This window comes from Hymenobacter negativus (genome assembly GCF_017571495.1).
Taxonomy (GTDB): Bacteria; Bacteroidota; Bacteroidia; order Cytophagales; family Hymenobacteraceae; genus Hymenobacter; species Hymenobacter negativus.
Genome location: NZ_JAGETZ010000012.1, coordinates 57,672 through 113,823, shown reverse-complemented (window position 1 = coordinate 113,823; position 56,152 = coordinate 57,672). Strand labels below are relative to the sequence as shown.

Below are 56,152 nucleotides of genomic sequence, written 5' to 3'. Positions count from 1 at the left end.
TGCAGGACGCCGAAGCGGGCCTCGCCCTCTACGCCCAGCCCGCCAAGCTGGCGGGCTACGGCGCCTTGCAGGCCGGCGACAGCATTCAGGTCACGGGCCAGTTGAAGAGCTACAACGGCCTGCTCGAAATGGACCCCATTGTTTCGTTTCACAAGCTGGCCGGTGGCCGGCGGCTACGGGCCGTGCGCGTGCCCACCACCCAAGCCTCAGAGGCGTACGCGGAGGCCAACGAAGGCCGCCTGCTGGAAATCACGGGTGCCACGCGGCTGCTCACCCCAGCGGGTACGCCGGCCGGTGCCCTAACTGGCAACGCCAACTACCTGCTCGATGGCCAGCCGGGCGTGCTGGTGCGTGTGGGCATGGCCAGCACCGGTACCGATGGTCTGGTGGGTACCGTGGTACCCACTGGTGAGCCGTTCGACGTGCGCGGCATCATGAGCCAGTATTCACCGGGGGGCACCGGCGGCTATCAGCTACTGCCCCGCCTGGCATCCGACTTCGTGCGCGGTGGCGGCCTGCCCCGCCTCACCGAAGAGCCGGTGCCGGTGAATGTGAGCGCCACGGGCTTCACAGTGGTGTACTCCACCCTCAACCCCGGCGACACCCGCATTCGCTTTGGTCTCGATGCGAAGCAACTGAAAGAAGTTCGCCTCGACCCCACCCAAACCACGCACCACAGCCTCACCCTCGACGACCTGATTCCGGGCACCACTTACTATGTGGAAGTTAGCTCGCGCAATGCGGCGGGTACTGAAACCGCGACGCCGGTTCCGTTCATCACAGCCAACGGCAAGCGTGGGCGCATCGGCACAAAAAATTAACACGGTGCGACGGAACGGCTAATACTTTCCGAGGGTTCGTTTGACTGAAATTCAGCATCTTTGTATTTCCGTCTACCGCCGAATCTTTAAAAAATAACCGTTTCGTAAACCTGTTTTTTTCATGAAGAAATTTACTCTGCTGGCGTTGCTGGCGGCGGCCACTTCCTGGCACACCGCTTCGGCCCAAACTGCTATTACCATCGCGGCGGCGCGGGCCATGGCCCCTACCACCAACAACACGCAAGGTCCCACGGTGACGGTGCGCGGCATCGTGACCAACGGTGCTGAGTTGGGCTCCTCGGTCAGCATTATCCGCTACATTCAGGACGGCACGGCTGGCATTGGTGTGTACAGCACGGGCGGGGCCTCGGGGGCGCTGGTATCGCCGCTGGTACCCGGCGACAGCATTGAGGTGACGGGCGGCCTGAAAATGTACCGCGGCCTACTCGAAGTCGACCCCATTACCTCACTCACCGTGCTGGCCGGCAACCGGCCATTGCCCGCACCGGTGGTGTTCACGGCGGCCAACGCGGCAAGCGCTTTCGCCGAGCAATACGAGGGTCAATTGGTGCGCATCAACGGCCTGACCTCGATGACCACCAACCCCACGGCCTGCTCCACGCCGGGCACGCCGGTGACGGCCTTCACTACCGGCGCGTCTTATCGCCTCAACGGCAACTGCACGTACCTGACCTACGTGCCTGCCAACTCGACTGGGGCGGATGGTCTGGCCAACAAGCCCAGCCCTTCGGGCACGTTCGACGCCGTGGGCATCATCAGCCAGTTTTCGACTTCGGCCAGCTCTACCACCGGAGGCTACCAGCTACTCAACCGCAAGTACAGCGACTTTATTCAGGGCCTCACGCCCAACGTGATTACCAACCCAGTTCCGACGAATATCACCACGACCAGCCTCACGGTCAATTTTACCACCCAAAACACGGGCAATACGCAGCTCTCGTTCTCGCAGTCGCCTACTAGCGGCTTCACCACTGTGGCGGGCAACACGGCTAACACCACGGCCCACACCCAAGTGCTCACGGGCCTTACGCCGGCCACCATCTACTACGTGCAGGCCGTTTCAGTCAATAGCGTGGGCCGCTCGGAGTCGCGCGTGGTGCCCATGGTGACGGCTTCGCTATCGTCGGGCGTCATCAAGAACTTCTTTAATAATACGGTCGATGCGTCGCTGGCGCTGCCTGGCAACACGGCCGTGACCATGCTCAACGGCGCAGCACCGGATACGCTGGTGCGCTACATCAACCGCGCTACCCAGACGCTGGATATTGCCATCTACAACTGGAATAATGCGACTATTCTCAACGCTGTGAATGCCGCTTTTGCCCGCGGCGTGCAGGTGCGCGTGATTTACGAAGACGACAATGCCAACGTGAGCATCAACAGCCTGAATGCTGGCATTCGCCGTATCTCGCGTCCCAACACGGCTGGTAGCACCACCAGCAGCATCATGCACAACAAATTTGTGATTGTGGATGCCAACAGCACCAACCCCAATGTGCCGTGGGTGTGGACGGGCTCCATGAACTGGACCGCTGCCCAACTCACCACCGACCGCAACAACGTCATCGCCGTTCAGGACCAGTCTTTGGCCCGCGTGTATACCGTCGAGTTTGAGGAAATGTGGGGCTCCAGCACGGCCACGCCCGGCACCACCCTGTTCGGCTCGCGCAAAACCGACAATACGCCTCACTTCCTGAACATCGGCGGCAAATCGGTGGAGTCGTACTTCTCGCCCACCGACAACGTGAACGGTCGCCTGCTCACGGCCATTGCCTCGGCCGATAACGACCTGCATTTCGAGTCCATGCTCATCACCCGCGCCGACCTAGCCCGCGCCATTGCCGCCCAGATTACCCAGCGCGGCATCAGTTCCTGCTCCGACGGCCTCGTGAACGACACCAGCGGCACAGCCGGCTACTCGTTCCGCCTCATGCAGGCCGGCATGGGCAACCGCTTGCTCATCAAGCGCACTAATGCTGGCTTCGGCATCATGCACCACAAAACCCTGATTGTGGACGCTGGCGCCAGCCAATCGGACCCCACGGTATTCGTAGGCTCGCACAACTGGACGCTTTCGGCTGATACCGAAAACGACGAAAACACCCTTGTAGTGCACGATGCCCGCATCACCAACCGCTACTATCAGGAGTACGCCGCCCGCATTGCCGAGCAGAACGTGAGCGGCGTAACTGTTTGCCGCCTCGTACTGGCCACCCAAAACGGCACGGTGCAAACCAGCACCATGCAGGTATACCCTAACCCTGCCAGCAGCAGCTTCCAGTTGCACCTGGCCAGCACTAACGCCCGCACGGCCACCATCGTGCTGCGCGACGTGACCGGCCGTGTGGTCCTGACCCAAACCCAGCCCCTGACCGGCGCCGACCTAAGCGTCAACGCCACCTCGCTGAAATCGGGCCTGTACATGGTACAGGTAACCACGCCCGAGTCGACGCAGGTAGGCCGCGTGGTGGTGCAATAATTCACCCCGCTTACTGCCAATAAAAAGACGGCTCCCATATGGGAGCCGTCTTTTTTGTTTTCTGGCCAGCTGTAGCTTACGCTCCGGGCGGTTATTGTCCGGCTACCTCTTTGTTCCGCTTGCGCTTACGGTTGTCATCTTTCGATACCAGCGTTATGCGTTCCGGTACCACGAAGGTGGTCTGATTAGCTACCACCAGCCACTTGCCGTTGCGCTTCACATACATGTGCATGGTGCGGTACTCACCGCTGGTGATGTTGCCGTTCAGGCGGCCCCGGAAGCTGGTGTTGTGCACCACTAGGCCCGAGTTGTTGTACACCCGCACAATGTATTCGAAGGGCTTGTTGATGTCGCACTTGACTTCATCGTTGGCAATGGCGGCCAGCACATCGGCTTTGCTGGTCACCATTCCCTGCGAGTTAACTGCTACGTATTCATCGGCCAGCAGGTGGGTAATGGTTTCGGCATCGTTGCGGATGGTGGCCTGCGCCCAGGCTTCTTCGATGCGCATTAACTCGGCGGCCTCAGGACCATCGGATATGGGCATAGCGGCCGACAGTTTCGCAGCGGCTTCGGCCCGCCGGGTGCGTTCGGATTTTTCCTGAGTGGCCCGGGAGGCAGCCAGCTTTGCCGAGCGTGATTTAGTCGATTTTCTCTGGGCCCAAGCGGGCGAGGCGGCCATTAGCAGGCCTAATAGGAAGAGGGTAAATACCTTTTTCATATGCGTGTAGCAGGTTAAATGAGTGCTAATAGACGAGCAGCTTCATTCGACTTAGTTTTTCTAATCAGCAAATTTCCTTCAAATATATATCATAAACCATATTATTTAAATAACAAGACTATGAATAACTATCCCATGCCAGCAATACTACCTCACTGATGCAGCCATTCGCATGCGGCGCAATTGCCAGCCGGCCAGCAGCACTCCGGCCACGAGCAGAAGCAAGGCGCCATTGTCGATGGGAATAGCCGTCGCGCCAGGGTTTTCCTTTTCCAGGGTATCGAGCGAGGCATTAGCGGCCAGGGTTTCGTCCTGCTTGCGGTGCAGGGCCGCTTTCTGCGCGTCATTTTCCAGGGCCAAGAAGGACGTGAAGGGTGTGAGAATGCCCGCCCGAAAGCTGGCTTTTACGAAAGGTACCCGCTCGCGCTCCGCTGTTTCGGGGTGGAAGCTTTGCCACTGGCTGTAGCCGCGCAATAGCAGGCCCGTGAGCCAGGGGCTAGGCGGCGTGGTTTCGGCGGAGGGCACGGCCTGGGGCTGGCCCAGTACCACATCGGCTACCGCTGCTGAGGGCAGGTAGGCGCGGGGGTGCGCGGCGTCGGGCCAGGCGCGGACGGGCGCAGGCGTGCCGGGAACGGGCGCGCTACCCAGCACCCGACGGGGCTGGTGGCGGAGCGAATGCGCGGCCAACTGGCCATCGGGACCCAGCACGTAGAAAACGTCACTCTCCGGGTACGCACTACTGAAGTCCTCAAAGTCGTCGTCCAGCACGGCATTATCCAGGTTATTGGTCACCACTACCAGCACGGGATAGGTGGGCGTGGGCTTTTGCTGGGCCTCAAACAAGGCCCGCCGAATGCCGCCCGTAAGAAAAAATCCGCCATCCGCCGGCTGCTGGAGGAACTGCTCGGCCCAGTTTCCGCCAGCGGGCACCGGCGTAGCGTAGGCATTGACCAAGCTGAAGCGAGCCGGCGTGGCATTGGGCAGCGGCTGGGCCAGTTGCTGCGCCACCCGCTGCTTGAAGTCGGCTAGGTGCGCAGCACCTTTGGCCGAAGCGTCAATCAGGAAGTGGTAGTAGGGCCGGCGCTGCACCAGGGGCAGCTGCTGCTTGGCCAAAGAACTGAGGTATACCACGCCGCTATCGGCTGTGGCGACGGGCGTGGCCACGGGCGGTGCGGTGGTGCTGTCGCCCAGCGTGACGGAGTGGCCGTCGATGGTGAGGGTGCAGGGCTCCTTGTGCAGCAGTTGGATGCTGGTGCGGCGGGGCTCCTGGCCCATCACGGGGTACACGCGCAGGTCGAGGTCGTTGGGGCCCCGGTAGGCGAGCAGGCCGGGGTCGCGGCTGCTGTTTTCGTTGACGATTTGGGCAAAAACCCAGCTGGCGGCGCGCTTTTCAGCCAGGATACCCCGCTCCTCCCGGTTCCCAATGGTGAGGGAATAGTCGCTTACCCAGCAGCCGGGCGGCAGCGCAATGGCGGTGTGGTATTCCTGGTTGGCAGCCGTGGAGTCGCGGTTGGCCACTTCCAGCTTCACCCAGCTCACCCAGGCTTGCTGGCGGGCATCGTAGTGGCTGCTGGTATGGAGGTCGCGCAGGGCCGGGCCACGGTCGTTGGCCAATGTTGCGGTGGGCGCGGCCGTTTCACCTACTGGTCCGTCGGTACCGGCAAAAATGCGGTCGAGGTCATCGAGCTTACTTTCGGATAGCATCAGGTTATCAAGCACCAGCCAGTTGAAATACGTGGACAGGTACGGCAGGTGTGAGCCAAATAAAAAGTCCGAGTTGCGGCTCTTATTCTGCCGGATAATGGCTAGGGTACGGGCTAGCGCGGGCGCATCGAGGCGGCTGGATTTGGCATAATCTGGCGTGTAGACGTAGGCCAGCGCTTCGTGCAGCACCTGCCGACGATGCCAGTAGTCGACGGTAACAACCAGCGGCATAACCGCCAGCCCCACCAGTAGCACGGCCACCGCTACTGTATTCGAGTAGAGCACCCGGAGCACGGTCACGTCCTCGCTGAGCTGGCGCACGTGCACCACAAACAGCAAGGTGGGAGCCAGCAGCAGAAAGCCCGTTCCAATCAGAATAATGGCCGGAATGGACAGCGGCAGAAACGGCAGGAAAACCAGAAAAAAATAGAACGTGTAGCCGAACAAGGCGCTACGCCCCAGCAACTGGAGCAGGCGCGGCAGCGGCCGGGCGCTATCCGGCACACACAGCAACGCGCCGTTCAGCACCGCCAAAAGGTAAAACCACGGGCTGCTGAAATTGCCAAAAATGCCGCTTTCATTTCGAAAACCCTGCCCGAAAAACAGGCCATTATTCACACCCAGGCCCAGCAGTGGCAGCAAGATGGTAATGACGACCTTCCAAATCAGGCTGGTTTCAGACCAGAACCCACCCCGACGCTGCGTAATGATGAACAGTGCCCGCACCAGAAAAAAGAAGAAGCTAAGGGTGCCGGCTACCAACGCAGCTACAAAAAGCACTGTCCCAGCCTCCCGCAGCCAAGAGGGAATTTCACTGTTGCTAAAGCCTCGCTCAAACGTGCTCAATATCAGAAAAACCACCCACCACACGAGTGGCGTCACCACGGCCAGTAGAATATTCGGAGCCGCATTGTGGGGCCGGTCGTCGGGCGTGAACCTGGCCACCAGCGCCAGCAGCGCATGCGCCAGCGTGGGCATCAGAAAGGTCCAGGCCATGAGCAAGGGGTCGGTCGGCAGCATCCAGCGGGGCACCGCGCCCCAGGGCAAAAGCTCCCGCTCATTGGTGGTGAGCAGGCAGAGCCACAGGCTGTACGCCAGCAGCATGCCCACGCTGTACCAGGCACCCAGTGGCTCACGACGCACGGCCTGCACAGCCGCGTAGCCCACGGCCCCGGTCCCAAGCAGCGCCAACACTCCCCCATACAGCTTCCACTGCGCTACGCTGGCGGCTGGCAGGAGCGTGTGTACCACCGAAAACTCGCCATAGCATAGCAGCATTAGCAACACCACTGGCGCGGTATTTACCAGAAAAACCCACTTCGGATTGCGTAAGCTTTGCATAAGAGGAAGGGCGCAATGGCCGGGCATAAGGTGAAGAATCAGGCAAGTGCTCAAGGCAGCCCAACGGCAACGCGGCAGGCAGAAGAACCTTCCTGCCGCTGACGCGACAAATGTATTTTGAAGAACTTTGTATTTCAAAGTAAATCATTGTAATGAATCATGCTTGACAGCAAAAAGGCCATTCCTGCACAAGGAATGGCCTTTTTTATTTTACTCATTGAAGAGTTTGTGGTGCTTAATTGGCTTGTTGCGCCGCAGGCGCAGCGCGTGGTAGCAGGTTGGCACGTCGCTCGTCCACTTGCGTAGCAGCAGCAGGATGCCCACTATTTCAAGCCGGCTAAGGACTCCCAGGTAAAAGGAGGCGGCAAACAACAGCCGCGAATCACAGGTGCTGACGAGCTGAATGAGCGCGGCAAACGATACCAGTACCCACGCCTTGGCCGCCCAGGAGTGCGTGGCAATTTCCTTGCGGAACCTGAGAAAGCATACGGCGTAGGTGAAGCCTTCGAGGGCCAGCAGGGTCAGGAGCTGGGCGGCATGGCGGACGAAGAAACCAGGGCAGGCCAGGTAGGCAGCGCCCACCACGGCGGCCCAGAAAAACTGGTCAACAGTGGAATCCAGCCGACGCAGCTTTTCGGACGAAACACCCAGCTGCCGGGCAATGATACCGTCGAAAATATCGGTGAGCAAGCCCACCGTTATCAGCATCACAGCAAGGGCGGCGAAATGCGCCACGCCCACCCACGCCAGCAACACCAGTGCGAGGCCGATGACCAATCGGGAGCAGATGAGCGCAAATGGCAGGTGCCGCGCGCCGGCCACGGCGGGAGAATACATGGCGAATCAAGCGCAAGCTGACGGTTAGGACAGTTCGGCTTTATCGGTTTGCAGGTTGTCGCGGGTGTTTTTCTGCACGGCGATGGCGGCGAACAGACTCAGCAGAAACGCCATGGTGTAAAAGCCTTTTTCGCTCAGGGTGAGTGTCGCGTTCCAGAGGCCGATGGCAAGCAGTGCCACCGCCAGCAGCACCGATACCCAGCTGATGCCATAGTACAGGTTGGTAACGGGAATGCCTTCGAGGCGGTCGCGCACGCTTTTCTGCACCGAAATGGCCGCGAACAGGCCGTACATGAGGATGGTAAAGTAGTAGCCCTTTTCATTCAGGGCCATCTGGGCATTCCACAGGCCGATGATGAAGGCAGCAAAGCCCGCGAGCAGGGCCACCCAGGAAGCACCGATGAAGGCACCGGAAGTTTGCTGACTGCGCGAGTTGGTGAAGGAGGGATTCATGATGAAAGAGGTTTGGGAGTGAATGGTGCTTCCGGCCGGACGCCACCTTGCGTCCTTGCCGAAGCGCAGCAAACGTACTTCGCCCCTTCCCTCGCCCGCTACCTCATTTTTGCTTTCGTCAGACTTTTCAAACGGCAGATTCACTTCGCCTGCGATGTCTGGAATCCGCTCAAAAACAAACCCAGGCCTTATTCAGACCTGGGTTGCTCCTTTTACCAAGGGACATTAGAAACTACCCGGCGCGAAGTGAAATAGGCTACTTCAGCGGGTAGATTGAGGTTCTTGCCACTGTACAGCGTCCGCGTCAGGCTTTCGCCGTCGAAACTTCGAGACACCCCACCAACCCAATGCCAGCCCGAATATTAGTTCTAACGCAAAGGTGATAAAGGCCTCCTTCACCTCCAAGTGCAGGCCCGGGTTGTCCGATAAAGCGGCGCGCAGGTGCAGAGCCTGGACCAGCGTCCGCAGGCTGTTCAACAACATGCCAGCAGCCAGAAACAAACCGAACAGCCCGGCTAGCACCCGTTCAGCTTTCACGTTGCGGCCAGCCATCTACTTCAGCACGGCAATGGTCACTCCATCCCCGCCCCTGTCGGCGTGCTCGTCGGCTACGCTGGCTACGGCGCGCTGGGAGCGCAGGTAGTCGCGCACCACTTGCCGCAGCACGCCGTTGCCGCGGCCGTGCAGGAACTTGATTTCGGGCATGCCCAGCATCACGGCGTCGTCTACGAAGCTCATGGTTTTGGTGAGGGCGTCTTCGGCGCGCTCGCCGCGCAGGTCGAGCGTGGGACTGAAGCCGGCCATGCGGTCGGTGATGTTGAGGCCGTTGCCACCTCCGCCCCCACTCAGGCGGCCGGCTTTGGCCTTGGCGGCCTGTTCGCGCTCGCGGATTTCGGCCCGGCCCAGCTTTTCAAGTTGGCTGAGCTTGGTGAGGGTTTTGAGGCCGCCGAACATGACTTCGGCCGTGTTGCCTTTCACGCTCACCACTTCGCCGTGGCCTTCCTGGCCGAAAAGCGCCACTTTATCGCCGGGCTGGAGGGCGCCGGCTTCGGCCCGTTCGCGGGTGGCTTTGGGCTTGGGCGGCTCAATTTGCAGCTCCTTTTTCACGAAGGTGTCGAGCTTCTCGCGGGCCGCTTTGTTGACTTCCTTCTCGGCATTGCCGCGCCGGATTTCGCCAATCGTGGCCTCGATTTGCTGGTTGGTGTTCACCAAAAGTGCTTTGGCCTGCTGCTTGGCGGTGCGCAGGGTTTCAATCTTGGTGTCTTCGAGGTGCTGCTTGAGGTCCTGGTATTCCTTGGCGGCGCTTTTGAGGCGGCGTTCGGCTTTGGCGGCTTCGGCGGTGCGCTGCTCAAGCTCGGTTTTCTCTTTTTCGAGGCCTTCGAGCAGGCGGTCATAGCGGATTTTGTCCTTGCCCACGAGCTGGGTGGCGCGCTCCACTACCTCCTTCGGCAGGCCGATTTTGCGGGCAATTTCGATGGCGAACGACGAACCCGGCTTGCCCACTTCGAGGCGGTAGAGCGGTTGCAGCTTCTCGGGGTCGTAGCGCATGGCCCCGTTGATGAGGTGCGGGGTGCGCTCGGCGAAGTTTTTGAGGTTGGTGTAGTGCGTGGTGATGACGCCGTACACGCGGGCCCGGTTTAGCTGGTCGAGCACGGCCTCGGCGATGGCGCCGCCCAGGCTGGGCTCGGTGCCAGTGCCGAATTCGTCAATCAGGACCAGGCTTTTCTTGCCGGCCAGGGTCAGGAACTGCTTCATGGCCAGCAGGTGCGAGGAGTACGTCGAGAGGTCGTTTTCCAGGCTCTGCTCGTCGCCAATGTCCAGGAAAATATCCTCGAATACGCCGGCTTCGGAGTCATCGGCGCAGGGAATGAGCAGGCCCATTTGCAGCATAAACTGCACGAGGCCCACGGTTTTCAGGCTCACGGATTTGCCGCCGGCGTTGGGGCCGGAGATGACCAGAATGCGCTGCTCGTGGTTCAATTCCAGGTCCAATGGCACCACTTCGCGGGCATCGCCGGAGTCTTTTTTGTGCTGGGCAAAAGCCAGCTGCAGCAGCGGATGGCGCACTTTCACCCACTTCAGCAGGGGCTTGTTGTGCAGCACGGGCAGTCGGCAGTCGAGCGTGACGGCCAGCCGCGCCTTGGCCCGGATGAAGTCAATCAGGCCCAGGTACGAGTAGGCCTTGCGCAGGTCCGGAATGTGCGGGCGCAGGTGGTTGGTGAGGGCCGTGAGGATGCGAATCAGCTCGCGGTGATAGGCATTGTCGAGGTCCTTGATGTCGTTGTTGAGCTCGAACACCTCGGCCGGCTCGATGTACACGGTTTGGCCCGAGGCCGATTCATCGTGAATCAGGCCCTTCACCTTGCGCTTGAACTCGGCAATGACGGGCAGCACCAGGCGCCCGCCCCGGATGGTGGGCTCGGCATCGGACGGAATCCAGCCCTCGGTTTTGGCGTGGCGCAGGATGCCGGCAATCTGGCGGCGCAGCTGGCCCTGGCGGGCAATGAGCTCCTGCCGAATCTGGCGCAGCAGCGGGCTCGCATCGTCGCGCACGCCGCCGTCGTCGTCCACCACTTTGTCCATGGCGACCAGCAAATTGCGGTCAACCTGGATGCCGATGCCCAGCAGGCGCAGCGTGGGGTACAGGCCGGGGTCGGCATCGGAGAAGAAGCTCAGGGCCTGCCGGATGGTGCGCAGGCTCATCTTCACCTCAAAAAACGCGGCCACGTCGAGGTAGGCTCCGGGCAGGGCAGCGCGCTTGAGGTGGGCCTGGGCATCGTGGTAGTGCGAGGCCGGAAAATCGGCCCCGGCGCGCAGCAGATAGGCAAACTCGTCGGTTTGTTGGAGCAGTTTCAGCAGGGGCTCGTGCTTGGAGTGGAACTCCATGCGGGCCACGTAGTGCCGGCCCAGTGCGGAAAGGCAGTTGGCCTCAAGCTGCTCGCGCAGGGTAGTGAAGCCAATTTTTTGTTCGAAGTGTTGGGGTAAAAGCAAGTAGTTGAGCGTTCGGTATTTCTAAAATAGGATACGAAGATAAACAGCGGCTGGGGCGCGAAAGATTCGCCGGGGGACTAAGAAATCAAGCACCATCGGCCTGCATCGTACCGGATTGCTGGCTAAGCCTCCCAACTAAGTCCGTAATTGATATAAGTAAGGCCGTAATTAGACAATTAAGACCGCGCTATTTATAAGGAAGGCTTTTATAAGTCGTATTATGACCGCTATAGTAATCTGGGGGGCCTTAGCAGACCATATAAGGACTGCAATATTTCCCTGGGAGGCCGCCATTATCTATACCAGGACCGTAGTAGTGCCCTAGGGGCATCATTTGCCCGTATAAGGGCCGTAATAATGGTATGGGGGGCCGCTATTGCCTATGCTGAGACCGTAGTACTGGGAGGCATTGCGTAGCGGAAGGCCGACAATTATGCCTACCTTCCGCTACGCTAGCCCCATACGGCGCCGCTGCTTATGGCCACTACCCCTGCTCCCGATGCGACCCCGGATACCCTGGCTGCTCGCTTCGCCCAGCGCCTCATTGAGCGCGATGCCCCGCCCCCGCCGCCCAGCCAGGAGCCGACTGCCGTGCTGACCCGCATCCAGGCCTGGCTGATTCCGCCCGAAGGTGTGCGTGATGCCCGCACCCATCACCGCATGGCCCGCATGCTGGTGGCCCTCATGGAGCATTCGGAGTTGCACACAGAACAGCTTCAACTCGCCGCTGGCCTGGGGTGGCGGGCAGGCTCACGGCTGGCGTTGGAGTTGCTCCGGCGGGGCCTTACGGCGCGCGAGCGACGGGGCCGCTTCTTCTACCACCGCCTCACCAGGGCCGCCGAGGATTCATTGCTGCTAGTGGTGGCGGGGCCGCAGGGGGGGTGTTTTCTTGAACTACACAGTAGTGCTCTATCCCCCCTTAAATAGCCCCCGATGACCGGAGAAAGAGCTGGGCAAATAGGCTGGCATAATGCAACTTGGTTCAGAACGCAATAAGCTAATGACTACTAATTTTATAGAAAAAAACATTGACACTTTTATAGTCATCATCCAAGCTTTTACGGATGATGCAAAGTCTCTCGTAAAAAAACTATCTCAAAAATATAATCTGGAAATAGATGATAAAATGCCTGCAAATAGTTTTTTTAAACTAAAAAGCCAGATACAAAACGGTTACATAGATAAGCAATGGTCTTATTTTCTTCATGGATATGAGTGTCGCTTCAAGCATGAAAATGGGAATATTATTGATGTTGTATTAACATTTGAAAACGAATACGGTGCTTTAGACCCTTATTTTCTCGGACGATACATTCGCACTAATCCTAAACACACAAATGTTAGCACTAGAATTCAAAACGAATTTAAGGACGGATTAAAAATAATAAAAGTATTGCGAGAAAACAATTTATTATTAACAATTAATAATCAAGCTGGGGTAATCATTGAATTCGAAAACGATGAAGCCATTTATGTTCAACAAACATTCGAAGGGATTAAACTAAAGAAATAATATAAGTCTCCTGCTAGCGTGCGTCTGCGACGCGCTGCCCACTGTGCTCGAGCCCGTGGCTCGCAGGCGCACATTTCCAGATGCATCGTTCACGAAGCGAGTCGAAGACTCGAAGTCAGTGGGCGCGCGGCGCAGACGCGCGCCAGCAACTGCCCTACTTATCCCCCCAAACAGCGCAAAGTCATACTTCGCCAGGTCGCTGGGGTCGAGTTTGCGCAGGTTGGTGGGGCCGCATCTTCTACCACTGACGCCTCACCCGCGCGGCTGGGGATGCTCGGCTGCGGGTGGTGGCGGGGGGAGTTTGGATGAAGCCTTTTTTAGGCCCACGGCGGCCGGCTGGGCGCGGGACCCGGCCACACGGCCGGCAACCTTGCCAACTCCCCGGGGTATAGACGGAAGTACCTTTTCCAAACGCCCATCCCCTTTTTTCTTCCTTTCCATGTCAAAAACCATCATCGTCAATGACCAGTCCTACCGGCTGGATACCGTTACCGGCACGGTGCTCGCCGCCTCCAAATCGATGGAAACCAAAGTGCAGGGCAGCGCGAGCGGAGGCGGGGGCCGCCTGCACAACGGCTCGGGCAGCATGCGCGACGTGAACCTGACGATGAACTCGACCACCGTGGTGCACGACCAGTTTTTTTTGCAGGACGCCGCCGGCAAGGAACACGCCTTTCAGCTGCAAGGCTTTAACGTGGCCTGCCGCGAAGGCAACGTGCTCGACGTGGTGACAGCTTTTGCGCCGGGTGCGCAGCGGGGGCCTTACGTAATGGTGTACAACAACGCCACCCAGATGCGCTTCTACAACGACCAAGCTATCAAGCAGCTTTGCAGCCCCAGCTTCTGGCGCTATCTGCTGGTTTGCCTGGCGCTTCTGGTGGTAGAATTCAAGCTGCTGTCGGGGTTTTTTCTGATAGCCGGTAGCCTGTTTGCCACGGTCTTCGCCATGCTGGTCGCCTACGGAATCAAGAGCGGAAATAACCTGCAGGATTTTAAGAACAAGCTCTAAGCGCCCGCCGGCCACGCCCGTTGCTGTGCGTGGCCGGCGGTTGGCGGGGCACGCCGGGTCAGGGGGGTGGCGGCAAAGGGTGGTTCTATACAGACTGCTTGAAGGCTACTTATCCACCCCCGCCCCGAACAACGCGAAGTCGTACTTCACTGGGTCATTCGGGTCCAGTTTGCGGAGGTTGGCGGTGAGTTCCTCAGCAGCTTCCCAGTCCACCAGCTTGCGGGTGAGCAGGCCCAGGGGGCGGGCCTGGCGCTCCACGTGCAGGTCGATGGGCATGATGAGGTCGGCGGGCGAGAGGCGCGTCCAGAGGCCGAAGTCGACACCGTGCTGGTCGCGGCGCACCAGCCAGCGCAGGTACATATTCACCCGCTTGCAGGCCGATTTGCGGGCCGGCGTGGCCACGTGCTTGCGGGTGCGCTGGGGCGCATCGGGCAGGCTAAAAAAGTGCTGGTGGAAGTTTATCAGCCGCTCACGCTGCGAGTGGCCCACCAGAAACGCGGTTTCCAGCGACGCGTGCTGCCCGTACCAATGGCGCAGGAAGTGCACGAAATACAGCAAATCGGTATCGCAGAAGGTGCGGTGGCAAAAGCCGAGCAGCTTCTTCAGGTCCTCGTCGTGGTGCTGGGTGATGAACTGGTAGGGGGCATCGTCCATGCGGCGCAGCAGTTCGTTGCACTTGTTGATGATGGTGGGCCGCTGTCCCCAGGCCAGCAGCGCGGCAAACAGGGCACTAATTTCAATATCCTGCCGCTGGGTGAAGCGGTGCGGGATTTGAATGGGGTCGTTCTTGATAAAGTCCGGGCGGTTGTAGCGCTCGTACTGGGCGTCGAGCTGGCGGCGGAGTTGGGCGATGTTCATAGAAAAAAGTAGCGCGGACTCTTCTGAGTCCGCGCGTGGTTTGTTCGGGTACCGTTCATGCGCAGACTATTGAGAGTCCACGCTACAGTTGGTTACTGCGGAATATAGTTCGTCTCCACCCGGAAGCGGGCGTCGGCGGTACCGAGCTTTTGCACGGCCCGGGGCGAGAGGCGCACCAGGATGTTATTGTTCTCGCCAGTATCGGGCAGCTTACCGATGACGCGCACGTACACCGAAAGGCCGTTGCCGCTGTTCTTCACCTGCATAATGGTGCCCACCGGGGCCGTTTTGTGCAGTGCCAGGTACTTATCGGTCACGCTCTTCTCGATGGGCGCCCCCAGACCAGCCTCCACCACGCGGGCCAGCACTTCGCTGGCGCGGTTGGGCGTGCGGTCCTCTTTTTCCTCTCGCACGTCTTTTTCCTCCGGCTTTTCGGGGGTGACGGTAGCCACTTGGGCGGGCTTATCGGGGGCGGGAGCAGGTGTTCTGGCCGAAGTCACGGCCGGTACTGATTCTACTTCAACAGGGCGCACCGGCGTGGTAGTTTTGGGCGCGGCGGCCACTGGGGTACCGGCTTCGGTTGAGGTCAGAATAAGCTGCTGGCCCACGCGCACACCGCCACCAGCCGGCAGCTTGTTGAGGCGAATAATTTCGTCGGGGGTAAGCTGAAACTTGCGGGCGATACCAAAAAGGGTTTCGCCCTTAGCCACGGTATAAGTAGCCGGCACCGACGTAGGAGCGGTGCCAGTGGGCGCTTTGGCCGTGGCTGGTGTGGCGGCGCGGCCAGCCGCCGGCCGGGGTACAAACACGATTTGGCCCACGCCAAGGCCGTTTTTAATCTGCGGATTGGCTTCCGTGAGCTGGGCCAGGGTGACGTGGTAGCGGCGGGTGAGGGCGGTGAGGGTTTCGCCGGCTGCCACGCGGTGCTTCACGAAGCGCTGGCCACCGCGAATTTCCTGGCCAATAGAATCGGTGGGGGCGCTGGAACGGCGGGGCGCATGGCCGGTACCGGGGCCACCCAAGGCCAGCAAAGTGAGCAGGGAAAGAATTACAGTCATAGAATCAATCGGGTCAAAGTTGGAGCCGCCGCCACACCAAAGCGCAGCCGGCCGGGCAACGGAGGCAAAATAACGCAAAAACCGGTGGGCAAGAGGTGTGCCTTGGTTACAAACGCCCACAAACCCCGTTCTTTGAGGGAATATTGCGGGGATTTTTCCGCATCGCACTCCTCTCCTCCCACCGCCCGTTTATGGTTCTCGGCCTGATTCCCGCTCGTTTTGCATCTACCCGCCTGCCCGGCAAGCCCCTGCTTGACCTCGGCGAGCAAAGCATGATTCAACGCGTGGTGGCACAGGCCCGGCAGGCTAACCTGGCCCGCGTAGTAGTAGCTACTGACGATGACCGCATCATGCGCCACGTGGAGGATTTTGGGGGCGAAGCGGTGCTCACCAGCCCGGCCCACCCCAGCGGCACCGACCGCGTGTGGGAAGCGTTCCAACAGCTTGGCAGCCCCGCCGAGGTGCATTGCATCGTCAACATCCAGGGCGACGAACCCTTCATCAATCCGCGTCAAATCAACGCCCTGGCCGATTTATTCGCCGACCCAGCCACCGCGCCGGCCATTGCCACGCTGGTAAAACCGGTACTCACGGAGGAAGAATTGTTCAGCCCGCACCTGCCCAAAGTGGTGCTCAACCAGCTGGGCTACGCCATGTATTTCAGCCGCCACCCCCTGCCCTACCAGCGCAACCACGAGCGCGCCGAGTGGCTGGCACACCACCGCTACCTGCGCCACCTGGGCCTCTATGCCTACCAACCCAAGGTGCTGGAGCAGCTCACCCAACTGCCCGTGTCGCCCCTGGAAGCCGCCGAAAGCCTGGAGCAGCTGCGCTGGCTGGAAGCCGGTTTCCAAATCCGCTGCGCCGAAACCGAGCTGGATGCCTTCGGAATCGATACACCGGAGGACGTAGTAAAGGCCCGGGCCCGACTGGAGCGCTAGTAGTTTTTATCGGTTTTGCCCAGGCTTAACCGCCGGCCTTCTTAGCCTTATAGCCTTCTTTGAGCAAAACTTCCAGCACTTTGTCGCGGAAGTCGCCCTGCACTACTATTTCGCCATCTTTGGCGCTGCCACCCACGCCGCACTTGGTTTTGAGCAGCTTGCCCAAGGCCTGCAAGTCAGCATCGGTGCCGGTGAAGCCCGTCACGAGGGTTACTTGCTTGCCGCCGCGCTGCTTCTTGTCGAGTTGTACGCGTAGCTGCTGCTGTTGTGGGGGCAGCGTAGTAGCTTCGGCCGGCTCGTTGGTTTCGTAAGAAAAGTCTGGATTGGTGGAATAGACCACCCCGGTACGGTTTTTCATATTCAGTCAGTAGTTGTCGGTTGCTAGTTGTCAGTTATTCGTTGTCAATTGTTAGTAGCAAATAGTCAGCCCAGCCCAATTACCTGACAACCAAAAATTAAACGGCTACAGCCAGCGCCAGCGGCATCAGCGTTACCTCGAACTCGGTGGCATGCCCCAGGTAGTCGCCATCTACGTGGAAGCCAATAGGCCCCTCGGCCACCACCCGGCCCCGAGGCACCCGAAAATACTCGGCCGCCTGGGATTTCGGCAGGGTGCCAAGCGCCATCGCCAGGCTCACGCGAAAGGCGCGGCCCACCGGCAGGGCATCAATCAGGCACACGTCGAGCAGGCCGTCGCGCAGGTCGGCCAGAGGCGCGATGTAGGCGTTGTTGCCATACTGCGAGGCGTTGGCGAAGGCCAGCACGTAGCAATCGGTGGCTCTTTCCTGCCCATCCAGGTTCAGCTGCACCGGCACGGGGCGGTAGCGACGGTACTCGCGCAGCGTCACCTGCAAATACGTACTGAGGCCCCGTGAACCGGCCTGGGCAAAGTGCTGGCTTACATGGGCATCGAACCCCAGTCCGGCCGTGCAGAAAAACGGGTGGCCGTTTATTACCCCCACATCCATGCGGCTGAAGGCCGGCGTAGCCAGCCGGCGCAGGGACGCCGCCAGCCCCAGCGGCACTTTCAGGTGCCGGGCCAGCCCATTGCCAGACCCCTGCGGAATGATGCCCATGGCCGTTTCGGTGCCCAGCAGGCCCCGCCCTACTTCGTTCACGGTACCGTCGCCGCCCACGGCAGCCACCACGGCAAAGCCTTCGGCGGCGGCCGTTTTGGCGAGCTCCACGGCGTGCCCGGCGTATTCGGTAGGCCGGATTTCGTAGTCGGATTCCAGCGCGCCAAAGTGCTGCGCAATCAGCGCGGGCATGTTGTGGCGCTGGCTGGGTCCGGCTTTCGGATTAAGAATAAAGCAGGTTTTGGGCAATTTTTTGGATGTAAAGAATGTGGAAAATACGAAGGATGCGTAAAAAGTGAAATTGATTTTGGGCTACGGATTATAAAACAAAAAAGCCTGCCATAAGGCAGGCTTTTTTGTTGCTTTGCCGAAAATACGCTGTCGCGCACATTTTCACATTCAGCTTATTCTCAAATTAAAATTAGCCGTTCATCTGCTCGCCGAGCTTTTGAATCAGGTCGGCCGTGCGGGTCGAGTAGCCAAATTCGTTATCGTACCAGCCAATCACCTTGGCCAAGGTACCATTGGCCGAAGTCAACTCCGAGTCGAAGATGCAGCTGTGGGGGTTGCCCACGATGTCGATGCTCACAAGCGGGTCGGTCACGTACTCGATGATGCCTTTCAGGGGGCCTTCAGCGGCCGCTTTCAGGGCAGCGTTGATTTCCTCCTTGGTCACTTCCTTTTTCAGAATAACGGTGAGGTCGGTCATCGAGCCATCCGGCACGGGCACACGCATGGCAAGGCCGTCGAGTTTGCCTTTCAGCTGGGGCAGTACCAGACCTACGGCTTTGGCAGCACCAGTGCTGGTAGGAATGATGCTGTAAGCAGCAGCGCGGGCGCGGCGCAGGTCCTTATGAGGCGCATCCTGCAGGTTCTGGTCAGAAGTATAGGCGTGTACCGTGGTGATGTAGCCCTTCTCGATGCCGAAAGCATCATCCAGCACTTTGGCCATCGGGGCCAAGCAGTTGGTGGTGCAGCTAGCGTTCGAAAGAATGGTTTCTGAGCCGGTGAGAATATCCTCGTTCACACCCAATACTACGGTGGGAATATTGCCGGTAGCAGGAGCCGAAATCACAACTTTCTTAGCACCAGCAGTGATGTGCTGGCCCGCGCCAGCTTCATCCACGAAGCGGCCAGTTGATTCTAGCACCACGTCAACACCCATTTTGCCCCAGGGCAACAACTTGGGGTCGCGCTCGGCGAGGGCGGCAATCTTCACGCCGTTCACAGTCAGGCTTTCCTCATCGTAGCTCACGGTGCCATCGAAGCGGCCATGTACGGAGTCGTACTTCAGCAGGTGGGCCAAGGTTTTGTTGTCAGTCAGGTCGTTGATTGCAACGATTTCCACGTTGTCGCGGCCCAGCAGCGATTTGAAAGTGAGACGGCCAATCCGGCCGAAGCCGTTGATGGCGACTTTAATTTTTGCCATGGTGAAACAGGGAGATAGTAAGTGACAGCCACCTGACTGGTGACTGGTTTAAAAGCGGGGCGAAGATAGCAGAATGCCGCGGGTTGGCGCGCATTCTAATCATATAGACCGGCAGAGGTCCGATTCCCCTACGCACCACCATAACTTCTAAGCCTCGGCTGGAGTTTCAGGCGTCGCTCAATCTGATGCTCTCACAGCAGCTCGTAAATTTTTCAGCCTGAAAAACAGGCTATTTCCATTTCAAAGCCATCTTTTTTAGGCCTGATACTTGCACACAAAGCGGCGCGCCGTACCTTTGCATCATCAAAACGAAAAACGGTCCGTTCGTCTAGGGGTTAGGACAGTAGATTTTCATTCTACCAACAGGGGTTCGATTCCCCTACGGACTACGGAAGTCACGAAATAGTGACAAATTAAAGGCCTCTCAGAGCATCTGGGAGGCCTTTTTCGTTCTAATAGTATAATTTTACTCGCATACTGTGCCACAAACCGGGTTTAAACTGTACTACAGGGCTGTACCACACTCTGTATTAAAATTTTAGCGCTTTTGAGAGCGACCTTTTGTCATACTGTTCTTTGTTGAGCGCAAACGCGCTACACCCGCTTATCCATTCATCATAAGTAAGTTAAGCAGCATCATGGCCACAACCAGTGCATTTCAGCGGGTCGTCAACGCGAAGAAGGAGGAAGTCTTCTTGTGGTACACCAGCCAGACGTTTTGGTGCTGGTCGTGGTGCACGTGCAGCCACTCCCGCCACTGCTGCCGGTTTTGAGGACATACGACGAGGGGTTCTGGCTTTGTCATTGTGGTGGGGTAAGGAAGTGAGACTACCTACTGCGGTGCGGGCTAGGCCAATGTGCCCGGTAGCTGACATTAAAGTCCTCGGCTACCGGGCGCAACCGCTTATTTCATGGCGGCCAGAATCAGGCAGGTGAGGGTGATGCCAACCAAGTGGTAGCTACTCGTGATAGAGCTGTAAAGCAAAGGCCGGGGGATGTTGGGGTTGATGGCAATGTTGGTGGTATTTGCCACCAGATATCCCACGCCCACGATGGCTGCCAGGCGCAGGGCATCGCCGTACGAAGTGATGTGTAGGGCGTAAAAGAGCAGCGTGGTAGCCAGCACGGTCACTAATACGCATACGCCCGGGCCCACGACAAACAGGGCCGACTCGTTATTAAGTGCTTCATTGGCTTTGCCTAGCGACACTTTATACATCTGCGGAAACAGGACCATGTACCACAGGGCCCCCAGCATAAAATAGGCAGCAAAAGCAGCCAGCACACTCAGCCAATGGATGTCGGATAAGACGTTGAACATACAAGAAGGGAAAAAGAAAATCAGACAACACGCTTTTGGTGCGGCAATGCAACATTCCGCCCCCTGACAGTGGTGTGTCAGCTCAGGCCAGGAGAAAGAAAAAAGAATACGGGGCTCCAAACCGGTTAAACAGCGCGTGAATACCGGTAAAAAGGGCCTGGCAACCTACCAGGCCCTTTTTTGACTAAACCGTTGGGTTTTATTTCACCACGGTGGCTTCCAGCTCTACCGTCAGGGTGGCGTAGAGGCCTTTCACTTCCACAAGGGTAGTGGCTTGTTTCAGGCCGTGCTCGGCCACCCAGCCCTGGTAGAGGTCCACGCAGGTGGTGAAGAACTCTTGGATGGACGTGGTGAAAACATTCAGCCGGACAATGCCCGAGCACTCGTAGCCCGACTCGCGAATGAGCTGCTCCAGGTTCTGCAGGGTGAGTTGGAACTGGGTACGCATGTCGGCGGCACTGGGCTGGCCCTGCGCGTTGATGGCGACCTGCCCGGAGCAGTAGAGGGTGCCTTCGGGCTGCTTGATTTCAACGGCTTGCACCGAATTGGTGTGGAGGCCCCAGGGCCAGGGGTCAATGGTTCGCTTTTGCATGGGTGCAGCGGGTTTTAAGGTGTAAAAGACGTTTGTCATTTGACTCCACAAAAGTCCCGCTGCCCCTTGACAGCCCTATGTCAGCATAGCCGACGGCCCACAAAAAAAGTTTTGCACCTGCTGTGCTAGCTCGCGCAGATGCTGGCTCAGTGCAGGTGGCTCCACCACGGTTACCGCTTTGCCGTAGGGCAGCAGCCAGGCGGCCAGGTAGGGCAAGGAGCCCAGGTATAAGGTCATTTCCACGCTCCCGTCGGGCAATTGCTGCTCGTGGGCCCAGCCGTACTGGCGCTTGGTATCGTGCAGGCGCTGGGCCAGGTTCAGGGGCGTGTCCGTCAACTGCAGGCGCACCACCACCTTTTCGCGCTGCCACTGGCTGGCCCGCTCGGCCCAGTATTGCTGCAGGGTTTCGGGGCGCGGGGCGAAAAACTCGGTGCCGAGCGTGAGCTGCTGGATGCGGTCGAGACGGAAGTTGCGGAAGGCCTGCCGCAGCCGGCAATACCCGACCACATGCCAGTGCTGGGTGAGGTAGAGCCCAATGGGCTCGATGGCACGGGGCGTGGCGGGCTCGGTGGTCAGCGCTTGATACTGGATATGAACCACCTGCTGCGTCGCCACGGCCGATACCAGCTGCTGGTAGGTACTGGACTCGGCGGGCTGCCCGGTGTGTCGCACGACCTGGATATGGGGCGTGAGGGAGTTGAGGTAGTCGCGGTCGGTACGCCGCAGCACGGCCCGTAGCTTGTCCATGGCGGCCCCGCTCAGTTGGGCCGTGGGCGCGTCAGTGAGGCGAGAAGCCAGCTTCTCGGCCGTGAGCAAGGCCGCGGCCTCCTCGCGGGTAAACATGACCGGGGGCAAGCGGTAACCTTCGGCCAAGGAATAGCCTATCTTCGGCTCGCCAAAGAGCGGAACGCCCGCCAGCTCCAGCGTGCGGATGTCGCGGTAAATGGTGCGTAAGCTCACCTCAAACTGCGCGGCCAGCGAAGGCCCGCTCACCACCCGCCGGGTTTGTAACTGAATGAGAATGGCAACGATGCGGTCAAAACGGTTCATAAAGGCAGCAGCATATTTTTTGGAACATATCGCGAACGGGGCCGCCCCCAGCACCGTTAGACAGGGCTAAAACTACCCGTTTATTTACAGGTTGTCGTAGAAGCTAAGCGGCCGCGGCGTCGTTTAATCGAAGAAGGATAATGCAGTACGTGACCGACAGTTTTTACGCCCCTCCGCTCATCAGCAGCGCGCCGCTGCCCTGGCGGGGCGTACGTGTCGAGCAATACCACCTTGAAGCTGGCCGGCTGGCGGCGCAGCAGCACGAGCACCACCTGCTGCTGCTTTACCAAGTCGACCAGCCGCACCTGGTCCGGCGGCGCGATGGGGCGCGGATTAGCGAAATCGTCTACCAGACCGGCGATTTGGGGCTGTTTCCGGGCGGCGAATACGGCACGGCCATCGACTGGACAACGCCAAGTAATAATATTTATCTCTCCTTGGAAGCGCCATACTTCCAACAGGTGGCCGGGCAGGATGCGACGCTCACGAAGGCAGCGCTGCAAAAGCGTATGCAGTTTGACGACCCGTTCCTACGTCAACTTAGCCGGCAGCTACTGGCCAGTGCGGGCAGTCGGCATGCGTTGGGGCAACTGTACGTGGAGTCGCTGACGACGACGCTTTGTCATCACCTGCTGGCGCATCATGCTACCACCGAGCGCCGCCCTGAGGGACAGATGCGATTGAGTAGCGTGGCCCTGGCCCGCATCGAGGCCTACCTGGAGGCCCACGCCGCGCAACCCGTGACGCTGGAGGTACTGGCGGGGCTGGCCAATCTAAGCGTGTTTCACTTTGCCCGCCTCTTCAAGCAGACGACGGGGCTGCCGCCCTACCAGTACGTGCTGCGCTGGAAAATCGAGCGGGCCAAGCACCTGCTGCGCCGCGACAGCCAAGCTGTCGCCGACCTGAGCGACGAGTTGGGCTTCGCCTCACCCATCAGCTTCGCGGCAGCCTTTAAGCGCTTGGTGGGCTGCACCCCTCAGCAATTCCAGCGGCGCTAGCGGCCGTTTACGCACAGCCGGTAGAATAGCAAGAACCTACAAACAAGCGCAAGAATCGGGAGAAGTGGCCGAAAGTAGGGCGGGACCTTTGTCCTAAACTTCAGCAACCCCTTTTTATGCGCTACAACCCCCTGGGAAACACCGGCCTGTTCGTATCCGAACTATGCCTGGGCACCATGACCTTCGGCAATTCGCCGGGCCAATACGCCGCCGCTTCGGGCGTCACGCAGGAGCAGGCTGAGGCCATTATTCGCCGCGGCTTCGACGCCGGCATTAACTTCATTGACACCGCCAACGTGTACGCCGGCGGGCAAAGCGAGGCCATGGTGGGCCAGGCACTCAAATGCCTGGGCATCTCCCGGCACCAAGTGGTATTAGCCACCAAGGCTGAGCACGCCACGGGAGCAGGCCCGAACGACGGCGGGGCCTCGCGCTACCACCTGCTGCATGAGGTGAAAGCCAGCCTCAAGCGCCTGGGCACTGACCACATCGACCTGTATCAGCTGCACGGCTGGGACCCGGCCACCCCGGTGGAAGCGACGATTCGCGCGCTCGATGACATAGTGCGCCAGGGCCTGGTGCGCTACGTGGGCGTCTCGAACTGGGCAGCCTGGCAAATTGCCAAGGCGCTGGGCAAAGCCGACCTGCTGCAGGCCGAGCGGTTTCAGTCGGTGCAGGCGTATTACTCGCTGGCCGGCCGCGACCTGGAACGCGAAGTGGTGCCCGTGGTGGAAGCCGAAAACCTGGGCTTGTTGGTGTACAGCCCGCTGGCGGGCGGCTACCTCACCGGCAAGTACCGCGAAAACAAGACGGAAGGCCGTCGGGCCACCGTGCAGTTTCCGCCCGTGGATGAGCAGAAAGGTGAAGGCGTGTTGGCCGCGATGGACAAAGTAGCCGCTGCCCACGGAGCCTCGCTGGCGGCCGTGGCCCTGGCCTGGCTGCGACACCAGCCCGCCGTGACCAGCATCATTCTGGGCATCAAGCAACCGGCTCAGCTCGATGAAAACCTCAAAGCCACCAAGCTGACCTTGACGAACGACGACCTGTAGGCGCTCGACGCCGCCAGCGCCCCGGCCCCCGAGTACCCCGGCTGGATGGTGGCCCACGACAGCGCCGCCCGCCAGCACCTGCTCATCAGCGGACAACTGGCGCCCCAACACGGGTAAGATTTCACGCGTCGTCTGCTTGGTGGCCGGTTGGTTCCGGAGCGGACGACGCGCCAGGGTTATTTCAAAGGTATCAGATGAATAGCTCTCCCTTACAGCTGCGTATTGAGCTGGATGCCGGTTCTGGATTTTGCTTTGGGGTAGTGTACGCCATCGAGCTGGCTGAGGAACTGCTGGCCGAGCGGGGCTACCTGTATTGCCTGGGCGACATCGTGCACAACGACGAAGAGGTGCGGCGCCTGCAACGCCAGGGCCTGCGCATCATCGACTACGAGCAGCTGGCCGTGCTGCGCAACGAAACCGTGCTGCTGCGGGCGCACGGTGAGCCACCGAGCACCTACCAGCTGGCCCTGGCCAACAATCTGACCCTGCTCGATGCCAGCTGCCCGGTGGTGCTCAAGCTCCAGCACCGCATCAAGGCCAGCGCCGACCGGGGCGAGACCATTGTCCTGTTCGGGCAGCCCGGCCATGCCGAGGTGCGCGGCCTGCTAGGCCAAACCAGCGGCTAGGCGTTGGTCATCGGAAAGCCCGAAGAGTTGCCCGCCCAACCCCTGCCCTCTTCGCTGACGCTTTACAGCCAGACCACCAAGCGGCCCGCCGACTTCGACCGCCTGCGGCAGGCGCTGGAAGCCCGGGGCACACGGTGCGGGCCCATGACACCAGCTGCCGGCAAGTGAGTAACCGCGACCAGGAGCTGCGGCAGTTCGCGCGCCGCTTCGACCAAGTGGTGTTTGTGGCGGGCACCAAAAGCTCCAATGGCCGGCTGCTGCACCAGGTGTGCCAGGAAGTCAACCCGCAAACGCATTTCGTGTCCCAGGCTGGGCAACTGGCCGCCGCGTGTTTCCGCCCCAGCCAAACGGTGGGTATCTGCGGCGCCACCAGCACGCCCCGGTGGCTGCTGGAGCAGGTGCGCGACGAATTGGCTCGGTTCTAACACCTCCGCTGCATCCTCCATTGTTTAGCTCCTAATGCACCGTCGCCATTTTATGTTCGGTGGAACTGCTACGGCGGCCAGACTGCTGAGCGGGGCCGCCACCATTACCCCTCCCCCCATGCCTGCTTCGTTCGTTTCTAATCCTGCTTTGCCGACCCTGCTGCCGCGCAGTGAGTGGCCGGGCACCCCGGTGGATGCTGACGGAAAATTCGTCAACCACGAGTTTCCCTACGTCAACCGCTTCAGTACCGTCGTCAAATACTGGCTACAGCCCAACCCCCAGCGGGCCGAGAAAGAAGCCGACCCGTTTCAACTGCCCGTGCAGAAAACCGACGCCTTTTTGCGGGGTTCTGCTGACGTCATCGTATGGCTCGGGCACGCCTCATTTTTCATCCGGCTGGGTGGCGTGACGTTCCTGCTCGACCCGGTGCTGGGCAACCTGCCCGCCTTCGGCCAGCGCCTTGCCGAATTACCGATAGCCCCAGCGGCGCTGACGGGCATCGACTACATCCTGCTCTCGCACGCGCACTACGACCATTGCGACAAGCCCTCGCTGCGCCAGCTCTACGCCCAAAATCCGCAGGCGCAGTTCCTCGCCGGCCTGGGCATGGAGCAGCTGCTAACCACTTGGCTGCCCGGCGCGCGGGTGCAGCAAGCGGGCTGGTACCAGCAGTACCACACCGAGGACCGGCTGCGCGTCTCGTTCTTGCCGGCCCGGCACTGGTCCAACCGCACGCCCTGGGACAAGAACGAAACTCTGTGGGGAGCCTTCGTGCTGCAAGCCGGGGGCCGGCAAGTGTATTTTGGAGGCGACTCGGGCTACGGAAGCCACTTTCGGGACGCGGGCCGGCTTTTCCCTGGGTTGGATGTGGCCATTATCGGGGCCGGGGCCTACGCGCTGGATTATGGCCCCCAATCATCAGGACCCGGCCCACGCGGTGCTGGCCTTCCATGACACGGGGGCCAGGGTGCTGGTGCCCATGCACTACGGCACCTTCAATCTGAGCGGGGAGCCTCGGAGCGAACCACCTCGCCTGCTGCAAGCCGCCCGCGACACGGGGCAGCTACGCGGTGAGCTGCGTTTGCCAGCCGTCGGCGAGAGCCTGACTTTTACGACTTGATTACCTGCTTGCTGCTGGTTGAAAGTAGCCGCCTGCTGCCGTGCCCCGCGCCCAGAAGCGCCGGGCTGTACTTGCTGATTTACTCACACCACATCGACTAGCCCACCTGTGCGTTGCCATCTGGCGCAGTCTGGTGGGTCTCCCCTTGTGCTGGTCTCGGGGCAAAAACGGTTTGCACTGCCGGTCCGACCCGTCGTCCATCGTTCGGTAACGTTGCGCGAATAACCCGGACAAAGAGTGCGCGCTGGATTAGCAGCGGTTGCAAATTGCTCATGACCAGATGAGCGCAGGAAGGCGGGATTATGCGCTGTGGTGAAAAAAGTAGCGCGCCATGTAGTTTTTAGGCGGCGTTGGCTACTAACTACAGTGAACAAGCCTTCACCCCGGCGCCCCGTCCCATGCCAGCACCCCAGGAAGCAACTTTTTTAGCGACGCTCAACCCGCACCTGGGGGTGGTGCACCGGGTGTGCCGCCTCTATTGTCGCGACCCGGCTGAGCGCCAAGACTTGCAGCAGGAAATACTCTACCAACTCTGGAAAGCGTATCCTGGCTTCCAGGGCACCGCCCAGTTTTCGACCTGGCTCTACCGGGTGGCCCTCAACACGGCCCTAACCTACGAGCGCCAACGCCGCCGCACGCCCGCCGCCGCGCCGCTCGAGGCCTGGGCCTTGGAAGTTGCCGCCCCAGCGGAAGGCCCCGAGGCCGAGCAGCAACGCCTGCTCTACGCCACCATCGAGCAGCTATCGGCCGTGGACAAGGCCGTGGTCCTGCTCTACCTCGAGGAGCAGTCGTATGTCCAGATTGCCGACGTCACTGGCCTGACGGTGAGCACTGTGAGCGTGCGGCTGGTGCGCATCAGAAAAAAACTCGCCCAAGCCCTGACCGGCTCCCTCGCCCACTTGAACGCATGAACAATGAACTCGACCTCCTCAAAGCTGCGTGGCCCTGCCTGGCCCCGGCCCCGGCGCCCTTGCAAGCTGCCGGGCTGCGCACCCTGGTGGCAGCCCGCTACCAACGCGAGCAGCGCGTGGTGGGCCGCTACGTGTGGGGCGCTGCTCTGTGGCAAGCCATGGTGTATACCAGCCTAGCATATCTGGGCTGGCGCTTCCGGCTCGACGGGCCCACGCTGGCGGCCTGCGTGCTGGGCACGGCCCTGTACCTGCCGTTCACGCTGGTTTTTTGGCGCAAGTTTCGGGGCTTCACCCGTCGTCAGTTGGCAAGCCATCCCGCAGATGCCCCCCTGGCTGCCCAAGTCGGGCAGCAGTACGGGCGGCTCAGCCAATTTTTTCGATTCAAAAAGCGGTTTGATGTGCTAGCCACTCCCCTAACTGCGCTGGTGCTGGTGACTCTGTTTATCCGCGTCGGCTGGGTCCCGCCCATTACGCAGTCGCCGGGTCCGGCAGCTGCTCTGTTCGCTCTCATCGTGGTCATCTTCGCCCTGGCGCTGCGGTGGGAAAACCAGCACCAGTTTGCTGGGCCGCTACGCCGGCTGCAAGACCTGCGCCAGGAATTAGCCGACGATACTGAGGTTACCTAATCCTTCTCATTTCGTGGGATTTCCCTTCGTGCTGGCGTGCGAAGCAGGTTTCTTGCGCCCTTTTTTTAGGATTAAATGTTTGATTTTCAATAAAATAAATCTTATCATGCATTCGCCCTCAACTTTTCGCTCTCCGCTTTCGCTGTTGCTTAATCTGTTTACTCGTCGCGGCTGGCGATGTCTAGTACTGGCAGTGCGCTTGCTACTTACCAGCAGTCTCCTGGGCCCTGCCGCGTGGGCCCAGTCCGGCACCGCGCAAGCCAATGGCCTGACGCTGGCTTATGAAAGCGTGGGCAACCCGCGTCACGAAACCATTTTGCTCATCAGCGGCACTGGCGGTCAGCTCACCCAGTGGCCCGATGCCCTGGTGCAGGCCTTGGTGGCGCAGGGCTACCGCGTGGTGCGCTACGACCAACGCGACAGCGGCCTCTCAACCCGCTTTGAAGGTGCCGGCCTGCCCGATTGGGCGAAGGTAATGGCAGCCCTCCAGGGCGGCCCGCCCGCCCGGCTGGCCTACACCCTCAACGATATGGCCCGCGATGCCGTCGGCCTGCTCGACGCGCTCCACGTGCGGCGAGCGCACTTGGTGGGTGCCTCCATGGGCGGCATGATTGCGCAGCTGGTGGCCACGGACCACCCGGACCGGGTGCTGTCGCTCACGTCCCTGATGGCGACCGACGGCAAGCCCGGCCTGCCCCCTGTAGCCAAGCCCGAGGTGATGGCCCAAGCCCCACCCGCACCCACTAACCCAGCCGATACGGCCGCTGCGCTCGCCTACAACTTTCGCATTCGCCAGTTGCTCGGCAGCCCGGCCTACCCCACTGCCGAAGCCACGCTTCGGGCCCAGGTAGCCCGCGAGGTGCACCGGGCCTACTACCCCGCCGGCTACCAGCGCCAGGGCGCCGCTGCGCTGGTGGAAAGCCAGCACGACCGCCGCACCGAGTTGCAGGCGCTACGCGTGCCCACGCTCGTAGTGCACGGCGATGCCGACCCCCTCGTGCCCGTAGCCGCCGGTCAGGATGTGGCCGTCAGCATTCCCGGCGCCGAGTGGCTCCTGCTACCGGGAGTAGGCCACGAGCTGCCGTCCGAACTGGCCCCGCTGCTGGCTGAGGCCATTGGGCGCGTGGCCAAGCGTGGACATTCTAAATAGCCTGTGGCCCGCCGACGATGAATAACTTCTTGTGGAGTCTGCAACTATTGCTGGCTGCCGTATTTGTGCTGGCCGGCGGCGTCAAGCTCACTCAGCCGGCGACTCGGGTGCGTCCCCTCGCGCCGCCGTTTTTCTCCCTGGCTTTTCTGCGAATGCTGGGCGCGCTCGAACTACTTGGGGCGCTAGGGGTAGTGCTACCAACGCTCACCAGCTATTGGCCCCGGGTTACGGCCCTGGCCGCCGGCGCGCTGGCACTGGTGCTAGCCGCTGCCGCGTTGGTGCACGCCGGGCAACGAGAGCACAACCGGTTGCCCTTGCTGCTGGTGCTGCTAACTGCGGCACTGGTGGTAGCATGGGGACGCTGGTAGCCAAGTGTTGGGCACATGCTACACGACCATCTTGACTAAATCAACCCGCTACATCGTCTATCGAGCACCTAGCCAAGGCCATACTTGTGTCGAGTTAAACCCTCTCAACACCCAAACCGATAAGGTCATGGCCAACCAAGACTTTACCGCTACGCTGGTGGTGAGCTAAACGCCCTAGGAAGCTTTTTACAATATCACCAATGTTCGGGGGCTAAGACTTTGCCGGGCATTCACAGCAGCTGCACGACGAGTTTGATTTACCTCGCTCAGCGCTTGCGGCTGCGGGATGGGAACCAAGTTTTAACACGCCTACGAGGCCAGAAAATAGTTATGGCGGTGCCAGAGCTAATCTCGGCACTAAAAATCAATCCTTCACCAGGTGGCAAAAGCTTAAAGCAGGGTCAACCCCAGGCCCAGGGCGGCAAGCATCCCCACCCCTAACAACAGGCTGTAGCCAGTGGCTAATATGGCGCTTTTAAACATGGTTTTGCCCCAACTCTGCCCGTAGAGGCGGTGCAGGGCCAGCACTAAGTAAAGGGGAAGCGCCAGCAGCAGCAAGCTGGTTTTTTCCATCCCGGGCAGGTACTGCAGCCCCAGCAGCAGGGCCAGCAGCACAAACCCGAAGCAGTGCAGGTGCACTGACAAGATGAGGTAGCTTAAATACGGGCGGCGCTGGCGCCAATATGCCGCCTGCAGCAGCAGCGCCGCCAGTGGCATCAGCACAAAGGCCATGATGGAAAGGGACTTCAGCACTTGGTGAGTTGCTTCCTCGGGCGTGCGGCGGGTTAGGCGGGGCATGTGCTGCACCAGCACCCGGTTGATTAAGCTCACCGGGACCTGATGACGGCGCAGCACAGAGTCGGCCTGAGCCCGGGTCAGGTGCTCGGGCAGGCTGTCGAGTTGCGCCTGCGTCAGGGGCAGGCGCGGGCCGATGATGAGTTCATGGCCTGTAGGGTGCGGCGGCAGCGACGCCACCCGAACTTTTACGGCGCTGCCTTCGTGGCCGGCGTTGAGCGAAAGCAGAAAAAACACCACGAAGCTGATGAACACATAGAGCCGGATGGGCGGCACGTAGGGCACCCGATGCCCTATGAGAAAGCGCCGGGTCAGTTCCCCAGGCCAGAACAGCAGCAGGCGCAGGGTCCGGAAAATCTTGCCATCAAAGTGAAAAACTCCTTCCAGAAATTCTTCCGCTACATGGCCCATGCCCAGGGTGCTGCCGTGGTTTTGCTGCCCGCACCGGGGGCAATACTCGGCCGGCTCTGTGGGAATGAAGGCGTAGGCGCAATTGGCACAGGCCGGTAATTTGACAAGAACGTGGGCCATAAACAGACAAGCAAAACGGAGGGACGAGCCGAGGGCGCTGGGCCGCAATCAGAGAGGACAGCCCCCAGAAGGCGACGGCTCGGCGGTGGGGCAGGCCTACTTCACCACGCGGCCTACCTGCTTGGGCAGGGTCCCGGGAACGGTGCTGGTCTTGATTTTATAGCGGGAAAGCCCACCAGGGTACTGGTCTTCTTCCTTTAGAAACTCGTGGTCACGCTGGCTAATCCAGAACGTCTGCTTGAATGGCGCCTTGGTGGGTGTCAGTCCTTCGGTGACGAGCTTCCAGCAAGCCACCGGCTTGCCGCCGGGCACGGTTAGCGCCTCGGTGCCCGTCACGGTATACAACACGTAGGCAGGCGGCTTGCCGCCCGCGTCATAAAATGGAATGACAAAGCGCTTGCCCGCTGCCAGGGGCAGCAGCTCGAAGGTTTCAATATCAAGGTTCCAGTTAAAGGCGGGGTGTTCAAACGCCTGCTGAAACGCTTTGGCCTGGTTGCCGGCCACGCTGTCGGCCCCGGCGATGCCCACGGCAGTCCAGTTGTAGGCTTTTAACTGCCCTTTAATCGTTTCGGCGTGGTAGAGGGGCGCAAAGTCAGCGGCCCGGACCAGAGAATGTACTTCCCGGTAGCTGCTGGTGTCGGCGCCGTACCAGTGTTGCGTGATGCGAAACACGGATGCGCCCTGGTACTGAACCGACTGCACTTGCCTCCGCCATAGCCAGAAGCCAAGCATTTTGGGTTGGGAAGGGCTCTGAAAATACACCAGGTACTGGCGCATGCCGGGCTGAAGGCGGGTCGTTTGCAAGCGCCGGTCAGCTACGCGGATGGTGTCGGTGGTTTGGGCAGCGGCCGGCTGGGCCAGCAGCACGAGAAGCAGCCCACCGGCCCGGCTCAACCAGGAGCCAGCGGAGCTTAATGGCAATCCAAAGAAACTGCGTTTGGGCCACAGGCCCGCGCAAAGCATCGGCATAGCGAAACAGTCGAAAAGTGGGGAATTGGAGTTCCGGCAAAGCAAGTCGCAGGGCCTGGATATCTTCGGGGCGTTTCGATGCCTACGCTGCTTTTTTCGACCCATCTCGTCGGTTTTTCGACCGTTAAGGAATAACGCTGGTTTTTCGTACCAGCCGAAAAAAGGTGTCTTTCTGTCGAATAATGAGGCGCCTGCCTGTTGCTAAGCCCTAAGTTTACTTTTCTTAAGTACCAGGCAGGCATGCAAGGTCCAACCGTGTCGATGCTCAGGCTTATGCTATCCGCCCTGGGCTCCAATGCACCTGCTGGCTTCTTTCCCTAGTTAACCAAAATGTTGCCGCGAGCTGCCTGCGCATGACTGCTTTCCTTTCGCGCCCCTGGACGCTGGCCTTGCATGCCTCTTTCTGGCTCGTGTACGGCTACCTTTCCGTCTACCAGTTCCAGCAGGAACACCCCATGACGCTGCTGCTGTGGCTGGGGCTGGTGGGTTCGCTTTTGCTCGACGCCGCGCTGGCCTACCTGAACTACTTCTACCTGCTGCCCCGCTTTTTGCGCACCCGCCGGCGGCTCGAATACTTTTTCTTCCTGGCCGTTCCCTACGCCGCGACGGTGGCCCTTCGGGTGCTGACCGACCGTACCCTGTTCGCGCCGGTTATTAGTCGAAAGTACCTGTACTCGCCGGGGCACACCTGGACAGTGGCCATCGGCGTTCTGTTCATCGATGGGTTCGTAACCATGCTTTACTTCGCCGCCAACTGGTTTGTCCTCGAAGCCCGGGCCAAGGCGCTTGAGAACGAGAACCTAACCGCCGAGCTGCGCTACTTAAAGGCCCAGCTTAACCCGCACTTTCTGTTCAATACCCTCAACAATCTGTATTACCTGGCGCACAGCCGCTCGGAGCGCACGCCCGAAGTGGTGGCCACCCTGGCCCAGATGATGCGCTACATGCTGGAGGAAGCCAACCGACCAGTCGTGGCACTGAGCCGCGAAATCGAGTACCTGACCAGCTACATTCAGCTCGAAAAGCTGCGCCTCAACAGCCCCATTCCCATTACCCTGACCGTAGCCGGGCAGCCCAACGGCCTAGTGGTGGCGCCGCTCATTTTCATGGCCTTTCTGGAAAACGCCTTCAAGCACGGGGTGAGCACGACCAGCACCACGGCTTGGGTGCACGTGCACTTCGACCTGACGAGCTCCGACTGCTGCTATACCGTGGCCAACAGCAAGCTGCCCGTGCCCGCCGCCCGGGTAGGTCCGGCCAGCACGGGCTTACCCAACGTGCGCCGTCGACTGGCGCTGAGCTACCCCGACCGGCACGAGCTGCGCATCGAGGACCTGCCCACCGAGTACCGAATTCACTTGCGCCTGACCTTGTAAATCCGCTATGAACCAGCTCACTTGTCTGATTGTGGAAGACGAGCCCCTGGCCCGCCAGCTCCTCACCGACCACCTGCAGCAGGTACCCTACCTGCGCTTGGCCGAAGCCTGCGCCACGCCCACTGCCGCCCTGTCCGCCCTGCAGCGCCAGCCGGTAGACCTGCTGTTTCTCGATGTGCAAATGCCGGAAATGACCGGCTTGACGCTGCTGCGCCTGCTGCCGCGCAAGCCGCTGGTCATCCTCACCACCGCCTATTCCGAATACGCTCTGGAAAGCTACGACCTCGACGTGGTGGACTACTTGCTCAAACCCATCACCCTCGACCGGTTTTTGCGGGCCGTGCACAAGGCCTACGCCCGCTGGGAGCCGCCCTTCGGGGCATCGGTCGGGGCTACCCCTGTCCAGGCCGCTGACCCTACCTACCTTTTTGTGAAGGACGGCGCGCAACTGCTCAAAGTATGGTGGGCCGATGTACTTTACGTGGAGGGCCTGCGCGACTACGTCACCATTTACACCCGGCAGCGCAAAATTGTTAGTTTGCAGCAGCTCAAGGTATTGGCCCAGCAACTGCCCACCAACCGATTCGTGCGTATTCACCACTCCTGCATTATAGCCCTGGATGCCATCGACGTAGTGCACAAGGACAAGGTGCAAATTGGCGAGCGGTACCTGCCCGTCAGCGCGAGTTACGCCAAAGCTTTCCGCGAAGCAGTGGAACGGCACCGCATATAATCATGCAGCTGGCAAAGACCTGCCTCATAACAGGTATCAACTCCCTTTAAGAGCGTGTTGGGGATGACTGTGTCGAGAAAGAAAACGAGTCATTAAGTTGCCGGCGGAGTTACTAGGCTCCGCTACAGCCAGTGCAACGCAAACGCCGTCTATACCTTCGGCAAGTCGTTGATGCGCTGCAGCATAGCCGCCGCACGGGTTGTCAATTGCGCAACTTGCCGGCTCCGTTTCCTGCCTGGACGGCGTTCGACTACTATTTCCGGCGCTGGCAACAACAGCGCCTCTGGGAGCAACTCAACTAAGCCGCTCGGTTGGCTGCCAACCACTCGCCGCCCGCGCTCGTGTGCCTCGACAGCCCGCGCGTCAACCTCGCGCCGCGCCTTTTTGAGCATAGGGGCACCGTCCCGTTCGGAATCGGCACTTTTTATTGGCGTGGCCAACCCGTTGCGATAGATGTTGCGTACAGCGTCGGGGGCCGGCAGTTGGTCAGGCAAGCGAAACTGGAATAGGAATAGAACGAACGCTGCCCGATACCCTATGGCCTGCCCATCCAGCTAGCTAATTTGCTCAAGTACCTGCCTGTACTTCCGGTTCGCCTTTCCTAGCCCGTCTCCTTGGTTCATGGCTCTCGTTCCGTGGCTTATTGCCCATTTACTGCTTCCGCTACCGGCTGATTACAAATTGGTTGGCACTAGCTCTGAAGAGGTGCCGCTAGCCTCCTTGCCGGGTGTCTCAGCCCACCTGGAATTTCGCCGGTGGGAAGCGCCCGGTGGCCGCGCACTGCACGTAGCGTATTGGCAGCCCCGGCCGACGCGCGATGGCGGCCCGATGCACATCGTAGCCGAATGGTCGGCCGTGGTCGCGGGTCAGCGCGTGCGGATGTACGAAACCGATTACTTTATGGGCCGCAAGCAGCGCGTCTTGGTTACGTACCTACGCGTTGCGGCCCCCGAGGCGCAGGTTACGCTATACGCTACTGGCCTGTCGCGTGCGGCATTTAAGACGCTACTGGCCTACGCTCAGCTTTAGCCCTAGGCAACCGGCGGCGCGTGCTCAGCTTGTTGGTCATTCCATAGGGGCAAATTTCGGGCGTAATTACGAAGCACGGCTGCCCGCTGATGCGCCGACTGGTACAACTTGCAACGGGCCTTTGGGCCGCAGCCACCAGCACCTAAGTTGCTGGTGCGCTCCGCCCGGGTTGGGCAGTACGCAGCCTAACCAGACCACCGCGCGTATACCTTCGCTGTGCAATAAGTTGAAGCGCTATGCAAGCTCCTACTCAGGGACGCAGATTTCTCAACGGCTGCCTGGTGGTGCTCGGCGTGGTACTGGCGGTGGTGGCGCTGCTGGCCGGCGGGTTCTGGTGGTCGCTGGAGCGCCGGAAAAAGCAGGCTGTGCTCGACGAGGAAAGATATTCGGCCGTCTGCGATACCATCAGCGCCATTACAGAGCACCCGGCCGTTTCCTTCAGCGGCTTCACCAAAGCGGAGCTCGGAAAGCTTGCCTTCTACCTCGTCCGAAAGGGGAAGGTTTTGAAAGACACGGTGGTGCACTACCCGCAACGCGACGGACTGTACGAGTTCAACATCCCGCTGGCTTTTGCCAGCTTTAAAAAGACCGATACCATTGTAGTGGCAACCACTGGTAGGGACAAGCGCTTTTATCAGATTTCGGGCTTTCACCACTACGCGTACCTGCACTACGGCATGCTGGGCTACGTTGGGAGCCATGATTGCCGCTTTGCCGAAGGGGCTTACACCGTCAACGGCCGGCAATACCGAGACTTCCTGTACAAGCAGGACGGCCTGTCTGCCCTACCCACCCACTAGAAATGACGGAGAGGGTCTGGCGGAACAGGCGGGGCCAATGAGGTTGCCCACCAGCTTGAACGGCCGGCTCAGGCCAACCGGCACCCCGGCGCGAAGTAAGCACGGGAGACTACTGTACTGCTTGCTGCCAAGCAACACGTAACGTACTGTGATGATAAATAAGAGCTTCAGCCAATATTCCACCGCAGCCCAATGAACTAACAGTAAACTATCATTAATTATCAAGGCCTTAAGAGATTTGCAAGCTATTTTACTTGCTTTTGTAGAGTATCCAAGCCAGCCGAGCATCATGGCCTCATTGGTCATGCCGGTGTTTTCTCAGCGCGCATTAGTTTAATGTGTTTGCTCGGCCGGGGTGAGCACCTTACGGCAGAGTTGAAGGGTACAGTGGCGCGGAAGAGTTCGGCACAGGGACCTGATAATGCGGCTCGCCTTATTCAGGGTAGCGAATTAATTTAGTGTCAAAAGCCACAAAATCTGGTTCTGCTTTCACGTTCGTCAGTTCGGCTTGCCCCAAGGCAAAAACAGCGAAAAAGTGACGAGCGCGCGGATAATCCGTGCGCTTATAATAGTGCTCCCTAGCGGATAGGCAATGGTGAGGTCGGCCAAGTCCGTGACAAATAAGCTACTACTGACTCACCATCCCCGACGAATTGCCGCTACGTACATCCACTGAATTCGGAGCCTTCCTGCACCAGCAGTTGCCAGCCGGAATCAGGACTTTACCTTCGCCGTGAACCTTTTCACAGGATGGCATCTTGATAACCGTTGGAACCGGCCAAATAAAGCACCGGGAGATTGTTCCTCCTCTGAAACCAAAACAAGTAGTACCGTTACCGCATGAGACAGCTCAAAATCAGCAAGCAGATTACCAACCGCGAAAGCCAGTCGCTGGACAAGTATCTCCAGGAGATTGGCAAAGTGAACTTGGTATCCATCGACGAGGAAGTGGAACTGGCCCAGCGCATTCGCGAGGGGGACCAGATGGCCCTCGAAAAGCTGACCAAGGCCAACCTGCGCTTCGTCGTATCAGTGTCCAAGCAGTACCAGAACCAGGGCCTGACCCTGGGCGACCTCATCAACGAGGGCAACCTGGGGCTCATCAAAGCCGCCAAGCGTTTCGATGAAACGAAAGGCTTCAAGTTCATCTCCTACGCCGTGTGGTGGATTCGCCAGAGCATCCTGCAGGCCCTGGCCGAGCAGAGCCGCATCGTGCGCCTGCCCCTGAACCGGGTGGGCTCGCTCAATAAAATCAGCCGCTCGTTCTCGGAACTGGAGCAAAAGTTCGAGCGCGAGCCCTCCCCCGACGAGATTGCCGAGTTGCTGGAGCTGAGCACCTCCGAGGTGGTGGACACCCTGAAAATTTCCGGCCGCCACGTCTCGATGGATGCACCCTTCGTGCAGGGCGAGGAAAACCGCCTGCTCGACGTCATGGCGGACGAAGACGCGGAGCGCCCCGATGCGGGCCTGCTCAACGACTCCCTGCGCCGCGAGGTCCAGCGCGCCCTCTCGACCCTGACCATGCGCGAAGCCGACGTCGTGACGCTCTACTTTGGGCTGAATGGCCACGCGGCGCTGACGATGGAAGAGATTGGGGAGAAATTCGCGCTAACCCGCGAGCGGGTGCGGCAGATAAAGGAGAAGGCCATCCGCCGCCTCAAGCACACCACGCGCTCCAAGGCTCTCAAACCCTACCTCGGTTAGCCGCTACGGCTTAGCTGATAGCCTATTTTAATAGTATGGGAATTGTGAAGCAAATAGGATGCTGCTAAACAAATAGGCACCGACTCACAAGCCAGGTAGCTTGAATGATGTGATAAGACACGAATGCGTCTTAAGAATAGCCTAGGATGACAGTTTTCCACGTTCCCATCTACGTGGACAACTGCCACCGCGCCCCTGGTCTGCCACTTCTGGGCTTTCCGGGTCAGCATCGCGTTAATGGTAGAGCTGTCGGGGTGTCTGGTCGCTGGCGTATTAGTTCAGGCCGTTGGCCCATTTTTTTCGGCGGCCGGCCGGGTAAGAGGGAGCTTTGGTGACGTAAAGTTTTCACCTATCCTGGCCGTGGTGTCCACCGCGACTAGCCCAAGCAAATACTATAATACCCAAAACGGTCCCAATGCCAGCAACGGCACCGTAGTAGTGACCAAGTATGACAAATCCCAACAGCAAATCAGCGGCACATTCAGCTTCACAGCTGGCCTGGCATCCAGCAACCCTACTGCTACGGAATTTGTAACCGTTAGCAACGGCACCTTCTACCTACACGCCTTCCACTAGCCCGCTGCCCGGCAGCCACCGGTAGAGCTACTGGCTGCCTGTCACTGTTTGCCCCTTTTCGTCACCGCCCCATGCGTTACTACTTGCCTGCCTAAGCCTCGGCTTGCTCGTCCCCTTCGACCCCGAATGGGCTGCTATCGGGATGCCTTACTTGCAGCCAGCTCCACCTCAAATGTGGTGCCCTGCTCGGATAAGGAGTGGACCGTAAGCCGGCCGCCCAGCTTTTGCACGAACTCGCGGGTGAGACGCAGGCCCAGGCCGTGAGTGGGCGGCGGAGCGGTGTCGCTCAGTAATTGGGCGGGGCGGGCGGCTTCCAGGCCGGAACCGGTGTCGGTTATGCGCAAGCACACGGCGGCGGGCGTAAACTTAATGGCATTTTGCACCAGGTTTCGTAGCACCACGCGCAGGAAGTTCGGGTCGGTGTGGCAGTGCAGGCCGGGTGAGCAAGCCACCGCCAGCGCCACCTGCTTGCGCTGGGCCAAGGGTACATATATGGCCTGGATTTCGGCTAGGGCGGGCAACAGCACTACGTCTTTGGGCACGCGGTCGAGGCGGTCGAGTTGGTCTTTCGACCATGCCCTATTCAGGTGCGATGCCCTAAGCCAGCCCACCCTTACCCTTAGTAAATGTCGCCGTTACAGAGCCGCAGCAGGCGCTGGTACTCCGGGTTGCCGAAGCCGCTCCCACTGGCTACAGTAGCCTCTGGATTTGACAAAGGCCTATATTATCCCTGCCGGATTGTCGCCGAAGCTGCCACTGGGCAGGTTGGTAAAGGCCTCGAAGCCAGCGCTGGGCGCGGCATGGGCCACTGTGGCCCCGGTTAGGGCATTCACAACAACCTGGTCGACAAAAGCCGAGGATTTCCGTTGCACGGGGTATAAGCCGGTAGTGATAGCGGCTTTGTGGCACATACTGATGCCGGGGCGTGCCACTGGTTACTTAAGCGGGTGGCCTTCGTATAGCCCAGCATTGGTAACGCTACACCAATGCCCATCCCAACGCTATGGAGCACCTAAAAGCAGTATTGACCCGACATAATATTACCAGCTCAGCCATCGACAAGTTGGAAGCCTTTGCACCCCGGGATGGGTTCGTCGTATTGGCCGAGGAGGAATTTGAAGAACTGCGGGAATATCTCGGAAGTTTTCCGGTTTACCGATGCTTAGTGCCCTTTATGACCGACGATAATTCCAATTATTGGTGCCTGTATGTTGACGGACCTTTGAAAAATATGGTCTGTTATTTAAGCCACGAAGAGTTGGACCTAGCGCCCAGGTTTAGAAGCTTATCATCGTTCCTCGACACCCTCCATCAGCATCCCCACAGCAACGGCATTGAAGATTTTGAAGACCATTTTTTTGACTTTCCCAGCAGACAAATATCCCCCAAATACTTGCTGGACCGGGAAATTATCGGAGCGCTTTCCACTGCATTTACAGCTGAAACTGATGAAGACCAACTCCGAACCCAAACAGCGTTTGCCATCATGGCCCTCACCTCGCCAACTGACATTGAAACCCTGCTTTATCCCTTTCTGGACGATGAGGACCCGTACGTTCAGGAACGTGCCATTGAGCTCCTGGGCTTTCATCGCTACCAGCCAGCAGCAGCGAAACTGACTGCCCTGACCGTGAGCGCCAAACCTAATGGACGGACTGCTGCGAAAGTCGCGCTCAAGAAAATTACCGCATCCAGACTGTAAATCAACCGCGGACTCCTCCGTTAATTCCCTGCCTTATGACCCGCGACGAACTCCTGCGCCACTGCACCTGGGACGATTATGATTTCGCCAACATTACCGTCGAATCCGCCCTGTTTGGCTGCCCGGTCCAGGTGCGGTTCCTGCCCGAATTGGACTCAGGCCGCATCATTACCGAGCGCATGGTGGCCGTGCTGAACGACTTTCTGGCCCTTTCGCCGGATGAGCTGCCCACCGTCAAGCAGCTGCTGTGGGCCGATTGCCTGGATGATTTCGAGAACATCAACTACGGCTTTGGACCCGATACCGGCGAACCCGAGTTGGTGGTTAACCAACGCGAATTTGGTATCTACTCAGCCGATGATGCCTACGCGCAGAGCAACTTAACCTTGGTGTCCATTCCTGAAGAGCCGACGCTGCGCCACCGCTACGGCGCCATCGAGTTTGAGCCGGCCTGGGCCGGGCATGGGTGCAGCATTATCATGAAAGATGGCCAGCTCATCGCTACCTATTCCAACGACTATTATTTCGGCAGGTACGAAGACGATGCAGTGGCGTGAGGCCGGTACGGCCAAGCACACGGTTCGCTAAGGATAATAACTTAGTAAACCTTGTCCGCGTCGACCGTTGGCTTACTTGCCTGGGCTGACCAACGTGGCCGTACCCTCGTGCCCGATTTCCGGTGACCGAGCCAATTCTTTGCCAGCCAAGTCTTCCCAGCGGTAGTAGTGGAAAGTGCGGTCAGTGGACATGGCCACGAACAATCCATGCGGAAAACCCGGCAGCGCGGTATTAGTCATGTCGGAGCCGTCGCTGACCTGGGCGGCCACGCGCACCACTTTCAGGAGCGGGTGGCTGTAGGGCTGGGCAGGTGTACCCTCGCGGCGGAAGATGTGGAACTGGTTGGCGCCCTGGTCCGACACCAGCAGATAGCCGGTTTGTGGGCCAGTTTTGTAAATGGAAATGCCTTCGTGGTCCTCCGTGAAGCCCGTGGTGGCGAACAGGGCCAACTCGACATCGCCTTTGGCAGGGTCGGCGAAGTACTGGCGCACGCCCACGCCTTCGTCGGAGTAGTAGACATAACCTAGCTCGTTATCGACGGCAATGGATTCGATTTCCTTCTTGCCGCTCCACTTCCCGAACTTGCGCACCACGGTGGCCTTTATATGTCCCGTGCCGTCGTCGCTGAGCTGGTATTGCCAGAGGTAGCCTTCCCTCGGCCCCACCTTGCGGCCCACGATGGCGAAGAGTGCGCCGTCGGTGGGACGGGTGTAGAACGCAATGCCCATGGGCAAGCGTTCGGCCAGCGGCTCGCCGACAAATACGGCGAGGTTGCCAAGGTCAAGGGGCTGCATGTCGGGCAAGCGGAAGGCCCGAAGCCGGAACTGCTCGCGCTCGGTGGCGAGCGCAAAGTCGGTGAGCTGCCCACTGAGCTTCAGGCCGTAGGCAATATCCACGTTGTTGGGGCGGCGCAGGTTGTGCACTGTTTTGCCCGGCAGCATCTTGCCGTGCAGGTCGAAGACATACAGGCCGCCGTCGGCATCCTTGTCGGTGCCCACGATGAGGCTCCGGGCCGGGTCGGTGGGGTTAATCCAGATGGCGGGGTCATCGGTGTCGTGCGGCACCGGGTCGGTCACGACGACGGGCTGCACCACGGCCGAAGGGGCGGGCTGCGTCAGGCTGGCCGTGGTGGCCACTGAGTGGCATTGCGTTAGCAGTGCGGCCGTGGCCAACCTGCCAGCTAGGCTCAGAAGGGAAGTCGGAGAAAAGCGCACGAGCAACAGGCAGAAGCAGGGTGACTTAGTATTGGTTGCCCGAGCCGTTTGCCTGGTAGGCGCCGGCATCTACTCCGGGCGCGGTGCTCGTGGGCGTGAAAATGCCCGGCACGTTCACGCTGCTCACGGCATTGAGCGGCTGAAAAGATGTGTAGCCCTTGCCCAAGGCGGGCGAGCCGGCTTGCAGATGCAGGTTGTCGGCTGGCTTGAGGAAGTTGGTCCACTGAATGGTCGTGGTGGGGGCCGCCGTGGTGCCTGAGGCCGTCGTCAGGTCGAAAGACTGGAAGCGGGGGCTGTTGGCCTGGGCCGCGCCGCGGGTGTCGGTGCTTTTGCTACGGGTGAGCGAGCCGGCGGTGGCGGCGTTGAGCTCGGCGGCTTGGTCGGTGGTGTTGGCGTAGTAATACTGGTTGCCATAACGCACGTTGGCCGTGTCGGGACGGTCGTCGGAGCGCAGGCGCAGGCCAAAGCGGCAGTTCACAATCAGGTTGTTATAGATTAAGCCTTTGGCCTGCACCTCGTAGTTGATGGAGCCACCGCGGCCGGATTTGGTCTGGCGGTAGCCGCAGTTGGCGAAGGTGTTGTTGTAGGTTGCCACGTTGGTTTGCACCGGCGAGCCAGCCACCGAGGCCACTTTCGCGCCGTTGGTAGCGCCCCCCACAAAGACGTTGTAAGCAATATCGCCCACGCAGCCGGCCTTCACGTTCACCGCCTCGCCGCCAGCCTTGCCCGTCTTCTCAAACTTGTTGCGCATGACGCTGAAGTTGGCGTTTTGCAGGCGGATGCAGTCGTCCACCGAGCCGTGGATGTAGGAGTCTTCCAGCACAAAGCGGGCGTTGGCCTTGCGGGCCAGCATGGAGATGCCGAATTTGGGGTCGCCAGCCGCGTAGCCAGTGGGGGCGTTGGCGCCGTAGGGCCCGCCCACATAACCCATATTAGTCCATTTCATGGCGATGAGCGAGGCGCCGTCGCCGTTGATGCCGCCCCAGTAGCCTTTGAAGGACGGGTCGGCGGCCACGTCCACCACGGTCGAGGGGTCGCTCTTCAGGTTGTCGGCCACGTTGATGTCGACTGGCTGGCTTTTGGTGCCGGTGCTCAGCAGCACGCCGTTGATGAAGAAAGTGGGGTTGTTGGTGGCCTGGCCGAAAGTACTAGGCGTGCGCGGGTTACCGATGACAATAATCTTCACGCCGGCCTGAATCCAGAGCGTGTCGCCGTCGTTCACAGTCACGTCCTTGGTCATATAATACGGCGCAGTGCGACCCGGAATCGTGCCTTTCAGGGGGCTGCGCAGGGTGTCGCCGGAGAATTTCTCGCCCACTACCCGCTCCGGAGTAGCCACTTCGGTCTTGTCGTTGCAGGACGATAGCGCCGCGCCGGCCGCCAGCAGCAGCGCCATGGCCGCACGGGAATAAAGAGTGTTTGTCAACATGGGGTTGGGATGGTTAGGACAAGGCAGAGCTTGGCCGATTAAGGGATTGAGAAATCAGAGAGGATGTAGGGGCAAGCCCCGCCCCTACAGCTTGAACCGCAGCCCGAGCAGGTAGTAGGCCTTATAGGTCTGGTTGACCACGGCTAGGCGGTCGGCTTGGTCCTGGTAGGGGAATTGGTTGGGCTGGTAGGGGTTCGTGGCCCGGATGTCGACCTGGTAGGGCGTGTTGAGGAGATTCTGGGCTTTCACGTAGGCCATCAGAGCATAGCGGCTGGAGGCTTTGGTCAGGCGCTTTTCAGCCGAGAAATCCAGTTGTGATTGGGCGCGCTGCCAGTAGTCGAGGCCCACGTACTGGCCCACCTGCACGATGCGGGCGCCGGTGTACACGTAGGACAGCTGCGTGTCCAGGCCGTTGCGCACGTTTTTGTAGAGCAGCGACACGTTGGCGACGTGCTTAGATTGACCTTGCAGCGGCCGGGTCTGGGGCACCAGGGTGCGCGCGTCGTCGGTGGTAGCCACACGTTTTTTATCGGTCGTTATGTCGGACACCGTGAAGGTGTAGTTGGTCGAGATACCAACCAAGCCCCAGAATTTAACCCCCACCCACTCGAAGCCGTAGTTGGTAGCCGAGCCAAAGTTGTTGGGCTGGTACACGGTGAAGGCCGTGCTCGGCAGCGTGACCAGGCCGTACTCAATTGGGTTTTTGATGCGCTTGTAGAACATGCCGGCCAGCACCTGGTCGTTGCCTGCGCCGAAGAACTCGTAGCGCAGGTCGAGATTATTGGCTTGGGTACGTTGCAAGTAGGGGTTGCCGGCTTCAGCGTAGGTGTCCGTCACGCTACCCGAATTATTGTAGGGCGTGATTTCGAAATAGCTGGGCCGGCTGATGGAAGCGAAGTAGGAGGCGCGTAGGTTCTGTCGCTTGCTCAGAGCGTAGCGCAGGTGCAGGCTGGGTAGCACGTCGGTGTACTGCTGGCGGCCCTGATAAGCCGGTTCGGTGCGGGGAAGGCTGGTGAGGTAGCCTTGGTCGGTGTGTTCGACCCGGGCCCCGCCCAGCACTTCCAGCGCGCCCTTTGTGAAGCGCAGCTGCCCGTATCCTGCACTCATTTTCTCCGTGGCCGTGTAGTTGTTCGCCCCCACGTAAATGCCCAGCGGGTTGAACACCGTGTAAGGCTCGCTGCGAATATCTTGCTCATTAGTAGCCGGCTGGCCCGAGGCCCGCAGGTCGTAGGAGAGGTAGCGGTTTGTGCGGTCTTTGTCGCGGTAGAGCGCCCCGGCCGATAAGTCAAATTCCTCTGTGAGACGATAGGTAAGGTTGAGGTAGAGCGCCTTATCCTGGTCCACGTTGTCGAGCCAGACGCGGGTAGCATTCTGGTAGCGGTTACCCGAGGAGGTGAGCTTCAGCGGCTGCTCGGCCAGGTCGGGCACGTTGTTGGTGGCGCGGGAGTACACCAACGACCAGTTAGCGACCAGGCGGCCCAGTTCATGCTGGCCCTGCAATGTGCCGCTGGCAATGGTCTGCCGCTGGAAGCGCGAACGTAGCAGCATGTCCACATCGGGCCGGGCCGGGCGCTTGTAGGTGGTATCGGTCTGGTAGCGGGTTTGCAGCTCGTCAAGCTTCAGGTACAGGCCGTAGAAGCGCAGCGTGTTGCGCGGGTTCAGGCGGTAGTCGAGCTTGGCATTCAGGCCCGTGCGGCGCTGTTGGGTGGAGTACTGCTGTACCCGTAGTTCCTTGATTTGCGGCTGGTTGTTGATGTCGATGTTGGCATCGTAGAAGTAGCCGTCCGAGCCTCGGCTGGTGTTCTGGTAGGAGCCGGCCAGCAGCAGGCCGAAGCGCTGGTCTTTGCCGTAGCGGCTGCCAAAAGTCAGGTTGCCCAGCAGGTTAGGCGCCGGCGTTTTCTTGGTGAAGCGCAGCCAGGGAAAGTCGCTGGCTTTGGCCTCGTAGGCGGAGCCAAACCGCTCGGCGGGCGACTTCTTCTGGATGTCGTTGGCATCAAATCCCTGAAACGGCCGGTCAAAAAATAGCTGCCCGTAGCCCGTGCCCAGCTGGCCCGATAAAGTGCGCTCGGCGGGCGCGTCCTTCATCACCATGTTCACGACCCCGCCGATGGCGTCGCCCTCCATGCTCGGTGTGAGGGCCTTGGTCACCTCCAACCGCTGCAACAGGTCGGCCGGGAAAATGTCGAGCGGCACGTAGCGGTTGTAGGGGTCGGGCGAGGGAATCTTGATGCCGTTGACCAGCGTGTAGTTGTAGCGCTTGTCCATGCCGCGCAGGATGGCGTAGCGCCCGTCGCCGTTGGTGCTGCGCTCCAGCGTCACGCCCGACACGCGCTGTAGCACGTTAGCCACCGTAATGTCGGGCGAAGCCTGAATGGCCTGGGCCGACAGCACGTTCATCACACTGGGTGCTACCTGCTCGGTGCGGCGGGCAGCGCCGTCCTCTTCCTTGTTGAGCTGCCCCTGCACGGTCACCTCGCTTAGCTCCTGGTTCTGGTCGGTCAGACGCAGGTTCAGGACCGGGCTGGGGTTGGCGGCCGTCACGCTCAGGGTCTGGGCCAGCGGAGCGTAGCCTACCGACTGCCCCACCACTTCGTACTCACCCACTGGTACGTCGCGCAGGGTAAACGAGCCATCCAGACCGGCTTGGCCGTTATGTCCGGTGTTCTTCAAAAAGACCACCGAGCCCACCAGTGGCTCCCCCGTGCGGGCATCGGTTACGCGGCCTCTCACAGTGCCCGCCAGCGCCGTTAGCGGCAGCACGAGCAGGAGAAACAGGCAGCAATACAGGTGGCGCATGGCGAAAAGACGGGTAGCGGATTTGGTGTCCCAAAATTCCCATTCGCCTTGTCCACTCACCAAGAAACGACCGTGAACAAAAAGGCAACAAGCCGTTTTTCACCGTAAACAATCTGTTGCAAACCCAAATTTATTCTAGTTAACCAACTGACTAACAAAGCGTATTAGCCCTGTACTCGTAGCCATTATGCTTGTGTTACCGGAACAAGTGCTCTGCGTAAAGCGCCATCATAGCGTTTGCAGAAAAGCCGTCAGGCTTTCGCCGGCGGGCAGGTTCAGGCGCTTGCGGAGGCGGTAGCGCATCACCCGCAAGCTATCGAGCGACACGCCCAGCGAAGTGGCAATGTCCTGCGAAGTGAGGTTTATTTTGAGCAGCGCCACCAGCCGCCGCTCGCCGGCCGTAAGGGTGTCGCAGTGCTGGTGCAGCTTGTCGAAAAAGGGCTGGTGTACCTGCTCAAACGTGCTGCGAAAGTCTTCCCAGTGCTGGTCGTGGTGGACGTTCTGCCCAATCTGGTGGAGCAGTTGCTTGAGCTGTTTTTTCTGGTCACGCTTCTCTTCCTTCACCAGTTGGCCTAGCTGTCTGCGCAGCTCTTCTAGCAACTGGTTTTTCTGGATGACGTGCAGGGTGTGCGCGCTCAGCTCCCGGCTGCGGGCAGCCAGCTCTTGCTTTAAGTTGTCTTCTTCCAGCTGCTTGTTTTTAAGTTCCAGCTGCAGCAGCTCGTGCTGGGCTTCGTAGATGCGCCGGTTTTGCTCGCTCAATACTACGCTGCTACGGATTTTCAGCTGTTGCCGGCTGATGGTGGCCCAGGCCAGCCCCAGCAGTAGCAGGCCCAGGCCCGCGCCCGCCGCCAGCAGCACCCGGTTGAGGTAGCGCGCTTGACCAAGCTGGGCAATCTGCTGGTCTTTGCGCTCCAGGTCGTAGAGAGTTTGCAGCAGGGCCAGCTGCTGCTGATTGGTAGCGGAGTAGGTCGCCACCTGATATTTACGACTCAGCGCCGAGTAATAATAGGCGCTATCGTTGCGGCCGAGCAGGCTGAAGGTTTTGGCCAGGTCGCTGTAGGCCCCGCTGAGCTGGTGGTGCTCGCCGGTTTTTTGGGCCAGCACCAGCGCTTCCCGCGTCTGGTGCAGTCCCGCCGCGTAGCGGCCGGTTTTGCGCAGCACGTCGCCCAGATTGTTAAGAATTTCAATCTGAGCTATTTCATCGCCGCTACGCTGGCTCAATCGCAGGGCCTGCGCAAAGTAAAACTGTGCAGAATCGTAGCGCGCCCAATTCTCGAAGATGCTGCCCAGGTTCTCGTAAATCTTGCCCACGCCTGCTTGGCTGGCGCTGCGCCGGTAGTGCCACAGGGCGAGATGTTGGTAGTGAAAGGCGCTATCGTTGCGCTCCAGCTTTTCGCAGAGGTGCCCGATTTTGCCGTACGTCATGGCTAAGCCGTGCTCATTGCCGGCGCGCTGGTTGAGGGCCAGCGCCAGCTTGTACTGCTGGCGGGCCTGCGCCGGCTGTTTGTTGGCAAAATACAGTGCCCCGAGGTCGTTGAAGTTGTCGGCCAGTTGAGCTTGCTGGTTTAATTGGGCAAAAAGCTGGCCTGCTTTGCGATGGAAATCAAAGGCTTGCGGGTATTGCCCCAGATGGTAGCAAATCCGACCCATGGCCTGTAGGCTCGTGGCGGCAGTGCCGTCGTCATGGTTTTCTACGGCGTGGTTGTACTGCCGTTTCAGGTCCAGAAGCAGCGAATCGGGCTGGCCGGTGGGCCGCACGGCGGGCGCCAACTGCTCAATGCTGCTTATCAGGTCTGGCTGTGCCCGCACCGTTCCCGGTAGTAGCAAGCTCGACAGGAGTAAATAGAAAAGGGCGAAATAAAATCTCTTGGTAGCAACTAGCCTTGCCATTGGGAACGATGATGGTCCAGCCATTGAAGGTAGCTGCTACCACAGCCTTCCGGGTTTTATCAAATTATGAAGTCCGTTTCAATTAACGTCAACGCCTTATTGCTTATGCTTGACTTGAGAACCAACAGCAGGAGTGCCACAGAATAAAGTATTCCGCTTTGCTAATCGACCTATGCGGCATAGCATTGACCTTTATTTTACAGCGAGGGAGCCTAGCTAATTGGCTTTGAAACAACTCCAAAACGTTGGCATGATGAGCCACGAGGAGCCCGCGCGAGGCCCCTACCAAATCCTCGGGCACCGTGTCGCGCACGTCCCAACTCACGATTTTACGCGAGCAGCGGTCGAGCCAGACGGCCACATATTTTCTTCGCTCTCCCAGTAGCTACAAACCCAATTCCTTGGCCGAGTTGTGCTGGCGCACGTTGTCGAGGCGGGTATAGCGCCGAATCATGGCACTGGTCTTGTGCTTGGTCTGGTTCATCACCTTGCTGTCGTCGGCTCCGTTCAGTTTCGAGACGGTGACAAAGGAGGCCCGCAGCGAGTGGGCCGTGTAGCCGCGGCCCAAATACTGCTGGGCAATCAAATTGATGTACTTGCTCGTCATCCGCCGCATGGTGAGGCGCTGGTTCTTGCGCAGGGACACAAACACGCAGCCTTCGGTACGATTCAGGACGCGCAGCCAGGCCTGCAGCGCGCGGATGGGGCACAATTGCGGGTCTGGCGAGTAAAAGATGGCCTTTTCTTCGGCCTGGCCCAACTGGTTGGTTTTGCTTTTGTCAAGCGAGACCACGAGGCCTTCTTCGTCGAAGGCCAAATCCTCGATGTTAAGGGCTTCCAGTTCGGAGCGCCGAAAAGCTCCAGCAAACCCCAGCAGCAGCAGGGCCCGGTTGCGCAGCCCCGTGGGCGTCGTCACATCCATGCTCCTGATGGTGTGCTTGAAGTTGGCCAGCGTAAAAGCGGCGGCCTGCTTGATGCGGGTTTTCTTCTCACGGGCGATGCCCTTGAGCAACACCTTAATTTTCTGGTTGGCCGAAGGCGAGTCCAGCCCAGCCAACTCGTGGGCTTTGACGATGGCCGCCACATGGCGCTGGATGGTGGCTACCTTCTTGCCAGCGTCGGCCAACTCCGTCAGGAAACCCGCGAGTGCCTCGACCGGGGCCGGCAAGGATTCGAGTTGGTGCTGCTGGCACCAGGCGGTGAAGCGCTGCCAGTCGCCGGCGTAGGCTCGGATGGTATTGGCCGCCCCGCGCAAGCCGGATTCGACGTAGCGGCCGGTGGACTCGACCAGATGCGCGGGCACCAACGAAGTGGGTGATGACGGGACGGCGGGCAGATGGCTCATGACAACCTATACAATGAAGGAGTAAAACGACGAAAGGCCGCCACGTTTCAAAGATAATTGGGTATTATCAGTCGTTATGATTTTTATTCGGAGTGAGAAACGCTTCCTTAAAAATGGCCAAAAAATTTATGGGTCGTTTCCCAAAGTTCAAGAATGTAGCCAGCCGTAAACTGCTTGTCACAACAAATGCGAGCATCGCACACCAAAGAACAACTGCTTCATTAATGTGAGCGGCCGTTACTTGTTGGTGCTATACTTCACCGTGTCACTCATCGACACCTTATGCATCGGTGAGCCCATTGTCTAGAATTACCGGCTTTGAAAAATCAGGTAATTCTACGCTAAAAGATAAAGCGGATGGCCAGTTCCTTTACGGAGTATGCCACCCGTCCAGGTAGGTGCCTTTCACAATCTTTCCACGCCGATGATTCCGCACAAGCTAATCACCATTCCCCCGGTAGTGACGCCGGCCAATTTCGAAGACGTGATGCAGCAAGCCATTGCCCTTGAGCTGGCGACAATTCCCACTTACCTGTCAACGTACTATTCCATCAACCGCGCGCAGGACCAGGATGCCCTGTATGCCACGCTGCAGGCTCAGTTGGCCACTCGGCCGGGCGTGACCAGTGCGGATGTTGACGCACTAGCCCAAGAGCTTAAGCTGGACGTGCTGGTTTACGCCAACAAAACGGCGGCTCTCGTCATGAGCGTGGTTATTGAGGAAATGCTGCACTTGGCTCTGGCCTGCAATGTGAAGCAAGCCATTGTTGGGCCGCCGGACCTATTGAGCATCAACGAAGCCCTGGTGTTTCCCACTATGCTCGATGGTCACGAACCGGAATTTCCCATCAACGCCGCCCGGCTGAGCTTGGCGCAGCTGTCCACCTTTCTGCAAATCGAAAGCCCACGGCCTTTCACGAACTCGGCCGATGCGGCAGAAAAAGCCCCGGACGTAAAATATAAAACCATCGGCCAGCTCTACCTCGACATTCAGCAGTGCATCGCCGATAATTACCCCGGCCCTTACCCGGCCCGGCCGCAGCTGGTTTCGGCCCCCAAAGCAGCGGCGCGCCACCGGCCGTACTATTCGCAAAACTCCATCAACACGGTGTACTACGACCGGGAGCACGCCCCCAAGTTTGCCAGCAGCAGCGACAGCGGCGACCTAATCGGGGTGGTAGATGCCCCGTCGGCCTTGGCGGCGATAAATGAAATCATGCACCAAGGCGAGGGCAATATCAAGGACAACCAGAGCGAGCTGCGCTTTGGGCCCAACGGCATGCCCATTCCCCTGCCGGTGAAAAACGGGGAGGTTCAATTCAAACCCGGCGACTACGACGACACGCCCGATGCCGAGCTGTCGCATTTTGCAAAATTTCTCGAAGCCTATAGCCTAGGGGTACACTACCAGCAAAAATTCGAGGACATCGGCGGGCTCGATGACTTTTTTAGCTATTTCGTGTATGACCAGGCAGCCGACCCCAAACTGGTTGATTACCTAGCGTCGGGCAATACGGCCCTGGCGTGCTGCGCGCAGCTTGGAAATGCCATCTTCACCTACATTTTGCTCATGATTGAGGCCTGTTATTCGGCGGATGAGGACACGCAGTTCCGGGTGTTTTTGTACGGGGTACACAAGTCGATGATTTGGCTGTTGAGCGGCATCGGCAACGGCATCCGGAACTATACCTACGCCCGGGGAAACCGGACCTACGCCGGCTCGCTGACGTTTGAGTACTTTAATTTTTCGAGGGCCAATCCCGTATCACCAAAGCAACAGATTATGGCCCTGGTTGAGCAACTGGCCCTGGCCGACCCCACTAACTGGGGCTGGCTGACGCTGCCGGAAAACTCGGCCTACTGGCCCTCCCTGCCCGACGTCCGGCTCGACCACCGCGTGGTGGCGCACGTGCCGGCCGTACCGGCATAGTCCATTCCAACGATATCGCCAACGTATCCAGCTCATGGAAAACATCCAACCCGCCCTAGAGCTTCATGTCTGCATGGGGCTCAACTCCTGTGAAAACCAGGGATATTCCGGCAAGAATAATTGCGCCGGCATGGGCGACTGCTCCACAGTCAATCACGCCTGCCATACCCTAAACGAATGCAAGGGCCAGGGCGGCTGCGGCCTGTTTGGCACCACGGAAGAGTTCTGCTTCCCGTCGCAAAACGACTGCCGCTACCAAGGTAGTTGCGGAGCTCCCATTTTGGATTCCCGCTTCATTACCCAGGGCCCCAACCGCGGGCGTAGTGTTTGGCAGCTGGCCCGCCAACGCTTTGAGGAACAACGCGCAGCCGCACGGCAGCCGGTTGGAGCCCCACCGGCCGGACCCAACGGACCCAGCAATGCCTACGTCAACCAGCTTAAGGGGCAGCCGGCTTCCCACGATAACTCCTCTTGTGGGCAAAGCGGCGACCGGCAGTGCTCCTACGCGGCCGACCCAGCTGCCCGCGCCTTGGCCGCCCGGCAACGGGTGCAGGCAATGGCCGCGGAAAGCGCCCGTGCCATGCCCGCCACCCTAGCTACCTGCCGTTCCGATGAGGGCTGAGTCAGTTCCCAACCTCGGGCTTGGGCTGGGCCTGCGCAGCCGGCATTTCAACCACATTTTGGCCGAACAGCCCGCGGTGGATTGGTTCGAGGTAATTTCGGAAAACTTCATGGATTCGCACGGGCGGCCCCGGCAGGTGCTCCGGCAGATTGCCGAGCGTTATCCGGTGGTCATGCACGGCGTCTCGCTGTCCATTGGCAGCACCGACCCCTTAAATTTTGACTACCTCAAAAGCCTTAAAACCTTGGCGGCCGAAGTGAAGCCGGCCTGGGTCAGCGACCATCTGTGCTGGACGGGGATGCTGGGTGTCAATTCCCACGACTTGCTGCCGTTACCCCTGCACGAGGAATCCCTGCGACACGTCTGCATTCGCGTCCGGCAGGTACAGGACTACCTGGAGCGGCCATTGGTTATCGAAAACCCGAGCACTTACGCCACGTTTCGGCACTCCACCATGCCGGAATGGGAGTTTTTAACGCGCCTGACGCAGGAAACCGGCTGCAACTTGCTGCTGGACGTCAACAACGTGTACGTGTCGGCCTTCAATAATGACTTTGACCCGGCAGCATACATTCGAGCCCTGCCCCACGACAAGATTGTGCAGCTGCACCTAGCCGGTCATCAGAACTGCGGCAACTACCTCATCGACACGCACGACCGCGAGGTGAACAGCTCGGTGTGGCAGCTGTTTAAACTGGCGTACACCCTCACAGGAGGCTCTTCGGTGCTACTGGAATGGGACGGCAACATCCCCGATTTTCCCGTGTACCACGCCGAGCTGTTGAAAGCCCAGCAGTACATGGCGGCAACTTTTGAGCAGGCGGGCGACCTACCACCGGTGGCCAGCGCGGAGCAATTGTCGACTCCCTTGCACGTGATGGTGCCGGAACTGCGCCTCTGACCTTGTATGATGGTGGAAGCAAGCGATTTTTTGCCGTTGCCAGCCTTTCAGCAGTGGATGCAGCAAGCCTTGCTCGACCCGCAGCAAGCGACGGCGGCGGAAGCAGTGCTCAACCACTCGGCGCGGCTATCCGCGCAGGAGCACCTGGCCATCTATCAGCGCAGTTACATGGCGCGGCTGCGCGGCTGCATGGCGCAGCAGTTTAGTGCGTTGGAGTACGCGCTGGGGGAAGAGCTTTTTCGGGTTTTTGCCGATGATTACCTGACAGCTTACCCTTCCCGTCATTACAATCTGGCGGAACTGGGCCGGCTTTTCCCGGCCTACCTCCAATCCAACCGGCCCGATGCGTTGAGCGAAGACAAGGAGGACTGGATTGATTTCATTGTTGAGCTGGCCGGATTTGAGTACGCCCTCAACGTGCTTTTTGACCAGCAGGCCGAAGAAAACTACCACCTAGCGGGCCTGGAAGACGACGAAAGCGAACTGGCGCTGGTGCCCACCTGCACCCTGTTCCGGTTTCAGTTTCCAATCAACACGTTTTACACCCAATTCAAAAAAGGCGAGTGCCCGCCCCTACCCTTCGCGGGTACTAGCCAGTGCGTGGTGCTACGGCACGAGTACCAGTTGACAGTGTACGACATACAGCCGGTACCTTACGAGTTTTTAACGCTGCTGGCGACGGGCATGTCCGTTCCCGCAGCCCAAGCTGCTTTCAGCCAGCGCGCCCCAGTGACCCAGCTGTGGCCAGTGTGGAAAAAAAACTGGGTGGAAGCAAACCTATTCCGGGTCCGGCCGAAGGCAGGCTAGTATTCGGTCGGCAGATTTATGCAAAGGATGGAAAAAGCAGCCACCCACTTCGGAAAGCGAGCCGCAATAGGAGTGCACTGTCTAGGGAGTTCTGCTATGAGAATCTTTGAGGATTTATCCAGCTATTCGAGTAGCTACACAGTATAGCTAAGGTGGCTAGGCAAACGGGTGAATCAGGGCAGAATAAGACCTCATCTTTCGAATGTCATCAAAGACAGCTGCCAACCCGTCAAACGGCATTGTTACAACGCACCTTCCGAGCCGAAGCCTTGCGTTTGGTGAGCAAAAGCCGCTCGACTCAAGCGTATACCCGCACGCTGATTATCAGCCCGGAGCAGCTATATAGGCCGACTTACGCTGCAGTGATAACGCAAACGGACGGGGACAGCATGGTGGCTAGCGATGGCCGGCTGAATGGAAGAAAAAAAGGTGGCGCTAGGGCTCAGCTACTGACCCTGCCGGAAGTCGCGCGGGGACTGGCCGGTTTTGGTTTTGAAGAGCTTGGTGAAGTGCGATGGGTAGGCAAAGCCCAGCGCGTAGGCGATTTCGCTCACGCGCTTGTCGGTGCCCCAGAGTAAGGCCTTGGCCCGCTCCACCAATTCCAAGTGGATGTACTCCTGGGTGGTTTTGCCCGTGGTTTTGTGTAGCACGTCCGTCAGGTAGGCTGCCGATACGCGCAACTTGCCGGCCAGGTACGCAACGCTGGGCAGGCCGTGCTCGGCCAGGGTGTCGCCCGTGAAGTAGCTTTTGAGCAGCCGCTCAAACTGCAGCAGGTCCGAGTTCGTGGGCGCGCGGGTGATGAACTGCCGGGCGTAGAAGCGGTTGCAGTACTGCATCAGTAGCTCCAGCTGACTAACTAGCACCCCTTGGGTGTGTGCGTCGATGGGCAGCGCGCACTCGCGCCGGAGGTGGTCGACGCACTGGCGCAGTATTCGGTTTTCTTCGTCGGAAACGTGTAGGGCCTCGTGGCTGTCGTAGTAGAAAAATCGGTACTGCTCAATTTTTCGACCCAGCTCCGTGCCCCGCAGCAGGTCCGGGTGAAAGTATATGCCCCAGCCTTCTTTGATGTGCCCCTCGGCGCTGGTCGTCAGCACTTGGTTGGGCGCCGTGAACAACAGCGTGCCCGCTTGGAAGTCGTACTGACCCCGGCCGTAGCCCAGCACCCCATCGAATTGCTTGCTGACGATGCCGTACAAGCCCAGCCGCACGGAGTAGGCCGCCGTCGGTTGGGGCAGTTGGGCCATGTCGAGCACCGTCAGCAACGGGTGCCTGGGCTTGTCGCCGAGGCGGGCGTGCAGCGCGTGGATGGAGTCGATGGACGTGATGGTGGACATAAAACGAGTAAAAGTTACCTCCTGGCTGCCCACTAGTAGGCAATGTGTACGTGATTTACCCTTGCGCTTTCTCCGCCACCGGCTGCCATTCCTTCCAAGTGGTCAGTCGCTGCTGGTACGCGGGCTCAATCAGGCGCAGGGGCATCGCTCCAAGTAGCAGGCGCAAGGGAGGCGTTTCGGCAACCAGTAGCTGCAGGATGGCTTCGGCCGTGGCCTCCGGCTTGCCCAGGTAGGCGGCGCTGTTGGCCCACTGCTTTTGCATGGCCTCGCGCTGGGGGGCGTAGGCGGGATTGGGCTGGCTGTGGGCGGCAGAAGTCGTGCCCCAGTCGGTCGAGTAGCCCCCGGGCTCCACCAGGGTCACGTGGATGTTAAAGGGTGTCACCTCCTGGCTCAGGCTATCACAAAGGCCCTCCATGGCCCATTTCGAGGCGTGGTAGATACCCAGGCCCGGGAACGTAAGGATGCCGCCGATGCTCGATACCTGGATGATGTGCCCCTGCTGCTGCGCCCGCATGATAGGCAGTACAGCCTGGATGCACCAGAGCGAGCCGAAGACGTTGGTTTCTAGTTGCTGCCGAGCTTCGTCCTCGCTGATTTCCTCGATATAACCAAACTGGCCGTAGCCGGCGTTGGAAATCAGCACGTCGAGGCGCCCAAAGTGTGCGTGGGCCTGGTTGACCGCCGCCGTGCAGGCTTCCCGGTTCGTCACGTCCAGCGCCAAGGGCAACACGGCTGCGCCGTAGCGGCTCGTCAGCTCGGTCAGGGTGTTGATATCGCGGGCGGTGGCGACGACCTGGTGGCCCTGCTCTAGGGCGGCTTCGGCCCAAATGCGCCCAAATCCTTTGGACGTGCCCGTGATGAAAAGTATTTTGCTCATGGGAAAGATGCTTGTGTAAAAAAGGGTGTGTTGACCAAACAAAGGTCAAACCGGCCCCAAGCGTCCCACTTATACATATTCGGCCATTGCTTATATCATTACCGGGCCGAGCGGTCGCGGCAAGGGCACGCTTCTTTTACTTTTTTGACCAATCTCACTAACGATGGAAAGGGAATGAAATAATGGTTTCATTAAGTTAGCCGCAAGCTCAAAGTGCTGAGTCCGAGCAGAGGGCTAAAGTTTGACCCGAACTGCAATTGCATGTAGCTCGGCAACTGCACTAGTTCAATAAGCGGGTTCAGCACCCACCATCATACTGGATAAGCCATTGTAACAGAAAGCTGATTTGACCGCCGTGGAACAAACTCATTAAATGCGGTGCATTTCGCCTTGCATGGCCCGCTGAAGCAACAGCCGGCCCCGGTGTAGCCGGGCCTTGATAGTGCCGACCGGAACCTGCTGCTGTTGCGCTATTTCTTCGTAGCTCAACTCATGAAAGTAATGCAGCTGTACTAGTTGGTGGTATTTCAGCGGCAGCGCTCTCACGGCTTGCTGCAACCGTTCGGCGCGCTGCGCTTGAATCACAACTTCGGAAGGAAGCGGGGCTGGGTCGGGATAATCCAGCTGGAAGGTCTCATCACCGTTGCTGCCTTGCGGCGCGTTGAGGGAAACCGTCGATAAGCGGCGCAGCTCCAAGAAGGCAAGACAGCAGTTGGTGGCCACCCGAAATAGCCAAGTACTGAAG

At 59.5% G+C, this 56,152-nt stretch carries 54 protein-coding genes, 1 tRNA gene and 1 pseudogene (2 of these 56 only partly in view); 30 read left to right on the top strand and 26 right to left on the bottom strand.

Going from position 1 to position 56,152, the window contains the following annotated elements:
- Together J4E00_RS21495 and J4E00_RS21490 are read left to right on the top strand one after the other, a co-directional pair.
- On the top strand, positions 1 to 821 hold the 3' portion of the coding sequence (locus J4E00_RS21495; protein WP_208177340.1) for a fibronectin type III domain-containing protein. The gene continues 187 nt to the left of window position 1, outside the view; only the last 821 of its 1,008 coding nucleotides appear in the window; its start codon lies off the left edge, out of view; the stop codon is at positions 819 to 821.
- A 121-nt stretch (positions 822 to 942) separates the two neighbouring features.
- A complete protein-coding gene (locus J4E00_RS21490; RefSeq protein WP_208177339.1) occupies positions 943 to 3,321 on the top strand; it encodes a phospholipase D-like domain-containing protein in 2,379 nt (792 codons plus the stop codon).
- A gap of 91 nt (positions 3,322 to 3,412) precedes the next feature.
- Here the strand turns inward: J4E00_RS21490 and J4E00_RS21485 are convergent, their stop codons facing one another.
- The 5 genes from J4E00_RS21485 to J4E00_RS21465 form a co-directional block, all read right to left on the bottom strand.
- Positions 3,413 to 4,042: a nuclear transport factor 2 family protein gene (locus tag J4E00_RS21485; RefSeq protein ID WP_208177338.1), complete on the bottom strand. Its 630-nt coding sequence runs from the start codon at positions 4,040 to 4,042 to the stop codon at positions 3,413 to 3,415.
- Positions 4,043 to 4,189: 147 nt separating this feature from the next.
- Positions 4,190 to 7,087 carry an MSEP-CTERM sorting domain-containing protein gene (locus J4E00_RS21480; protein ID WP_208177337.1) on the bottom strand — a complete coding sequence of 966 codons (2,898 nt, stop codon included), beginning with the start codon at positions 7,085 to 7,087 and terminating at the stop codon, positions 4,190 to 4,192.
- A gap of 210 nt (positions 7,088 to 7,297) precedes the next feature.
- A complete protein-coding gene (locus J4E00_RS21475; RefSeq protein WP_208177336.1) occupies positions 7,298 to 7,924 on the bottom strand; it encodes a CDP-alcohol phosphatidyltransferase family protein in 627 nt (208 codons plus the stop codon).
- A 24-nt stretch (positions 7,925 to 7,948) separates the two neighbouring features.
- Positions 7,949 to 8,377: an inner membrane protein YiaA gene (gene yiaA, locus J4E00_RS21470; RefSeq protein ID WP_208177335.1), complete on the bottom strand. Its 429-nt coding sequence runs from the start codon at positions 8,375 to 8,377 to the stop codon at positions 7,949 to 7,951.
- Between the two features lie 552 nt (positions 8,378 to 8,929).
- Positions 8,930 to 11,368 carry an endonuclease MutS2 gene (locus tag J4E00_RS21465; RefSeq protein WP_208177334.1) on the bottom strand — a complete coding sequence of 813 codons (2,439 nt, stop codon included), beginning with the start codon at positions 11,366 to 11,368 and terminating at the stop codon, positions 8,930 to 8,932.
- Between the two features lie 477 nt (positions 11,369 to 11,845).
- On the opposite strand from J4E00_RS21465, the gene J4E00_RS21460 reads away from it, so the two are divergent.
- The 3 genes from J4E00_RS21460 to J4E00_RS21450 all read left to right on the top strand — a co-directional run bounded on the left by J4E00_RS21460 (position 11,846) and on the right by J4E00_RS21450 (position 13,890).
- On the top strand, positions 11,846 to 12,295 hold the full coding sequence (locus tag J4E00_RS21460; RefSeq protein ID WP_208177333.1) for a hypothetical protein: 450 nt from the start codon (positions 11,846 to 11,848) through the stop codon (positions 12,293 to 12,295).
- A 73-nt stretch (positions 12,296 to 12,368) separates the two neighbouring features.
- Positions 12,369 to 12,881 (top strand): DUF6896 domain-containing protein, encoded by a 513-nt coding sequence (locus tag J4E00_RS21455; RefSeq protein ID WP_208177332.1) that lies wholly within the window; start codon positions 12,369 to 12,371, stop codon positions 12,879 to 12,881.
- Positions 12,882 to 13,320: 439 nt separating this feature from the next.
- Positions 13,321 to 13,890: a hypothetical protein gene (locus tag J4E00_RS21450; RefSeq protein WP_208177331.1), complete on the top strand. Its 570-nt coding sequence runs from the start codon at positions 13,321 to 13,323 to the stop codon at positions 13,888 to 13,890.
- 105 nt (positions 13,891 to 13,995) lie between these two features.
- Here the strand turns inward: J4E00_RS21450 and J4E00_RS21445 are convergent, their stop codons facing one another.
- Together J4E00_RS21445 and J4E00_RS21440 are read right to left on the bottom strand one after the other, a co-directional pair.
- Positions 13,996 to 14,748 (bottom strand): TIGR02757 family protein, encoded by a 753-nt coding sequence (locus tag J4E00_RS21445; RefSeq protein ID WP_208177330.1) that lies wholly within the window; start codon positions 14,746 to 14,748, stop codon positions 13,996 to 13,998.
- A gap of 92 nt (positions 14,749 to 14,840) precedes the next feature.
- Entirely contained in the window at positions 14,841 to 15,806 is a 966-nt protein-coding gene (locus tag J4E00_RS21440) for a LysM peptidoglycan-binding domain-containing protein (protein WP_208177329.1), read from the bottom strand.
- Between the two features lie 191 nt (positions 15,807 to 15,997).
- Between J4E00_RS21440 and kdsB the strand changes: the two genes are divergently transcribed.
- Positions 15,998 to 16,747 carry a 3-deoxy-manno-octulosonate cytidylyltransferase gene (gene kdsB / locus J4E00_RS21435; protein WP_208177328.1) on the top strand — a complete coding sequence of 250 codons (750 nt, stop codon included), beginning with the start codon at positions 15,998 to 16,000 and terminating at the stop codon, positions 16,745 to 16,747.
- A 25-nt stretch (positions 16,748 to 16,772) separates the two neighbouring features.
- On the opposite strand, the gene J4E00_RS21430 is transcribed toward kdsB, so the two are convergent.
- The 3 genes from J4E00_RS21430 to gap all read right to left on the bottom strand — a co-directional run bounded on the left by J4E00_RS21430 (position 16,773) and on the right by gap (position 19,252).
- Positions 16,773 to 17,105 carry a translation initiation factor gene (locus tag J4E00_RS21430; protein ID WP_208177327.1) on the bottom strand — a complete coding sequence of 111 codons (333 nt, stop codon included), beginning with the start codon at positions 17,103 to 17,105 and terminating at the stop codon, positions 16,773 to 16,775.
- A 97-nt stretch (positions 17,106 to 17,202) separates the two neighbouring features.
- Entirely contained in the window at positions 17,203 to 18,072 is an 870-nt protein-coding gene (locus J4E00_RS21425; protein WP_208177326.1) for a diacylglycerol/lipid kinase family protein, read from the bottom strand.
- Between the two features lie 172 nt (positions 18,073 to 18,244).
- Positions 18,245 to 19,252 (bottom strand): type I glyceraldehyde-3-phosphate dehydrogenase, encoded by a 1,008-nt coding sequence (gene gap / locus J4E00_RS21420; RefSeq protein WP_208177325.1) that lies wholly within the window; start codon positions 19,250 to 19,252, stop codon positions 18,245 to 18,247.
- Positions 19,253 to 19,569: 317 nt separating this feature from the next.
- On the opposite strand from gap, the gene J4E00_RS21415 reads away from it, so the two are divergent.
- Positions 19,570 to 19,641: transfer RNA gene (locus tag J4E00_RS21415), tRNA-Glu, on the top strand.
- A gap of 269 nt (positions 19,642 to 19,910) precedes the next feature.
- Here the strand turns inward: J4E00_RS21415 and J4E00_RS21410 are convergent.
- From J4E00_RS21410 to J4E00_RS21395, 4 genes are all read right to left on the bottom strand, one after another.
- Complete coding sequence (locus tag J4E00_RS21410; protein ID WP_208177324.1) at positions 19,911 to 20,057, bottom strand: hypothetical protein; 147 nt, start codon at positions 20,055 to 20,057, stop codon at positions 19,911 to 19,913.
- 99 nt (positions 20,058 to 20,156) lie between these two features.
- Positions 20,157 to 20,573 (bottom strand): DUF1761 domain-containing protein, encoded by a 417-nt coding sequence (locus J4E00_RS21405; protein WP_208177323.1) that lies wholly within the window; start codon positions 20,571 to 20,573, stop codon positions 20,157 to 20,159.
- 199 nt (positions 20,574 to 20,772) lie between these two features.
- A complete protein-coding gene (locus J4E00_RS21400) occupies positions 20,773 to 21,165 on the bottom strand; it encodes a RidA family protein (RefSeq protein ID WP_208177322.1) in 393 nt (130 codons plus the stop codon).
- 75 nt (positions 21,166 to 21,240) lie between these two features.
- Positions 21,241 to 22,215: a helix-turn-helix transcriptional regulator gene (locus tag J4E00_RS21395; protein WP_208177321.1), complete on the bottom strand. Its 975-nt coding sequence runs from the start codon at positions 22,213 to 22,215 to the stop codon at positions 21,241 to 21,243.
- Positions 22,216 to 22,364: 149 nt separating this feature from the next.
- Between J4E00_RS21395 and J4E00_RS30065 the strand changes: the two genes are divergently transcribed.
- The 10 genes and pseudogenes from J4E00_RS30065 to J4E00_RS21345 all read left to right on the top strand — a co-directional run bounded on the left by J4E00_RS30065 (position 22,365) and on the right by J4E00_RS21345 (position 29,658).
- Positions 22,365 to 23,213 carry a helix-turn-helix transcriptional regulator gene (locus J4E00_RS30065; RefSeq protein WP_208177320.1) on the top strand — a complete coding sequence of 283 codons (849 nt, stop codon included), beginning with the start codon at positions 22,365 to 22,367 and terminating at the stop codon, positions 23,211 to 23,213.
- 116 nt (positions 23,214 to 23,329) lie between these two features.
- A complete protein-coding gene (locus J4E00_RS21385) occupies positions 23,330 to 24,262 on the top strand; it encodes an aldo/keto reductase (RefSeq protein ID WP_208177319.1) in 933 nt (310 codons plus the stop codon).
- 194 nt (positions 24,263 to 24,456) lie between these two features.
- A pseudogene (locus J4E00_RS21380) lies at positions 24,457 to 25,313 on the top strand (4-hydroxy-3-methylbut-2-enyl diphosphate reductase).
- 118 nt (positions 25,314 to 25,431) lie between these two features.
- Positions 25,432 to 26,268: an MBL fold metallo-hydrolase gene (locus J4E00_RS21375; RefSeq protein WP_208177318.1), complete on the top strand. Its 837-nt coding sequence runs from the start codon at positions 25,432 to 25,434 to the stop codon at positions 26,266 to 26,268.
- Complete coding sequence (locus J4E00_RS21370) at positions 26,219 to 26,434, top strand: hypothetical protein (protein ID WP_208177317.1); 216 nt, start codon at positions 26,219 to 26,221, stop codon at positions 26,432 to 26,434. The genes J4E00_RS21375 and J4E00_RS21370 overlap by 50 nt, the downstream gene beginning before the upstream one ends.
- Positions 26,435 to 26,832: 398 nt before the next feature.
- Positions 26,833 to 27,345: an RNA polymerase sigma factor gene (locus tag J4E00_RS21365; RefSeq protein WP_208177316.1), complete on the top strand. Its 513-nt coding sequence runs from the start codon at positions 26,833 to 26,835 to the stop codon at positions 27,343 to 27,345.
- Positions 27,342 to 27,971, top strand: coding sequence for a hypothetical protein (locus tag J4E00_RS21360; protein ID WP_208177315.1), 630 nt, complete (start codon positions 27,342 to 27,344; stop codon positions 27,969 to 27,971). The genes J4E00_RS21365 and J4E00_RS21360 overlap by 4 nt, the downstream gene beginning before the upstream one ends.
- Before the next feature lie 145 nt (positions 27,972 to 28,116).
- Complete coding sequence (locus tag J4E00_RS21355; RefSeq protein WP_208177314.1) at positions 28,117 to 29,121, top strand: alpha/beta fold hydrolase; 1,005 nt, start codon at positions 28,117 to 28,119, stop codon at positions 29,119 to 29,121.
- A gap of 17 nt (positions 29,122 to 29,138) precedes the next feature.
- Positions 29,139 to 29,489 carry a DoxX family protein gene (locus tag J4E00_RS21350; RefSeq protein ID WP_208177313.1) on the top strand — a complete coding sequence of 117 codons (351 nt, stop codon included), beginning with the start codon at positions 29,139 to 29,141 and terminating at the stop codon, positions 29,487 to 29,489.
- A 31-nt stretch (positions 29,490 to 29,520) separates the two neighbouring features.
- Positions 29,521 to 29,658, top strand: a complete 138-nt coding sequence (locus tag J4E00_RS21345) for a hypothetical protein (protein ID WP_208177312.1) — start codon at positions 29,521 to 29,523, stop codon at positions 29,656 to 29,658.
- Between the two features lie 221 nt (positions 29,659 to 29,879).
- Here J4E00_RS21345 and J4E00_RS21340 read toward each other — a convergent pair whose 3' ends face one another.
- Positions 29,880 to 30,815, bottom strand: coding sequence for a DUF3667 domain-containing protein (locus J4E00_RS21340; RefSeq protein ID WP_208177311.1), 936 nt, complete (start codon positions 30,813 to 30,815; stop codon positions 29,880 to 29,882).
- A 96-nt stretch (positions 30,816 to 30,911) separates the two neighbouring features.
- A complete protein-coding gene (locus J4E00_RS21335; protein WP_208177310.1) occupies positions 30,912 to 31,736 on the bottom strand; it encodes a hypothetical protein in 825 nt (274 codons plus the stop codon).
- A gap of 401 nt (positions 31,737 to 32,137) precedes the next feature.
- Here J4E00_RS21335 and J4E00_RS21330 point away from each other — a divergent pair, with 401 nt between their 5' ends.
- The 7 genes from J4E00_RS21330 (at position 32,138) to J4E00_RS30060 (ending at position 38,002) form a co-directional block, all read left to right on the top strand.
- Positions 32,138 to 33,160, top strand: a complete 1,023-nt coding sequence (locus J4E00_RS21330; RefSeq protein ID WP_208177309.1) for a sensor histidine kinase — start codon at positions 32,138 to 32,140, stop codon at positions 33,158 to 33,160.
- A gap of 7 nt (positions 33,161 to 33,167) precedes the next feature.
- Complete coding sequence (locus J4E00_RS21325) at positions 33,168 to 33,893, top strand: LytR/AlgR family response regulator transcription factor (RefSeq protein WP_208177308.1); 726 nt, start codon at positions 33,168 to 33,170, stop codon at positions 33,891 to 33,893.
- A 131-nt stretch (positions 33,894 to 34,024) separates the two neighbouring features.
- The gene (locus tag J4E00_RS21320; protein WP_208177307.1) at positions 34,025 to 34,195 is read left to right on the top strand and encodes a transposase; all 171 of its coding nucleotides are present in this window, start codon (positions 34,025 to 34,027) and stop codon (positions 34,193 to 34,195) included.
- Between the two features lie 319 nt (positions 34,196 to 34,514).
- Positions 34,515 to 34,922: a hypothetical protein gene (locus J4E00_RS21315; RefSeq protein WP_208177306.1), complete on the top strand. Its 408-nt coding sequence runs from the start codon at positions 34,515 to 34,517 to the stop codon at positions 34,920 to 34,922.
- A gap of 236 nt (positions 34,923 to 35,158) precedes the next feature.
- Entirely contained in the window at positions 35,159 to 35,722 is a 564-nt protein-coding gene (locus tag J4E00_RS21310; protein ID WP_208177305.1) for a hypothetical protein, read from the top strand.
- Positions 35,723 to 36,562: 840 nt separating this feature from the next.
- A complete protein-coding gene (locus tag J4E00_RS21305) occupies positions 36,563 to 37,426 on the top strand; it encodes an RNA polymerase sigma factor RpoD/SigA (RefSeq protein ID WP_208177304.1) in 864 nt (287 codons plus the stop codon).
- Positions 37,427 to 37,789: 363 nt separating this feature from the next.
- Positions 37,790 to 38,002, top strand: coding sequence for a DUF6252 family protein (locus J4E00_RS30060; RefSeq protein WP_208177303.1), 213 nt, complete (start codon positions 37,790 to 37,792; stop codon positions 38,000 to 38,002).
- 134 nt (positions 38,003 to 38,136) lie between these two features.
- On the opposite strand, the gene J4E00_RS21295 is transcribed toward J4E00_RS30060, so the two are convergent.
- Positions 38,137 to 38,613, bottom strand: coding sequence for a sensor histidine kinase (locus J4E00_RS21295; RefSeq protein ID WP_208177302.1), 477 nt, complete (start codon positions 38,611 to 38,613; stop codon positions 38,137 to 38,139).
- A gap of 108 nt (positions 38,614 to 38,721) precedes the next feature.
- Positions 38,722 to 38,874, bottom strand: a complete 153-nt coding sequence (locus J4E00_RS21290) for a hypothetical protein (protein ID WP_208177301.1) — start codon at positions 38,872 to 38,874, stop codon at positions 38,722 to 38,724.
- A 131-nt stretch (positions 38,875 to 39,005) separates the two neighbouring features.
- On the opposite strand from J4E00_RS21290, the gene J4E00_RS21285 reads away from it, so the two are divergent.
- Both J4E00_RS21285 and J4E00_RS21280 read left to right on the top strand, forming a co-directional pair.
- Positions 39,006 to 39,704 carry a hypothetical protein gene (locus J4E00_RS21285; protein ID WP_208177300.1) on the top strand — a complete coding sequence of 233 codons (699 nt, stop codon included), beginning with the start codon at positions 39,006 to 39,008 and terminating at the stop codon, positions 39,702 to 39,704.
- Positions 39,705 to 39,739: 35 nt separating this feature from the next.
- Positions 39,740 to 40,261, top strand: a complete 522-nt coding sequence (locus tag J4E00_RS21280; RefSeq protein ID WP_208177299.1) for a DUF6985 domain-containing protein — start codon at positions 39,740 to 39,742, stop codon at positions 40,259 to 40,261.
- A gap of 72 nt (positions 40,262 to 40,333) precedes the next feature.
- On the opposite strand, the gene J4E00_RS21275 is transcribed toward J4E00_RS21280, so the two are convergent.
- The 5 genes from J4E00_RS21275 to J4E00_RS21255 all read right to left on the bottom strand — a co-directional run bounded on the left by J4E00_RS21275 (position 40,334) and on the right by J4E00_RS21255 (position 48,936).
- A complete protein-coding gene (locus J4E00_RS21275; RefSeq protein ID WP_317196656.1) occupies positions 40,334 to 41,476 on the bottom strand; it encodes a phytase in 1,143 nt (380 codons plus the stop codon).
- A 25-nt stretch (positions 41,477 to 41,501) separates the two neighbouring features.
- Positions 41,502 to 42,905 (bottom strand): hypothetical protein, encoded by a 1,404-nt coding sequence (locus J4E00_RS21270; RefSeq protein WP_208177297.1) that lies wholly within the window; start codon positions 42,903 to 42,905, stop codon positions 41,502 to 41,504.
- 84 nt (positions 42,906 to 42,989) lie between these two features.
- The gene (locus tag J4E00_RS21265; protein ID WP_208177296.1) at positions 42,990 to 45,701 is read right to left on the bottom strand and encodes a TonB-dependent receptor; all 2,712 of its coding nucleotides are present in this window, start codon (positions 45,699 to 45,701) and stop codon (positions 42,990 to 42,992) included.
- Positions 45,702 to 45,929: 228 nt separating this feature from the next.
- Positions 45,930 to 47,528, bottom strand: coding sequence for a tetratricopeptide repeat protein (locus J4E00_RS21260; RefSeq protein ID WP_208177295.1), 1,599 nt, complete (start codon positions 47,526 to 47,528; stop codon positions 45,930 to 45,932).
- Positions 47,529 to 47,976: 448 nt separating this feature from the next.
- Complete coding sequence (locus J4E00_RS21255; RefSeq protein ID WP_208177294.1) at positions 47,977 to 48,936, bottom strand: tyrosine-type recombinase/integrase; 960 nt, start codon at positions 48,934 to 48,936, stop codon at positions 47,977 to 47,979.
- A 424-nt stretch (positions 48,937 to 49,360) separates the two neighbouring features.
- Between J4E00_RS21255 and J4E00_RS21250 the strand changes: the two genes are divergently transcribed.
- From J4E00_RS21250 to J4E00_RS21235, 4 genes are read left to right on the top strand one after another with little or no spacing between them, the layout of a single operon-like run.
- Complete coding sequence (locus J4E00_RS21250) at positions 49,361 to 50,866, top strand: ferritin-like domain-containing protein (protein WP_208177293.1); 1,506 nt, start codon at positions 49,361 to 49,363, stop codon at positions 50,864 to 50,866.
- A 34-nt stretch (positions 50,867 to 50,900) separates the two neighbouring features.
- A complete protein-coding gene (locus J4E00_RS21245; protein WP_208177292.1) occupies positions 50,901 to 51,488 on the top strand; it encodes a hypothetical protein in 588 nt (195 codons plus the stop codon).
- Positions 51,478 to 52,389, top strand: coding sequence for a DUF692 domain-containing protein (locus J4E00_RS21240; RefSeq protein WP_208177291.1), 912 nt, complete (start codon positions 51,478 to 51,480; stop codon positions 52,387 to 52,389). The genes J4E00_RS21245 and J4E00_RS21240 overlap by 11 nt, the downstream gene beginning before the upstream one ends.
- Before the next feature lie 6 nt (positions 52,390 to 52,395).
- The gene (locus J4E00_RS21235) at positions 52,396 to 53,196 is read left to right on the top strand and encodes a DNA-binding domain-containing protein (RefSeq protein WP_208177290.1); all 801 of its coding nucleotides are present in this window, start codon (positions 52,396 to 52,398) and stop codon (positions 53,194 to 53,196) included.
- A gap of 446 nt (positions 53,197 to 53,642) precedes the next feature.
- Here the strand turns inward: J4E00_RS21235 and J4E00_RS21230 are convergent, their stop codons facing one another.
- The 3 genes from J4E00_RS21230 to J4E00_RS21220 form a co-directional block, all read right to left on the bottom strand.
- Positions 53,643 to 54,530 (bottom strand): helix-turn-helix domain-containing protein, encoded by an 888-nt coding sequence (locus tag J4E00_RS21230; protein WP_208177289.1) that lies wholly within the window; start codon positions 54,528 to 54,530, stop codon positions 53,643 to 53,645.
- 55 nt (positions 54,531 to 54,585) lie between these two features.
- Entirely contained in the window at positions 54,586 to 55,407 is an 822-nt protein-coding gene (locus J4E00_RS21225; RefSeq protein ID WP_208177288.1) for an SDR family oxidoreductase, read from the bottom strand.
- A 369-nt stretch (positions 55,408 to 55,776) separates the two neighbouring features.
- Positions 55,777 to 56,152, bottom strand: partial view of an RNA polymerase sigma factor gene (locus J4E00_RS21220; protein WP_208177287.1) — the 3' portion only. Its footprint extends 302 nt past the window's final position; 376 of the gene's 678 nt are visible here — the last part of the coding sequence; its start codon lies beyond the right edge, outside the window — the gene reads right to left on this strand; the stop codon is at positions 55,777 to 55,779.

Bases quoted from the DNA above. Each gene is read 5' to 3' on its own strand.
- J4E00_RS21225 (WP_208177288.1), bottom strand. From the start codon at position 55,407: ATGAGCAAAATACTTTTCATCACGGGCACGTCCAAAGGATTTGGGCGC.
- J4E00_RS21330 (WP_208177309.1), top strand. From the start codon at position 32,138: ATGACTGCTTTCCTTTCGCGCCCCTGGACGCTGGCCTTGCATGCCTCT.
- J4E00_RS21475 (WP_208177336.1), bottom strand. From the start codon at position 7,924: ATGTATTCTCCCGCCGTGGCCGGCGCGCGGCACCTGCCATTTGCGCTC.
- J4E00_RS21400 (WP_208177322.1), bottom strand. From the start codon at position 21,165: ATGCAAAAGCGAACCATTGACCCCTGGCCCTGGGGCCTCCACACCAAT.
- J4E00_RS21305 (WP_208177304.1), top strand. From the start codon at position 36,563: ATGAGACAGCTCAAAATCAGCAAGCAGATTACCAACCGCGAAAGCCAG.
- J4E00_RS21310 (WP_208177305.1), top strand. From the start codon at position 35,159: ATGCAAGCTCCTACTCAGGGACGCAGATTTCTCAACGGCTGCCTGGTG.
- gap (WP_208177325.1), bottom strand. From the start codon at position 19,252: ATGGCAAAAATTAAAGTCGCCATCAACGGCTTCGGCCGGATTGGCCGT.
- J4E00_RS21480 (WP_208177337.1), bottom strand. From the start codon at position 7,087: ATGCAAAGCTTACGCAATCCGAAGTGGGTTTTTCTGGTAAATACCGCG.
- J4E00_RS21315 (WP_208177306.1), top strand. From the start codon at position 34,515: ATGGCTCTCGTTCCGTGGCTTATTGCCCATTTACTGCTTCCGCTACCG.
- J4E00_RS21230 (WP_208177289.1), bottom strand. From the start codon at position 54,530: ATGTCCACCATCACGTCCATCGACTCCATCCACGCGCTGCACGCCCGC.
- J4E00_RS21270 (WP_208177297.1), bottom strand. From the start codon at position 42,905: ATGTTGACAAACACTCTTTATTCCCGTGCGGCCATGGCGCTGCTGCTG.
- J4E00_RS21375 (WP_208177318.1), top strand. From the start codon at position 25,432: ATGCCTGCTTCGTTCGTTTCTAATCCTGCTTTGCCGACCCTGCTGCCG.
- J4E00_RS21410 (WP_208177324.1), bottom strand. From the start codon at position 20,057: ATGACAAAGCCAGAACCCCTCGTCGTATGTCCTCAAAACCGGCAGCAG.
- J4E00_RS21240 (WP_208177291.1), top strand. From the start codon at position 51,478: ATGAGGGCTGAGTCAGTTCCCAACCTCGGGCTTGGGCTGGGCCTGCGC.
- J4E00_RS21285 (WP_208177300.1), top strand. From the start codon at position 39,006: ATGGAGCACCTAAAAGCAGTATTGACCCGACATAATATTACCAGCTCA.
- J4E00_RS21440 (WP_208177329.1), bottom strand. From the start codon at position 15,806: ATGACTGTAATTCTTTCCCTGCTCACTTTGCTGGCCTTGGGTGGCCCC.
- J4E00_RS21265 (WP_208177296.1), bottom strand. From the start codon at position 45,701: ATGCGCCACCTGTATTGCTGCCTGTTTCTCCTGCTCGTGCTGCCGCTA.
- J4E00_RS21350 (WP_208177313.1), top strand. From the start codon at position 29,139: ATGAATAACTTCTTGTGGAGTCTGCAACTATTGCTGGCTGCCGTATTT.
- J4E00_RS21450 (WP_208177331.1), top strand. From the start codon at position 13,321: ATGTCAAAAACCATCATCGTCAATGACCAGTCCTACCGGCTGGATACC.
- J4E00_RS21490 (WP_208177339.1), top strand. From the start codon at position 943: ATGAAGAAATTTACTCTGCTGGCGTTGCTGGCGGCGGCCACTTCCTGG.
- J4E00_RS21430 (WP_208177327.1), bottom strand. From the start codon at position 17,105: ATGAAAAACCGTACCGGGGTGGTCTATTCCACCAATCCAGACTTTTCT.
- J4E00_RS21365 (WP_208177316.1), top strand. From the start codon at position 26,833: ATGCCAGCACCCCAGGAAGCAACTTTTTTAGCGACGCTCAACCCGCAC.
- J4E00_RS21245 (WP_208177292.1), top strand. From the start codon at position 50,901: ATGGAAAACATCCAACCCGCCCTAGAGCTTCATGTCTGCATGGGGCTC.
- J4E00_RS21250 (WP_208177293.1), top strand. From the start codon at position 49,361: ATGATTCCGCACAAGCTAATCACCATTCCCCCGGTAGTGACGCCGGCC.
- J4E00_RS21325 (WP_208177308.1), top strand. From the start codon at position 33,168: ATGAACCAGCTCACTTGTCTGATTGTGGAAGACGAGCCCCTGGCCCGC.
- J4E00_RS21455 (WP_208177332.1), top strand. From the start codon at position 12,369: ATGACTACTAATTTTATAGAAAAAAACATTGACACTTTTATAGTCATC.
- J4E00_RS21385 (WP_208177319.1), top strand. From the start codon at position 23,330: ATGCGCTACAACCCCCTGGGAAACACCGGCCTGTTCGTATCCGAACTA.
- J4E00_RS21405 (WP_208177323.1), bottom strand. From the start codon at position 20,573: ATGTTCAACGTCTTATCCGACATCCATTGGCTGAGTGTGCTGGCTGCT.
- J4E00_RS21485 (WP_208177338.1), bottom strand. From the start codon at position 4,042: ATGAAAAAGGTATTTACCCTCTTCCTATTAGGCCTGCTAATGGCCGCC.
- J4E00_RS21395 (WP_208177321.1), bottom strand. From the start codon at position 22,215: ATGAACCGTTTTGACCGCATCGTTGCCATTCTCATTCAGTTACAAACC.
- J4E00_RS21340 (WP_208177311.1), bottom strand. From the start codon at position 30,815: ATGGCCCACGTTCTTGTCAAATTACCGGCCTGTGCCAATTGCGCCTAC.
- kdsB (WP_208177328.1), top strand. From the start codon at position 15,998: ATGGTTCTCGGCCTGATTCCCGCTCGTTTTGCATCTACCCGCCTGCCC.
- J4E00_RS21255 (WP_208177294.1), bottom strand. From the start codon at position 48,936: ATGAGCCATCTGCCCGCCGTCCCGTCATCACCCACTTCGTTGGTGCCC.
- yiaA (WP_208177335.1), bottom strand. From the start codon at position 8,377: ATGAATCCCTCCTTCACCAACTCGCGCAGTCAGCAAACTTCCGGTGCC.
- J4E00_RS21460 (WP_208177333.1), top strand. From the start codon at position 11,846: ATGGCCACTACCCCTGCTCCCGATGCGACCCCGGATACCCTGGCTGCT.
- J4E00_RS21370 (WP_208177317.1), top strand. From the start codon at position 26,219: ATGGCCCCCAATCATCAGGACCCGGCCCACGCGGTGCTGGCCTTCCAT.
- J4E00_RS21360 (WP_208177315.1), top strand. From the start codon at position 27,342: ATGAACAATGAACTCGACCTCCTCAAAGCTGCGTGGCCCTGCCTGGCC.
- J4E00_RS21280 (WP_208177299.1), top strand. From the start codon at position 39,740: ATGACCCGCGACGAACTCCTGCGCCACTGCACCTGGGACGATTATGAT.
- J4E00_RS21445 (WP_208177330.1), bottom strand. From the start codon at position 14,748: ATGAACATCGCCCAACTCCGCCGCCAGCTCGACGCCCAGTACGAGCGC.
- J4E00_RS21235 (WP_208177290.1), top strand. From the start codon at position 52,396: ATGATGGTGGAAGCAAGCGATTTTTTGCCGTTGCCAGCCTTTCAGCAG.